Here is a 56,665-nt window from a genome sequence, read left to right on the forward strand (position 1 = left end):
GGGGTGAACGCGTCCCCGGCGGCGGCCCGCAGCCGGGCGGTGGAGCCGAGCAGGTCGCGCAGCAGACCGGTCGGGGTCTGCTGTGGCCAGAGCCGTTCGGCCAGGTTGCCGACCGCGTCGGCCCCGCCCGGGTCGACGCCGGTGCGGGCGGCCACCAGGGCGGAGAGCCGGTCACGGAGCAGCCGGCGCCGACCGGAGTACAGCAGGGCGGCGGCCCGCGCCCCGGCGAGCGCCTCGGCGACCTCGGCCCCGGGAATCGTGACGAACCGGCCGCCGACCAGCAGCCGTTCGGCCGGGTCGGGGGTGCCGATCCGGGCGTCCAGTGCGCGGGCCAGCAGGTCGGCCATCCGCGCCTCGCCCTTGATCCGGGTGACCGCGTCCGGCTCGGTGCGCCCGAGCGGCACCTGCGGGGCGAGCCGGCCGACGTCGCACAGCTCCACCCCCTCGTCGCCGAGGGCGGGCAGCACCTGCCCGATGTAGCGCACGAAGGTCGGGTTCGGCCCGACCACCAGCACGTCCGGGGCCGACATCTCGGCGCGGTGCTGGAACAGCAGCCAGGAGACCCGGTGCAGGGCCACCGCGCTCTTGCCGGTGCCGGGGCCGCCCTCGATCACCAGCACCTGGTCGCGCGGGGCGCGGATCAGCGCGAACTGGGCCGCCTGGATGGTGGCCACGATGTCCCGCATGGTGCCGGTACGCCCGCGGGTCAGCTCGGCCAGCAGGTGCGCGTCCACCGCCTCGGCGATTTCGGCCAGGATCGTGTCGGTGAGCTCCTCGATGGTGTTTCCGGTGCAGGTGAAGGCGCGCTTGCGGCGTACTCCTGCGGGGTTGTCCACAGTGGCCTCGAACCAGCCGGCGGCGGCCGGCGCGTGCCAGTTGACCACCAGCACCTCGCCGTCGGCGTCCCGGATCAGGTGCCGCCCGACGTACCGGATCTCGCCCGACTCGGCATCGATCCGGCCGAACGCCACCGCCTCGTCCGCCGCGCCGAGCGCCTTCGTGGCCGCGTCGGCGTACCGGCGCAGGTGGGCGGCGGCGCCGGTGTGCGCGGCAGCCGACGGCAGCCTCCGCAGGTCGTCGCGGCGCCGGTCGCGGTGCTTCGCCGCCGCGTCGAAGTACGCCTGCTCCTCGGCGATGTCGGCTTCCCTGGACGCCACGCGGCCCCTCCCTCACCCCGGACCGTCCGACCGCCCGGCCTCGGTCGGTTCACCGTACCGGCTGTCGGGGGAGGCCGAGGAGGGCGGCGGGCCCGGTGACACCGCCGTTCACCGGCCGTGCCCGGGTTGACGGACGGGCACACCCCCATTTCAAAGATGGATTTCGATGTTTACGGGGAGTAGCATCACCTGCACCCATGGTGTGGCGGCGGGGTGCGACACCGACCTCACGGCGCACCACAGCCGGATGCGGAGGTCGGAGATGCAGGATGAACAGCACCGTCGTCGGTCGGTGAGTCGCCGGGACGTGATGCGGGGCGCGGCAGTCCTCGGCGGTGCCGCCGCGACCGTCGGGTTGGTCGCACCGGGCGGTGCGGCGGCTGCTCCCGACCCCGCGCCGGTGAAGCCGGGACGGGCCGGACTGACCGGGCTCGACGACTGGCTGGGCTCCCTGGTGCAGGTGGCGAGCGTGGCGGCGAACGTCCTGCCGATGCTGGTGCTGGCGCAGCGGGGGGAGACGTCCGACCCGTACCAGACCGGTGGGGTGCAGTTCGAGGTGATCAACATCGACGGTGAGCCGTCCCTCTACGCGCACAACGTCTCCGGTGGGGACGTGGGGCTCTCCTACACCCTGACCCAGTCGGCGCCCGCGTCGAACACGGGGGTGTACCAGCCGCTGCCGAAGGGCGGCGCGTACAAGTGCCAGTCCGACATTGAGCAGTTCACCGACGGTCAGGTCTTCGTGGCCCCCAACCCGGCCTCCCTCGCCTCGACCGGGGGGCTGGCCCGGACCCTGAGTTTCGCGGTGCGCGGCCTGACCATCGGGGCGGTGGTGCAGGTGGTCGGTGGCGTCAAGTTCTCGGTCACCAAGGACCCCGCGACCGGATCGTTCACCGCGGTCATCGATTCCACCGGCACCCCGAAGACGCTGCGGGCCCAGGTCGAGGCGACCGGCCCGGACGGCAACGTGGTCCGCGCGGTGTGGGACTCCTCCGGCTCACCGAACCGGCCGAACAACGACACCATCCAACTTCCGCTCCCGGCGGGGGTGAACCTCGACCCGGTGGTCCAACTGCTCCAGCTCTACGTGGATCTCGACGCCCCCGGCCTGGACGCTGTCACCGCCGACCGCCGCAGTCGGGTGGTCTATCTCTGATCGTCCCGTCGCCCGGCGGAGGGCGGACCGCCGCCGGGCGACGGACCGTGGTCGGTGTCGCACGGGCGTCAGAACAGGGTCAGTGGTCGTTCGAGCGGGATCGGCGTGGGGAGTGGGGCGAGGTCGGGGACCCGGGCGCGTACCTCGTCGTGGAAGCGGCGGGCGAGGACCGGGGCGTCTGCGTTGTCCGGGGTGTGGACGAACACCGTCGGTGAGCGTCCCTCGCGGAGCCAGTCGGTCACGGTCCCGACCCACCGCTGCCAACCCTCGACGGTACGGTCCTCGGCGTCCCGCCCGAGGTAACGGACTATCGGTCGGTCGGTCAGGGCGGTGGTACGCAGCGGCGTGCGCGGCTTCTTCAGCCAGGCGTCCCGCTCGGCGTCACTGCTCGGCGGGGTACGGAAGAACTCGGTGGTGTCGAAGGGGACCCACTCGGCGTCGACGTCACCGAGGACCCCTTCGAGGAGCTTCGACGCCTGGGGGTCGGTGAAGAAGTCGGGGTGCCGGACCTCGACGGCGGACCGGTGGGCCTCGGGGAGACGGCGCAGGAACCGGGCGAGGGTCGGCAGGTCGGTGGGGCCGAAGGAGGCCGGTAGCTGGATCCAGAGGGCGTGGACCCGGGGGCCGAGCGGTTCCATCGCGTCCAGGAAGGCGCGCATCGGCTCGTCCACGTCGGTGAGCCGACGTTCGTGGGTGACGGGTTTGGGGAGTTTGACCACGAACCGGAAGCCCGGATCGGTCTGCTCCGCCCAGGTGGCGACGGTCTCCCGGGTCGGGGTGGCGTAGAAGGTGGTGTTCCCCTCGACCGCGTCACACCAGCTCGCGTAGTGCCGTAGCCGTTCGTGGGCCGGCAGGGGGTGGGTCGTCAGCCGGCCCTGCCACTGCTTGTGCGTCCACATCGCACACCCCACCGACAGCCGCATCGTCGCACCTCCCGCGTCCGAAGGAGGGTACGACACGGCCGCCGCCGACCCGGGTCGGCGGCGGCCGGACGGGCCGGACCGAGGCTCAGCAGCGGTTGATCGTCGAGTTGTTCAGGGTGACGTTGCTGATGGTCAGGTTGGTGGTGCAGGGGCTCTCGGTGATCCGGCTGTTGGTCAGTGTGAAGTTCCGCAGGGCGATGTCCCGGTTACCGGGGAACTCGCTGCGGGCCGCCAGTCGGACCTCCCCGCCCCCGCTGATGGTGCCCCCGTTGGCGGCGATGTTCACCCCGTAGCAGTTCTCGATGAGGACGGCGTTGTTGCCGGTGTTGGCGATGTCGACCCGGTCGATCGTCGCGCCCCCGGACTCGGAGACGCAGAAGATGCCCCGCCCCCCGCCGCGTGCCTTCACCGTGCCGACCCTGATGTTGGTCGGGTAGCTGGAGCCGACCCGCCCGTTGCGGTTGGCCATCCGGAAGGCGGCGTACCCGGTGCCCGCCCCGGCGTTCTCGGCGTCGACGGTGGTGACGGTGGCGTTGATTGTCTGGTTGAGCAGCAGACCGGACTCCCCGACGTTGCGGGCGGTGACGGTGCCGACGGTCAGCCCGTCCACCCCGTACGTCTCCACCGCGTGGGAGCTCGCTCCGGAGACGTACACGTTGTTGATCCTGATGTTGCGGGACCACTGGCTGGTGTCGCCCCGGTTGTCGATGCGGACGCCGAGGCCCCGGGAGAGCCGCATGTCGATCTGCCCGAGGGTCACCTCGGTGACGTTGCGCATGAAGATCCCGTACAGGGGGCTTCCGGTGACTGTCAGGTTCTGCACCTCGACCTGGGTGGTGCCCCGGGAGTAGATGGGGGCCTGGTCACCCGAGCCGGTTCCGGTGACGTCGATGGTGCCGCACACGTCGATGGTGGTGTAGCTGGGCAGGGAGATCCGGGAGTTCGCGCTGATCGACCCGGAGCCCCGGACCACCACCCGCTGCTTGCTGGTCCGGCCGGCGCTGAGGCTGCCGATCGCCGCCTGCACTGCGGCCCGCATGTCGGTCCCGGTGTAGACGGTGCTGCCGCCGTTGCGGGCGGTCCAGGTGCTCCCGTTGAGTACGGCCTCGGCGTTGAATGAGCCGCCGCCGCAGGCGCTGCTGCTGCCCAGCGGGGTCAACCGCCACTGCTGGTTCCAGCCGTCGAGGTCCTGGTACTGGGCGATGGTGCCGCCGTCGGCGGTGGACCACTCCCACACCTCGACTGCCTTGTTGGAGTGCCTGTTGATCAGCCGGACGTGACCCCCCTCGGAGTCGGCGAGCCGGAAGTGCTGCCTGGTGTTGCCGCCGGCTGCGGTGTTCTGCACGAGCCGGGTCCCGTCGGTGGCGTTCGGGAGTTCCAGCACCTTGCCGCTGTGCACCGACCGGATCTGGTGGTAGCCGCTGCCCACGTCGACGAAGCGCCACTGCTGCACGGCCAGGTCGTTGCGGGTGAACTGGTTGACCGGGGCGCCGTCGGTGGTGGCCCAGTCGTACAGGTCCATCGCCTTGCCGCTGTGCCGGTTGACCAGCACGTAGCTGGTGTTGGGGTCGACAGTGGCCGCCAGGGCGGTGGCCGGGGCGACAACCGCTGCGGTGGCCGCGGCGGTGGCCGCGGCGAGGGTGAGGGTGGCGACGGCCGTCAGGCCGATCCGCCGTACGGGTCGGGTGCTCGGATGGTGCTCGCGACGCATCTGTCACTCCTCGGGACGGAGGTGCGCGGGGTGGAGGCGCCTGTCGGTGGAGCAGCGGTGGAGCAGCGGTGGTGGCAAGCGCTTTCCCTGTTAGTTGAGAAATGTAACGATCTCAATCGATGATCGTCAACGAATTCCCGCTGATCAGCCCCGTCGCCCGCCCACTCCCTTCGAGATCTTGCACAGATGACGTTCGCTCCGAACGGAAACTGTCCAAGATCTCGAAGGGTCTGTGCATCGAAACGGCCCCCGACCGGATGGGTCGGGGGCCGTGGATTGCCGGGGGTGGCTTGTGGCCGGTCGGCCAGGCCGCCCGGAGGGCCGGGACCGCCCGACGGCCGGGTCGTCCGGGACCGCCCGGGACCGCCCGGGGGTGGCGGGGTGCCGGGGATGCCAGGGAAGGCGTCGGGTCAGGCGGGTTGGGTGGGCTGGTCGGGTTGGGTGGGCTGGTCGAAGGCGTACCGGGTGGCGTGGTCCGGGTCCGTCGGGTCGATCTGGCGCAGGCCGGCGTCGGCGAGGCGCTTGTTGACCTCGTCGAGCTGCTCCCGGACCAACCGGGCCTCCTCCTCGGTGACCCGGCCCCGGTGCGGCTTGCCGGCGTGCTCGATGGTGCCGTAGTCGATCTTCTCGGCGCTCTTGCGGGCCTTCGGCGGCTTGACCCGCTCGGCCGTCCTGAGCAGCTGGGCCATCGGCACGTCGGTCGCCATGGAGTCGAACTCGCTGGCGTTGAGCACCACCCGGCGCGGTTCGCCCCCGTCGAGCCCGTCGTGGATCTCGACCACCGCGACGTCGAGCGTGGCGTCGTCGATCTGCTCCACCTCGGTCGGGGTGGCGTCCAGCCGTACGGGCCCGGCGACCAGGTCAGGGTGCTCCAGCACCACGACGCGAACCATCTCGTCGTCGGCCTCAAGGACCGTGCCGCTGAAGTCGGAGACGTGGATCGTCTTCTTGCCCATGCGCGGAGCTTCTCCTGTCGTACCGGTGGATCGGACCAGGAGAAGCTACCCGACAGGTGTGCGAAAACCGGCGCTGGACCCGCCCGGTGACCCCGATTGTCAGCAGGTGCCCAGTCCGCGCCGGGTCGACCAGCCCGTCGGTAGGGCGTTCAGCTCTTCCCAGTCGAGAGCGGCGGTGTCGCTCCGGAGGCCGTGGTAGGGCGGCTGCACCGGGAACCCCTGGGTCGACCCCGGGGCCTCGAAGGCTGCCGTGCCGTCCGGCCGGTGCTGCTTGCTCGACTCATCCCGCATGCTCACCACCTTTTCAGAGGAACTTTTCCATGTATGGAAATCAATATGAATAGTGCTCGATGTCATGGCCCTCCGCCCGGAGTCGGGTCGGAACGCATCGGTATGGGTCATGGTCCGCGAAGGTGGCGACGGGGGTGGCGAACAGGCGCGGGTCGTGGATCCCGGGCCGGATCCACGCCCCGCAGCACTGTCCTCCCCGGCCCTGCCGTGGGCGGCGGATGGCGGAGCCGATAGCCGTAACGCTACGTATCGGGGTGCGGTCGAGCAAGGGGTCGAACCTCGTTTTGATCTGTCCAGTAACGGACTTGACCTGGAGCTTTGTGGGACACTGCGAGAACTGGTCAGGTAGCGCAGCGTGCATGCAGGCGGTTCGGCCACGCTGTCAGTCGGGGCAGGTCGGCGGTTCAGCGTGCAGAAGGCGATTTGCCGTGGGTCAGCCCGAGCACCTCGGCCGCCGCCCGACAGTTGGCGTGGCTCGCGCCGTACGTCGCGACGAAGGCACGTGCCCCCGTCGGCCGCCACCGCCCCGGCCAACCCAACTCCACCACGACCACCTGATGGACGGCGGCCAGGGAGCCGACCAGTTCGGTGGCGCCGGGAAGCCGGTGCAGGTTGCGGCCCACCAGGATGATCGGCCGTTGCCCGGCGAGCTGACGCAGACTCTCTGTCGAGGTCTCGGCGGCCACCACCCGGGTCTGCTCGACGTCGGTCAGGTGCGGGCCGAGCCCCCACGGGACCCGTTCCAGCGCTCGGGTCGACGTCGCGTGCACCTGCACCACGAGGGGCCGGTGCAGGCCGTCGAGGTGACCCTCCACCCGGACCGCACGGCGGGCGGCGGCGTACCCGAGGTGGTGGTCGGGGGTGGACCCGGCGGGCGGTCTCCTGGCGGTGGCGGCGGCCAGCCAGGCGGCGCGACCGGCCGCCTCCTCGACCCGGGCCCGGTCCAGCCGGCCGTCGCCGAGCCCGGCGACGATCTCGGCGACGACCTCCTCGACCAGGGCGGCGTCCACCCGGGCCCCGATGCAGAGCAGGTCCGCGCCCGCCGCGAGGGCCCGCACGGCGGCCGGTCCCACCCCACCGGCGACCGCCGCCGCACCCTTCATCTCCAGGGCGTCGGTGACCACTGCCCCGGTGAAGGCGTACTCACCGCGCAGCAGGTCGACCAGGACGGCCCGGCTGAACGTCGCGGGCACCTCCCCGGTGAGCGCCGGTACCCGGATGTGCGCGGTCATCACCGCCCTGGCCCCGGCTGCGACCGCCGCCCCGAAGGGCGGGAGGTCGCGCTCCCGCAGCACCTCCACCGGTACGTCGACGGTGGGCAGCTGCAGGTGCGAGTCGGTGACTGTGGCCCCGTGGCCGGGAAAGTGCTTCGCGCAGGCGGAGACCCCGGCGGCCTGCAACCCGGCCACTGCGGCGGCGGCGTGGGCGGCCACCCGAGCGGGGTCGGACCCGAAGGACCGGACCCCGATCACCGGGTTGTCGTCGGCGGTGTTCACGTCGACTGTGGGGGCCAGGTTCACCGTGACCCCCACCCGGGCCAGCTCCGCCCCGATCGACTCGTACACCAGCCGGGTCGACGTCACGTCGTCGACCACCCCCAGCGCGGCGTTGCCGGGATAGGGGCTGCCGGTGGCGTGCGCCAACCGGGTGACGTCCCCGCCCTCCTCGTCGATCGCCACCAGGACGTCCGAGCGGGCGGCCCGCAGGGCGGCGGTACTGACCGCCACCTGCGACAACGTTTCCACGTTCGTACCGAACAGGGCGTGTCCGGCCAGACCCTCGGCGACCAGGTCGACCGCCCAGGGCGGCGGGTGCGGCCCCCGGTAGGCGGCCAACAGCGTGCCGAGCACCATTCGCCGCAGTCCCGGATCCGAGCCCACCCGCCGCCTCCTGCCGCCTGCCGTGTCGTGCCGCCCGGCCCGCCCCGGGACCGTCTCGCCCGGCCTCTTTCCCGCCGGGTCGGCCGCTACGCTAAGGCACCCATCCGCAGGAGCGTACGACTCCACGACGACCAGAGGACGTGGCATGAGTGCGACCCGGCTGCCCGGCACGCCCCGCCTGTTGCGGGCGCTCAACGACCGTGCGGCGCTGGAGCTGCTCCTGGAACAGGGTCCCCTCACCCGGGCCCGGCTCGGTGAGCTGACCGGCCTGTCCAAGGTCACCGCCTCCCAACTGGTGGAGCGGCTGGAGGAGCGGGGGCTGGTGACCCGGGTCGGCGAGCGGGCCGGTGGGCGGGGTCCGAACGCGCAGCTCTACGCGGTTCGTCCGGGCAGCGCACACGTGGTCGGGGTGAACGTCGGCGCGGACCGGGTGGTGGCCGCCTGCGCCGACATCACCGGAACGGTCCTCGGCCGGGTGGAACAGTCCACCGGCGACACCGACGACCCGGTGGGCGTGGTGCACACCGCAGTGGTCCAGGCCGCCGGCAGCGCCGGTGCGGAGCTGTCGAGCGTACGGCGGGTGGTGCTGGGCACGCCCGGCCTCGTCGATCCGGGCACCGGGGACATCACCTTCGCGTTCGACCTCCCCCGATGGCACCGGGGACTGCTCGCCGCCCTCCGGGAGGATCTCCAGATCCCGGTCGTGTTCGCAAACGACGTCAACCTCGCCGCGGTCGCCGAGGCCCGGGCGGGAGCGGGGCGGGGGGTGTCGGACTTCGCCCTGATCTGGGTCGGGGCCGGTGTCGGCCTGGCGATCATGCTCGGCGGTCGACTGCACCACGGCAGCACCGGGGCGGCGGGGGAGATCGGCTACCTACCGGTGCCCGGCGTGCCGATCCCCCGGGACGTCTCCCGCCGCGCCAAGCCGGCGTTCCAACAGCTGGCGGCGGCCGACGCGGTACGGGCGGTGGCGGCCGAGCACGGTTTCGACGCTCCCACCGCCGCCGAGGCGGTACGCGCCGGGGTCGCCGCCGGCACCGCCGGTGAGCCCTTCCTCGACGAACTGGCCCGTCGACTCGCCCTCGGGGTGGCCGGCACCTGTGTGGTGCTCGACCCGCCGCTGGTGGTGCTCGCCGGTGAGGTGGGGCAGGCCGGCGGCGCGGCCCTGGCCGACCGGGTCCAGCGCGAGGTGGCGGCGATCACCCTGGTCAAACCCCGGGTGGTGACGACGGGGCTGGCGGAGGAGCCGATCCTGCACGGGGCGCTCTGGACCGCGTTGGACGCCGTCCGCGACGAGGTCTTCGGCTCGACCGTCGGCTGACCGCCCCACCCCCATCCCGGCCCGGTCCGCAGCTGTCGGTCTCAGATCAGGTCGCGGCGGCGGAACAGGGCGAAGGCAGCGGCGCAGAGCACCCCGGCGACCCCGAGCAGCACCACCAGCGCCGGCCCCGAGGTGATCTCGTACGACCCGACGCAGCCGTGGGGACCGCAGTCCGCCCCGTCCCAGAACTCGACCCGGCCGTTGAGCCACGCCCCGACGTGGCTGGTGAGCATCAGCTGGTCCACCCGCTCGACGCCGACGATCTCCATCACCAGCCGGGCACCCAGCTCCCACACCACCGCGTACGCCGCCACGGTGCCCAGGGCGGCGGCGGTGTGCCGACCCAGCGTGGCGAGGGCGAAACCGGTCGCACCGGCGATCAGGGCCAGCACCACACCCCGGCCGTGCAGGGTGCCCAGGGACCGCCAGAACTCCCCGTCGACCGTGCCCGGCAGACCTGCCAACTGCCCGATCGTCCAGAACGCCCCGAGGTAGACCGCCGAGGCGACGACGGACAGCAGCAGGAGCGTGACGAGCAGCGTACCGAGTTTGGTGGCGAGGACAGTCAGTCGGCGGGGCCGCCACAGCAGGAGGTTCACCACCCCGCCGGAGTTGAGGTCGGCCCCGATGAACGAGGCCCCGACCAGGAACCCGAAGAGCACCAGGTAGGCGATGAGGAAGTAGAGCAGGGGCTCGGCCTCGTTGGCGAAGACGAACACGCCGTCGAGGTAGTCGGTGGCGATCGGAAGCCTGTCGAACTGCCCGGGGTCGTACGGCGAGCAGGACGTGGGGTACTTGTCGGTGCCGAAGTCGTCGGCCGGCCGCTGCCCCTGCAGCTGCGCCACGCACCGCTCGTACTCCAGCTCCATCCCTCGGATCTCCTGGGCCGCCGCGGCCCGGGCGTTCTGCACCTCGGTGACCGACGGCCGGTGCGAACCGGCGAGGGTGGTGGCCGTGGTGATCCCGAAGGCCAGCAGTAGCAACACCAGCATGAGCTGCACGAAACGGCGGGAACCCAGCCGTTCCAACTCGGCCCGGACGAGGTTCACGTGTCCATCCTTGCGGTGTCGGCCTCGGACGCACCGAGGTCGATGACGGAGTCGCGGGCCGTGGCGTCGTCCACCTGCCGGGGCAGTGCCGGGGTGGCGGACGTGCCTGTCAGTTCCAGGAAGGCGCTCTCCAGGTCGGGGCGGAGCGGGGTCAACTCCCGAACCCACACCCCCTGCTCGCCGAGGGTCCGGGCGATCAGTTCCGGATCCTCGGTCCCGCCGACCACCAGGTGGTCGTCCTCCTCCCGGACCGGGAGCCCGGCGGCGCGCAGCAACTCGACGGCGCGGGCGGGCTCGGCGACCCCGACCCGGACCTCGTGCCTGTCGAACCCGGCTAGGACGTCGTCGACCCGACCGGTCGCCACCCGACGCCCGGCCGAGATGATCGTGACGTGGTCGCAGATGAGTTGGACCTCGGCGAGGATGTGGCTGGACAACAGCACCGTCACCCCCGACTCGGCCAGCGACCGGGTGAGGTCACGCATCTCCCGGATGCCCGCCGGGTCCAGCCCGTTCGCCGGTTCGTCAAGGATCAGCAGCTCCGGGTCCTTCAGCAACGCCGAGGCGACCGCGAGGCGTTGCCGCATCCCGAGCGAGTAACCCCGGACCCGGTCGTGGCCCCGGTCGCGCAGCCCCACCAGCTCCAGCACCCTGTCGACCCGGCTGACCGGGACCCCACCGGCGACGGCCAGCAGCCGTAGCGTCCGGTGTCCGGTGAAGTTGCCGAAGAACTGCGGGGTCTCCACGATCGCGCCCAACCGCCCTGTCACCCTGGGCAGGTGGTGCGGAGTGCGTACGCCGAGCACCGTCATCTCACCGGCGTCCGCGCGGACCAGCCCGAGCAGGGCCCGCAGGGTCGTGGTCTTGCCCGAACCGTTGGGGCCGAGGAACCCGTGCACCTGCCCCGCCTCGACGTGCAGGTCGAAGCCGTCCACGGCGACCCGGGGGCCGTGGCGCAGACTCCGGAACGTCTTGCGCAGCCCGGCGATCTCGATGACCGGGCTCACCCGGTGGGCCGGGGGCTCGACGGGGCGCACGGATACGACATGGACCGTCCTTCCGACGGGGGTGACCAACGACACGGCGCCTCAGCCTAGAGCCGAACCGCCGCCCCTGGGGGGCGGCCCGGCGGTGCGTGATTGGATGGACGGGTGCACACTGACCTGATCTCCGGCGCCGGTGGTGCCGCATCCGCATCGTCGTCCGTGGACGCCGACCTGGTGGTCAGCCTCGAGACCGTCGGGGTCCGCCGATCCGGTTCCCCGCTGTTGCACGACGTGGACTGGCGGGTCGAACTGGACGAACGGTGGGTGGTCCTGGGGCCCAACGGGGCCGGGAAGACCACCCTGCTGAAGCTGGCCGCCGGGCAGCTGCATCCGACCGCCGGGACCGCCCACGTCCTCGGTGAGCGGATCGGCCGTACCGACGTCAACGAACTGCGTACCCGGATCGGGCTCTCCACTGCCGCGCTGGCCGAGCGGATCCCGGCCGAGGAGCGGGTTGCCGACGTGGTCGTCACCGCCGCGTGGTCGGTGGTGGGCCGGTGGCGGGAGGACTACGACAGGTACGACGAGTCGCGCGCCCGGGCCCTGCTGGCCCAGTTCGGGGTGAGCGGGCTGGCCGAACGGGCCTACGGCACCCTCTCCGAGGGGGAGCGCAAGCGGGTGCAGATCGCCCGGGCGTTGATGACCGACCCGGAGCTGCTCCTGCTCGACGAGCCGGCCGCCGGTCTCGACCTCGGGGGCCGCGAGGACCTGGTCGCCCGCCTGGCCGAGCTGGCCCAGGACCCGGACGCCCCGGCCCTGGTCCTGGTGACCCACCACGTGGAGGAGATCCCACCCGGGTTCACCCACGCCCTGCTGCTGCGCGACGGGGGAGTGGTCGCCCAGGGACTGCTGGAGCAGACCCTGACCGGGGACAACCTGTCGGAGACCTTCGGCCTGCCGCTGACTGTGGAGCGGCGTGGCGACAGGTGGACCGCCCGCGCCGCCTGACGCGGGCGGTCTGATTCGCGCTGTCCGACCGGCTCGGGAGCCCCTGTCGTCGTCCGACGGGCAGGGGCCGGTCTTCCCGGCGCACGGGCATCCCGGTCGATGCCGAGGCCCGTACGGGTCGGACGGTTGTGCCGCCCAGGCACCATTGGTGCATGAGGTTGCTGCTCAACGTACTCTGGTTGATCTTCGGTGGTGGTCTGGTGCTGGCGGTGGGTTACGGCATCGCCGCCGTGATCTGTTTCCTGCTCGTGGTGACGATTCCCTTCGGGGTCGCCTCGTTGCGGCTGGCTGTCTACTCGCTCTGGCCGTTCGGTCGGACGCTGGTGCCGAAGCCGGGCATCGGGGTCGGCTCGGGTCTGGGCAACGTGCTCTGGGTGGTGCTGGCCGGCTGGTGGCTGGCGCTGAGCCACATCATCGCCGGGGTGACCCTCTGCTTCACCATCATCGGGATTCCGTTCGGTATCGCGAACTTCAAGCTGGTCCCGGCCGCGTTCTGGCCGCTCGGCCGGGAGGTCGTCGAGATCGACGAACTGCACCGCCCGGGTTACGTCCCCGCCTGACCGGCGCGGCACCGGCCGTGCTGCGTCTCAGCTCGTTGCGGCGCGGCCGGTCGGGCCGGTTCCCCGCGAGGCTTCGCCCGGGCCGGGCGGGGTTGGGGTCCCCGCGAGGATCCGGGCTCCGGCGCGGCCCGGCCGGACTGCGGTCCCGCCCGGCTCGTGCTCCGGCGGTCAGCTCTGCTCGTCGCTGAGGCGTGCCCCGCGTCGACGGAACATCCCCAGCCCGGGGATGCCGGCCACCGCGAGCTTGAGGTCGCGGGTGACGTCGAGGAGGTCGTGCACGTCCGGGCCGACCCGGTCCAGGGTGGCCAGGATGGGCAGGATGTCGGCGGTGAGGTGCTCCTTGAGCTTGGGCAGCTCGTCGACGAGCCGGATCGCCGCCGTGACCTCCTCCTGGCTGAGTTCCTCGACGAACCGGTTCGCCATCGGGGCACCTCGACGCAGTGTCGGTTCGTACGCGTCGAGGAGTTCGGTGGCGGTCACCGTCGCACCCTGCGCGGCGGCGATCGTCCCGGCGGCCCGGTCGGTCACCGCTTCGGCCCGGGCGACGACAGTGGCCGCCCCGTCCGCCACCTGCCCGGCCTCGGCGACGACGGTGGCGGCGGCGGACGCGGCCTGCTCGGCCTTCCCCACCACCACGGCGGCGGCGGTGGAGACCCGCTGGGCCTCGTCGACCACCCGGGCGGCGGCGGTGGCGACCTCGGTGGCGTTCTCGATCGCCGTGGTCGCTGCGGCGCTGATCACCGCCACGTCGCGGACCGCCGTCCCGGCCTCGGCCACCACCCGGTCGGTCCGGTCAAGGGTCTCCTCGATCCGGTCGACCACCCCGTTGATCCGGGTGATCAGGGTGTCGACGCTGTCGAGCACCGCGAACGCGCGGGCGGGCACGGCGGCGAGTGAGGCGGCCGAGCCGAGCGCCTGATCGAGGGCGGACCGGGTGAGGTCGACCATCGCGGCCGGCCGGGGAAGGGGGATCACCATGGGACCAAGTGTGCGTCGGGACGCCAGGTCATCCGAACTCGCCCCGCTGTTCGCTGGCGCGCTGCACGGCCCGGTAGATCTGCCCGAACCGCAGCGCGTCGGGGGTGCGGAGCAGCATCAACTCCTTCCCCCGGTACTGCACCCAGAGTTCGTGCACCTGGTTGCCGCGCTCGTACGACCTGTCGAGCCAGCTCAGCGGCAGCTCCAGGAAGGGCGTCAGGGCCAGTGCCCCGACGGCCATCGCGGCCAGCACGATCAGCGCGGTCGTCCAGTTCCCCCGGTCCTGGGCCGACCAGAGCAGCGAGATCACGCAGATCAGGGCCACCAGCGGGGGCAGGGAGAGCAGCAGCACCAGGACGTTGCGGCCGATGACCCGACCCCGGACGGCGAGGGTCTTGCGCCCCCGCGCGTGCCAGACGTAGGTCACCTCGTCGATCGCGACTGTGACACCACCCGACCGGATCGACTCGGAGGTCACCTGCACCGTGTCGTCCCGGTAATAGAGGGCCATCACTAAGTCTAACCGCTCTGGCCGACTTCGGCCGTCCCGTCGGGGACCGGCCGGGGCACCTCCGCCACCTCCGCCTCGACCCGGCGGGTAACCGGTCAGCGGCGACGCTGGGAGTGCAGGTTCTCCATGGCGCGTTGCAGGGCCCGGTAGATCTGACCGAACCGGAGGGAGTCGCCGGTGCTCAGGAGCTGGACCGGGGCACCCCGCCAGCGGATCCACAACTCCCGCTGGCGACTGCCCCGGGCGTACGACCTGTCGAAGTACTCGAAGAGGGTGTCGGCGAGCGGGCCGACACCCAACCCGACCAGGGTGGCGACGCCGACGATGGCGACGGTGACGGTCACCGACGCGTCGAGCCAGAGCGCCAGGAGCACCCCGAGGATCGCGGCGACGATCGGGGCGGCCAACGCCGCGCCGAGGGCGCCCCGCCCGGCGAGGACCCGCCAGGACCGGCTGCCCTGTCGGTGCCACACTTCATCGACTTCGGACAACTGATAGGTGTTCCCGTCGACCCAGATGGTCGTCGCAGTCACCTGCACGGACGGGTCGTCGTAGTGGATCGTCATCGAGGCTGCTCCGCTGGCTGGGCTCCCACCAGGCTATCTGTACCGGCGGCGGGAGCCTTATGGTTGGCACGCGACTTCGACGAGGAAGTGGAGGGGGCGGCGTGAGCGAGCGGTGTGAGCGAACCGTCATCGTCGATGGCCACGGCGACGCCGAACGACGTGAGGGGGCGGCGTGAGCGAGTTCGTGCGGTTGGAGACCCGGGACGGCATCGGCACCATCCGGTTGGACCGACCCCCGATGAACGCCCTCGACACCCAGGTGCAGGAGGAGTTGCGCGCCGCGGCCACGGCCGCCGCCGTCGACCCGCTGGTCCGTGCGGTCATCGTGTACGGCGGGGAGAAGGTCTTCGCCGCCGGTGCCGACATCAAGGAGATGGCCGACATGTCCTACGTGGACATGTCGGAGCGGGCGGCGGAGCTGTCCGGGGCGCTCGGTGCGTTCGCCCGGATCGGCAAGCCGGTGGTCGCCGCGATCACCGGGTACGCCCTCGGCGGCGGGTGTGAACTGGCTCTGGCCTGCGACTGGCGGGTGGTCGCCGAGGACGCCAAGCTCGGTCAGCCGGAGATCAAGCTGGGGGTGATCCCGGGGGCGGGCGGCACCCAGCGGCTGGCCCGCCTGGTCGGCCCGGCCCGCGCCAAGGACCTGGTCATGACCGGTCGGATGGTGGACGCACAGGAGGCCCTGCGGATCGGCCTGGTCGACCGGGTCGTCCCGGCCGCCGAGGTCTACGCGGCCGCCGTCGAGCTGGTCACGCCGTTCCTGACCGGGCCGGCCCAGGCCCTGCGGGCGGCGAAACTCGCCGTCGACGGTGGACTGGAGATGGACCTGGCCTCCGGGCTGGCCTGGGAGAGTCAGCTCTTCGCGGGGCTCTTCGCCACCGACGACCGTCGGGAGGGAATGGCCGCCTTCGTCGAGAAGCGCCGCCCCGACTTCACAGGTCGCTGACCGGGCGCGCCCCGGGGCCGCCGGGGTGGTTCACATTCCGCCTACCGGCCAGTAACGTGGTGGTCCGGTCGAGCCGACGTTGAAGGGGCGCACATGGCGGAGCGGATCGAAGGTCACGGCGGTCAGCTGGCGCTCGCGGCGCTGCGGGCGTACGGCGTCCGTGAGATGTTCACCCTCTCCGGTGGGCACGTCTTCCCGCTCTACGACGCCGCGCACGCCACCGGCTTCCCGATCCACGACGTCCGGCACGAGCAGTCCGCCGTCTTCGCCGCCGAGGCGGTGGCCAAGCTGCAACGTCGTCCCGGCCTGGCCGTCCTCACCGCCGGACCCGGGGTCACCAACGGGATCAGCGGGCTGACCAGCGCGTACTTCAACGCCTCTCCGGTGGTGGTGCTCGGCGGGCGGGCTCCGGCGTTCCGCTGGGGCTCCGGCAGCCTCCAGGAGATCGACCACGTACCGCTGGTCGCCCCGGTGACCAAGCACGCCGAGACGGTCCTCGCCACCGACGACATCCCCCGGGCGGTCGGGGCTGCGGTGACCGCCGCCCTCACCCCGCACCGGGGGCCGGTCTTCCTGGACCTCCCCCTGGAGGTCGTCTTCTCGGTGGCCGACGTCGCCGCCCCCGTCGCCGCCCCCGTCGCCCCGGTCGAGGCCGATCCGGACGAGGTCGCCCGGGCGGCCGGGCTGATCGCCGGGGCGCACCGTCCGGTCATCGTGGCCGGTTCCGACGTCTGGACCGGCGACGCTGTGGAGGCGCTGCGCGCCGCCGCCGAGGCGTTGCAGGTGCCGGTCTTCACCAACGGCATGGGTCGGGGGGCGTTACCCCCCGAGCACCCGCTCGCCTTCGCCAAGGCCCGCCGGGCCGCCCTGGGGGGCGCGGACCTGGTGGTGGTGGTCGGCACCCCACTGGACTTCCGGCTCGGGTTCGGTGACTTCGGCGACGCCGCTGTGGTGCACGTCGTCGACTCCCCTGGCCAACGCGCCCAGCACGTCCAGCCGGCCGCCGCCCCGGCCGGGGACCTCCGGCTCGTCCTGACCGCCTTCGCCGACCACCCCGGCAATCGGGTCGACCACGCCGACTGGATCGCGCAGCTGCGTACCGTCGAGGAGGCGGCGAAGGCCCGCGACGCCGAGGCGATGTCCGCCGACACCGACCCGATCCGGCCCGCCCGGGTCTACGGCGAGCTGCGCCGGGTCCTCGCCCCGGACGCGATCACCATCGGCGACGGCGGGGACTTCGTCTCGTACGCGGGCAAGTACCTGGAACCGGCGCAGCCCGGCACCTGGCTCGACCCCGGGCCGTACGGGTGCCTGGGCACCGGGATGGGCTACGCGATGGGGGCCCGGGTGAGCCACCCGGACCGGCAGATCTGCGTCCTGATGGGCGACGGCGCGGCGGGCTTCTCGCTGATGGACGCCGAGTCGCTGGTCCGGCAGGGGCTGCCAGTGGTGATCGTGGTGGGCAACAACGGCATCTGGGGCCTGGAGAAGCACCCGATGCAGGCCATGTACGGCTACGACGTCGCCGCCGACCTGCAACCCGAACTGCGCTACGACAGGGTGGTCGAGGCGCTCGGCGGGGCGGGGGAGACGGTCGCCAAGGCCACCGATCTGGGTCCGGCGCTGGAGCGGGCCTTCGCCGCCGGAGTGCCGTACCTGGTGAACGTGTTGACCGACCCGGCCGACGCGTACCCCCGCTCGTCGAACCTGGCCTGACCCGCAGTCGTCCCCCGGCCCGCCGCCGTCCCCGTCCCGGGGCGGCGGCGGTCGTCGTCGTGCCGACCTTGACCAGCGAATATCAGGTGAAAGTAGGCTCCCGTCGCCGTAGGGTCAGCCGGGCCTCGGCGGCTTGTCACACCGGTAGGGCAGGGTGTGGCGGTCAACGGACGACGGGAGACGTGATGGAGTACGCAATTCGGGCAGAGGGGTTGGTGCGCCGGTTCGGGTCGACGACCGCCCTCGCCGGTGTCGACCTGCTGGTCCCGACCGGTACGGTCTTCGGGCTGCTCGGCCCGAACGGGGCGGGCAAGACCACCTCGGTACGGGTCCTCGCCACCCTGCTCGAAGCCGACGAGGGGCACGCCACGGTGGCCGGCTTCGACGTGCGCCGCGACGCCCACCGGGTGCGCGGGCTCATCGGCCTGACCGGGCAGTACGCCTCGGTCGACGAGACCCTGACCGGCAGCGAGAACCTGTTGTTGATCGGTCGGCTGCTCGGCATGGGGCGGGCGCAGGCGCGTGACCGGGCCCGGCAGTTGCTCGCCGACTTCCACCTGACCGACGCCGCCGGTCGGGCGGCCAAGACCTACTCGGGTGGGATGCGCCGCCGCCTCGACCTGGCGGCCAGTCTGGTGGGCAGGCCCCAGGTGCTCTTCCTCGACGAGCCCACCACCGGGCTGGACCCGCGCAGCCGCAACGAGCTGTGGGACATCGTCCGGTCGCTCGTCGCCGACGGGGTCACCGTCCTGCTCACCACCCAGTACCTGGAGGAGGCCGACCAGTTGGCCGGCGAGATCGCAGTGGTGGACCACGGCCGGGTCATCGCCCAGGGGACCCCGGAGGAGCTGAAGGCGAAGACGGGTGGGCAGAGTCTCTCGGTCCGGCCGGTCGACCCGGCCGACCTGCCCACCGTCGTGGCCGTCGCGGGGGCGGCCGCCGGCAGCGTCCCGGACGTCACCCAGCAGACCGTACGGGTCCCGGTCAACGACCCCGGGGTGCTCGCCACCGTGGTGCGTCGGCTGGACGAGGCCGGGGTCGCCGTGGCCGAGCTGTCCCTGCGCGGCTCCAGCCTCGACGAGGTCTTCCTCTCCCTGACCGGTCAGCGGGCCGAGCAGGACACCCTGTCCGACACCGCTCCGGAGGAGACCGCAGCATGACCGCCACCGCCACCACCGCCCCTCCGCTGACGCCGTCGCGTCGACCGAGCACCGTCGCCGGGCTGCAACACACGATGACCCTGGCCTGGCGCAGTCTGGTCCAGATCAAGCACAACCCGATGGAGCTGCTCGACCTGAGCATCCAACCGGTGATGTTCGTGCTGTTGTTCACCTTCGTCTTCGGTGGGGCGATCGCCGGCTCACCCGGGGACTACCTGCTGTTCGCGCTGCCCGGCATCATCGTGCAGAACGCCTTCTTCGCCACCATGACCACCGGGTTCGGGCTCAACCACGACCTGACCAAGGGGGTCTTCGACAGGCTGCGGTCGCTCCCGATCGCGCGGTGGGCGCCGCTGGCCGGTCGGATCCTCGCCGACACCGTCAAGCAGGCATGGTCGGTGACGCTCCTGCTCGGGGTCGGGATGGTGTTGGGGTTCCGGTTGGGCGACAACGGGATCGTCGGGCTGCTCGGCGCGTTCGCCCTGTTGCTGGCCTTCTCCCTGGCCGCGGCCTGGATCTCGGTCCTGGTCGGCGTGCTGGTGAGCGAGCCGGACAAGGTGCAGATCTTCGGCTTCATGGTGATCTTCCCGCTGACCTTCACCAGCAACGCGTTCGTGCCGACCGAGACGATGCCGGGTTGGTTGCAGGCGTGGGTGGAGGTGAATCCGGTCACCGTCCTCGCCGACGCCCTGCGCGGGCTGCTGGTCGCCGGGCCGGTCGTCGGACCGGTGGTGCAGTCCCTGATCTGGGCCGCCGTCCTCGCCGCGATCTTCGCCCCACTGTCGGTACGGGCGCTGAGACGTCGAGGCTGACCCGCACCGCCGCGACGGTCGGGCCCCGGTGGGCCGACCTGCCTACCGGGGCTCGGGGGAGTCCTCGCCCCGGGGCGGCTCACCGTCGCGGCTGCGCGAACCCTCCCGGCCCCGGATGTCGTCGCCGGACTGGTCGTTGCTGTCCGTCGTCGCGGTGTCCGGCTCCGGCTTCGCCGGGGGCTCGGTCGCGCCGCGCAGGTCGTCCTCCCATCGACGGAAGAGGTCGTTGTCCTGTTTGCGGGACTGCTCGGCGAGGGTGCGCAGGAAGTCCGGGTCGTCGTCGGGGGCGACCGGACCCCGCCCGCTCCGGGCCGCCGGGCCGCCGCTGCGTTTCTGCGGCAGCGGCCGTCCGGCGAAGAACCAGGCGAGCCAACCGATCAGCGGGACGAGGAGGATGACCGCCACCCAGACGGCCCGGGGCATGGCTCGAACGCTGCCCTTCTCCGCCGACAGGCAGCTGATCAGCGCGAGGGCCGCGCAGACGACCTGGACGAAGATGAGGAGGATGAAGAGCCGGACCATGGCCCAATCATGACGCACTGTCGCGGGAAGTCACCACAGCTCGGGTAGCAGGAGCACCACACCCGTCAGGGCGAGCCCCACTGCGGCGAGAGCGGCCAGCGTGAACGCGGGTCCGCCGGTGGCCGTCGGACCGGTGCCGGTACCCCGTCGCCAGCAGGTCGAGACGGCCGCCGCCCAGAGCCCGACCACCACCAGTCCGACCACCGCCCCGGCGGCGTCCTCGCCGGCCAGCGCCAGTCGGATCGCCAGGACCGCCACCAGGGTCGTGGCCAGGGCGGTCCGTCGCCAGGCAAGTCGGGTCCGCTCCGGTTGCAGTCCCGGGTCCCGTTCGCGTCCGACGGCTGTCACCGCCGACCGACCGCCCCGGCGAGGACCGCCACCACCAGCAGCAGGGCACCGACACCGACGATGAGGGCGAGGACGGCGGGGAAGCGGGAGGTGGGTAGCTCCTCGTCCAGCCGGATGGCCCGCTCGGTACGGGCCCAGTGGTCCACCGCCCGGACCGCCACCCCGCCGCCGAGGAGCAGGAGCACGATGGCGATGACCTCGCGCAGGTGGCGCAGGGGCAGCGGGGGGAGGAACTGCGCGACGGCAAGCCCTCCGCCGATCAGGGCCAGCCCGGTCCGGAGCCAGGCCAGGAAGGTCCGCTCGTTGGCCAGGGAGAAACGATAGTCGGGGGTACGTCCGACCTCCCGCAGTTCACGGGGGTCGAACCAGCGTCGGATGTTCTGCCACACGAGCGGTGATTATGCGCTTGTGTCCCGTCGTAGCCTGAATCGATGAGCGATCTCGACGCGATGACACTCCGGGCCGCGTACGACAACCAGCTCCGGCCGGAGGTTCCCGACCCGGTTCCGGCCGGTGTGGTGGTGGAACGCGACGGTCCCCTGGTCCGGATCACCGGGCTGGACGACAGGGGCTTCCTCACCTACCGCACCCTCGACGGCCTGACCGGTGCGGAGCTGGACGCCCTGATCGCCCGGCAGGTGGACTTCTTCCGGGGACGCGACGAGTCGGTGGAGTGGAAGCTCAACGCCCACGACGAGCCGGCCGACCTCCCCGACCGGCTGCGGGCTGCGGGTTTCGTGGCGGAGGAGACCGAGGTCGTCCTGGTCGGCCCGGTCGCACCGTTGGCGTCCGCGCTGCCGGTGCCGCCCGACGGCGTACGCCTTCGCGAGGTGACAGGCCGCGACGACCTGGAGCGGATCGCGGCGATGGAGACGGCGGTCTGGGGTTCCGACAGGTCCCACCTCGCCGCCGCCCTGGACCGGGAGATCGCCGCCGACCCGCAGTCGATCACCGTCGTGGTGGCCGAGGCGGGTGACGAGGTGGTCGGTGCGGGCTGGGTGCGGTACGCGCCGAACAGCGGTTTCGCCTCGCTGTGGGGCGGTTCGGTCCTTGCCGACCGGCGGCGACGGGGCATCTACCGGGCGCTGGTCGACTACCGGGCCCGCCTGGCCGACCAGCGTGGCCGGACCCTGTTGCAGGTGGACGCCTCCCCGGACAGCCGGCCGATCCTGCAACGTTCGGGGTTCGTCCAGGTCACCTCCACCACGCCCTACGTCTACACTCCGTGATCATGGAACGGTTGACGGACGAGGAGCGGTTCACCCTCAAGACCGGGGCTTTCGGCGCGGTGTTCCTGGTGTCGAACGCCGATCCCGGGATCTTCGCCATGATCCGGGAGAGCTTCGCCGCCTCCGGGGTGATGGCGGGGGCCAGCGGGGTGGTCAAGGAGGCGTTGACCACCGGTCCGCAGCCGAAGTTGCCCCGTGACTCGTCGTTGGAGGTCGAGTCGATGGTGCTCCCGGCGCTCGGGGAGGCGGTGGAGATCCTGCGCCGTAAGTCCCCGCCGGACGTGTCGACGTACCGGTCTGTGGTGTTGACCGCCGCCGACGAGGTGGCCCGGGCGCACGGGGGCGTCTCGGCGGCGGAGACCGCTGTGATCGAGCGGATCCGCGCCGCCCTCGGGGACCCACCCGCGCCATCGGTGGAGGACCCACCCGCGCCGTCGGTGGAGGACCCACCCGCGCCGTCGGCGGCGGACTGATCCGCGCCGCCCTCGGGCGCTGACCTGCCCCGCCGTGGGTGGGGGTGACCTGAGTCACTCTCGCTCACCCGGAACCGTATGCTACTGGCAGGTAACATTGCCGGCGTGGGTAACCGCACTGCCGCCCCTGGTTGACCGGCTGGCCACAAACGCGCAAGGCTGCGCCCGTGACCGGGCGAAACATCGCCCCACCGGGTGAGAATCGCACCACCAAACAGGAGGGTCGTCGACACGCGATGAACATCGTCGTACTCGTCAAGCAGGTGCCCGACTCGGGCGCGGACCGCAACCTGCGCAGTGACGACAACACCGTAGACCGCGGTTCGGCGAACAACGTCATCAACGAGATGGACGAGTACGCCATCGAGGAGGCGCTGAAGATCAAGGAGGCGCACGGCGGCGAGGTCACCATCCTGACCATGGGGCCGGACCGGGCGACCGAGTCGATCCGCAAGGCGCTCTCCATGGGACCGGACAAGGCCGTGCACGTCCTCGACGACGCCCTGCACGGGTCCTGCGCCGTCGCCACCTCGAAGGTGCTTGCCGCAGCCCTCGGACAGCTCGGCGCCGACCTGGTGCTCTGCGGCGCGGAGTCGACGGACGGTCGGGTCCAGGTCATCCCGCACATGCTCGCCGAGCGGCTCGGCGTCGCAGCCCTGACCGGCGCCCGCAAGCTCACCGTCGACGGCGGCACCCTGACCGTCGAACGGCAGACCGAGGAGGGCTACGAGGTGGTCACCGCCGCCACGCCCGCCGTGGTCTCGGTCTGGGACACCATCAACGAGCCCCGGTACCCGTCCTTCAAGGGCATCATGGCCGCCAAGAAGAAGCCGGTGCAGACGCTCGCCCTGGCCGACCTGGGAATCGCCGCGAACGAGGTCGGATTCGACGGCGCGACCAGCACCGTCCTGGAGCACAGCACGCGTCCGCCGCGCTCCGGCGGCGCGAAGGTCACCGACGAGGGCGCCGGCGGTACGCAGCTGGTCGAGTTCCTCGCCACCGAGAAGTTCGTGTGAGGGGTCAGGACATGTCTGAGGTTCTCGTCGTCGTCGAAGCCACCAGTGAGTTCGGCGTCAAGAAGGTCACCCTGGAGATGCTCACCCTCGCCCGTACGGTGGGCACCCCCAGCGCCGTGGTGCTGGGCGGCCCCGGGGCGGCCGAGGCGCTCTCCGCCAAGCTCGGCGAGTACGGCGCGGAGAAGATCTACGCCGCCGAGAGCGAGGAGATCGACGGTCACCTGGTGGCACCGAAGGCCACTGTGCTCGCCGAGCTGGTCCGACGGGTGCAGCCGGCCGCCGTCCTGCTCGCCGGTGCCCAGGAGGGCAAGGAGATCGCGGCCCGCCTGGCGGTCAAGCTGGACAACGGCATCCTGACCGACGTGGTCGGCCTCGCCGCCGACGGCACCGCCACCCAGGTCGCCTTCGCCGGGTCCACCATCGTCACCTCGAAGGTCACCCGTGGCCTGCCGCTGGTGACCGTCCGGCCGAACTCGGTCACCCCCGCCCCGGCCCCGGCCACCCCCGCCGTCGAGCCGCTGACCGTCGCCCTCGCCGACGCGGACAAGCTGGCCAGGGTGGTCGAGCGGGTCGCCGAGCAGAAGGGTTCCCGCCCGGAGCTGACCGAGGCCTCGGTGGTGGTCGCCGGCGGCCGGGGGGTCGGCAACGCCGACAACTTCAAGCTGGTGGAGGAGCTCGCCGACCTGCTCGGCGGTGCCGTCGGGGCGTCCCGGGCGGCTGTCGACTCGGGGTACTACCCGCACCAGTTCCAGGTGGGTCAGACCGGCAAGACGGTCTCCCCGCAGCTCTACGTCGCGTTGGGCATCTCCGGTGCGATCCAGCACCGGGCCGGTATGCAGACCTCGAAGACCATCGTCGCGGTGAACAAGGACGCCGAGGCGCCGATCTTCGAACTGGCCGACTTCGGTGTGGTCGGCGACCTGTTCAAGGTCGTCCCGCAGATCGCCGAGGAGATCCGCAAGCGCAGGTGACCCGAGGGTCGACGTCCGGCCGGTGGGGGACCAGGTCCCCCACCGGCCGTCTCATCTGGCGAGGACCCCGCGCAGCAGACTGTCCCCGGAGTGGCCGGGATCGTCGTCGAACCGCTCGGCCGAGATGTCCACCACCGAGTACTCGGTCAGGTCGACTGTGGGCGGCAGCGGGAGCAGCACGTCCGACCCCGTACCGAGCACCCCGACGGAGAACATCCTGCCGTTCGTCGGGTTGATCAACCAGACCTCGTAGTACCCCGGCACCTCGGGCAGGTTCGCCACGTGCAGGTGCAGCCGACCGTCGTCGAACACCCGTGCCTCACCCCGCGCCTGCGGCGGAGTCGGCCCGTACGCGGCCAGCGGGGCGCTCGCCAGCACCACCTGCTCCCCGGCGGGATCGGTCGTACCCTCCCCGGAGCGGACCACCACGAGGGTCCCGACCACACCGAGGAGTGCGGCGGCTGCCGCCGTCAGCCCGGTCGTCACCCACCGTCGCCACCGGACCCGTCGCCCCCGGGAGCGGGCACCCGGGGCCGGGGGGATCGCGGAACCGGTTCCGGTCGGGGCGTCCGCCTCGGTCGGGGGCTGCCGTCGGACCGACCCGGCTGCCCCGGCGGGTGTCGCCTCGGCCTCCCGGACGTCGGCGAGGATGCCCTGCCAGAGGGCCTCCGGTGGGGCGGGCAGCTCCCGCAGGGAACGGGTCGAGGTGCCCAACCCTGCGACGTGTCGCAGCGACTCCACCTCCCCACGACAGTGGGCGCAGGTGTCGAGGTGGGTGGTCTCGTCGGTGTCCGCCTCGCTCTCACCGAGCGCCAGGAAGACCAGCCGGCCGTGGTCCAGGTGCTGCACCGTCCACCTCCCATCTGCGTTTCAAGCTCGCCATGCCCCGCCGGATGTGACTCTTGACAGTGCCCAGCGGCACTCCGGTCACCGCGGCTATCTGCTGGTGTGTCAGGTCGTCGTAGAAGGCCAGTTCGAGCATTCGCCGCTGGTCCTGGGGAAGGCGGGCCAGTTCGTCGGCGACCACCAGCCGGTCGACGACGGTCTCCGGGTCCGGTCCGCCCGTCACCGGCTCCGGCAGCTGTCGTACGGTCTCGGCCACCCGGTTCTCCCGGGCCGTGGCGCGCAGCCTGTCGACCACCTTGCGTCGACCGATGCCGAGCAGCCAGCCGAGCAGGGAACCACGGGACGGATCGAAGGTGTCCCGCCCGAGCCAGGCGCCGACGAAGGTGGCCTGGGTCGCGTCCTCGGCGTCGCTGCGGTTGGCCAACGTGCTGGTGGCCAGGTGGAGGACGGCCCGGCCGTACCTGTCGTACGCCTCCCGCAGCGCCGACTCGTCACCGGCACGGAACCGGTCCGCCAGGTCGTCCTCGGGTGGCTCGGATCTCTGCCGTACCGCTGTCACCGGGCGGGTCGCCTTTCGTGGGGTAGGCAAACTGTAGCCCTCCCGGACCTGGTGGTTCGGTCGGGCGGGGGGCCGGTGGCGGGATCCACCGCTGGCTAAGCTGAGCGGCGATGGCATACCTGGATCACGCGGCTACCACTCCGATGCTCGACGCGGCACTGGAGGCGTACGTCGTCACCGCCCGTGAGGTCGGCAACGCCTCGTCGTTGCACGCCGCCGGTCGTCGTGCCCGTCGGTCGGTGGAGGAGTCCCGGGAGCGGGTGGCGGCCGTCCTGGGCGCCCGCCCCTCCGAGGTGATCTTCACGGGGGGCGGCACCGAGAGCGACAACCTCGCCGTCAAGGGCGTCTTCTGGGCCCGGCGGGCCGCGACCCCCGGGCGCAACCGGCTGGTCTGCAGCGCTGTCGAGCACCACGCCGTGCTGGACGCGGTCGACTGGTTGGTCCAGCACGAGGGTGCCGAGGTGAGCTGGCTGCCCGCCGACGCCACCGGACGGCTCGACCCCCGGCGGTTGGCAGCCGACCTCGCCGCCCACGCCGACCGGGTCACGCTGGTCACCGCGATGTGGGCCAACAACGAGGTCGGGACGGTGCAGCCGGTGACCGAGTTGGCCGAGGTCGCTGCCGAGCACGGGGTTCCGCTGCACACCGACGCGGTGCAGGCGGTGGGGCAGGTCCCCGTCGACTTCGCGGCGAGTGGGGTGGCCGCGCTGACGGTGACCGGGCACAAGCTCGGCGGGCCGACCGGGGTCGGTGCGTTGCTGCTGGCCCGTGACGTGGTGGCGACGCCGCTGCTGCACGGCGGGGGGCAGGAGCGTGACATCCGCTCCGGGACCCTGGACACGGCGGGGATCGTGGCCTTCGCGGTTGCTGTCGAGACAGCGGTCAAGGCCCAGCAGGAGTACGCCGCCCGGGTCGCCGCCCTCCGCGACGACCTGGTCCGGCGGGTCCGGGACGCCGTACCCGAGGTGATCTACAACGGGGACCCGGACGAACGGCTCCCCGGCAACGCGCACTTCTCCTTCCCGGGCTGCGAGGGGGACGCGCTGCTGCTGCTCCTGGACGCCCAGGGGATCTTCTGCTCGACCGGTTCGGCCTGCTCGGCCGGGGTGGCCCAGCCCTCGCACGTGCTCCTCGCCATGGGTGCCGCCGACGACCGGGCGCGTTCGTCGCTGCGCTTCTCCCTCGGTCACACCAGCACCGCCGCCGACGTCGACGCCCTCATCGGGGCACTTCCCGGGGCCGTTGAGCGAGCCCGGCGGGCTGCCGCCCTCCGCTGAACGCGGGTGGGGTGGTTAGGGTTGACGCCGAGGAAGGGAGCGTGGCCGGTGAGGGTGTTGGCGGCGATGTCGGGTGGGGTGGACTCCGCCGTGGCGGCGGCGCGCGCGGTCGAGGCCGGGCACGACGTGACAGGGGTGCACCTGGCGTTGGCGCGTAACCCCCAGACGTACCGGACCGGGGCGCGGGGTTGTTGCACCCTGGAGGACTCCCGGGACGCCCGACGCGCGGCCGACGTGCTCGGTGTGCCGTTCTACGTCTGGGACATGGCCGACCGGTTCCACGCCGACGTGGTCGACGACTTCGTCGCCGAGTACGCGGCGGGGCGCACCCCGAACCCGTGCCTGCGGTGCAACGAGAAGATCAAGTTCGCGGCGGTGCTGGACCGGGCGGTGGCCCTGGGGTTCGACGCGGTGGTCACCGGGCACCACGCCCGGCTCGGCGCTGACGGCCTGCTGCGCCGCAGCGTCGACCTGCCCAAGGACCAGTCGTACGTGCTGGCGGTGCTCACCCGCGAGCAGCTCGACCGGTCGGTCTTCCCGCTCGGCGACTCCACCAAGGCCGAGGTTCGGGCCGAGGCCGCCCGACGGGGGCTGGCCGTCGCCGACAAGCCCGACTCGCACGACATCTGCTTCATCGCCGACGGCGACACCAGGGGTTTCCTCGCCGACCGGTTGGGTGCCGCCCCGGGGGACGTCGTCGACGCCCTCACCGGCGCTGTGGTCGGCAGCCACCAGGGGGCGTACGCGTACACGGTGGGGCAGCGCAAGGGGCTGCACCTGGACCGTCCGGCCCCTGACGGTCGCCCCCGGTACGTGCTGTCCATCACCCCGAAGACCAACACCGTCACCGTCGGGCCGGCCGAGGCGCTGGAGGTCTCCACCGTCCACGCCGAGCGACCGGTGTGGACCGGAGGGGAGCGGCCGGTGGCCCCCGTCGAGTGCGAGGTGCAGTTGCGGGCGCACGGCGACGTCGTCCCGGCCACCGTCGAGGTGACCGACGGGGGGATGCGTGCCGAGTTGCGTCGTCCCCTCCGGGGGGTCGCCGCAGGCCAGGCCATCGTGGCGTACCGGCCCGACCCGGCAGGTGACGTGGTGCTCGGTTCGGCCACCATCACCGGCTGACCCGCCCGGTCGGGGCGTCCCCGCGTACGCGGTGTGACGGCCGGCGCGTACGCGGTGGGGAGCGGATACCCTGCGACGGTGACTGATCAGTCCTGGCCCTGGCCGCCCGGTGCGGCGACCGGCATCGGTTCGTTGCCCGGCACCGACATCGCCGAGGCGCAGCGGATCGTCCTCGGTGAGCTGCCCGCCCTGCCACACCTGCCCGAGTTGCCCGCCCGTGGTCCGGGCGCGGACGTGATCGGCCGGACCGGGGGCCTGCTGGTCGAGCTGCCTGTGGAGCTGTACGCGGCCAGGTGGCGGGTGGCCCCCCGGCCGGGGCGGGACCTGCGCCGGGCCCGGGATCTCATGGAACGTGACCTCGACCAGCTCGCCGAGCAGGCCGAGGAGTACGCCGGGCCAATCAAACTCCAGGCCGCCGGCCCGTTCACGATGGCGGCCTCCGTGGAGTTGCCGATCGGCGGGCGGCTGCTGCGCGACCCGGGGGCGGTGCGTGACCTCACCGGTTCGTTGGCGGAGGGGCTACGGGGGCACGTCGAGGCGGTCACCCGACGGCTGCCCCGCGCCTCGGTGCTGTTGCAGTTGGACGAGCCCTCGTTGCCGGCGGTCCTCGCCGGGCGGGTGCCCACCGAGAGCGGGCTGGGGGCGTACCGGCCGGTCGAGGAGGCGGACGCGGCGGTGGCGCTGCGGACGGTGATCGAGGCGGCCGGGGTGCCTACCGTCGTCCACTGCTGCGCGCCGGATGTGCCGTTGTCGGTGGTCCGCGTGGCCGGCGCCGTCGGTGTCGCGCTCGACCTGGGACTCGTCACCGACCTGGATCCGCTGGGTGAGGCGATCGACGCCGGGTTGGGGTTGTGGGCCGGGGCTGTCGACACCGCCACCCCGTCGGCCGGTCGCGCGCCGACCTCCGCCGAGGTGGCCGACCGGGTACGCCGGATCTGGAACCGCCTCGGGTTCCCGGCCGGCCGCCTCGCCTCGCAGGTGGTGGTGACCCCGGCCTGTGGCCTGGCCGGTGCCCCGCACGGGTACGTCCGGGGGGTGCTCGCCGCCTGTCGGGACGCCGGACGCCGCCTCGCCGACGCCTGACGGAGGTGTCGGGGGGTTTTCCGTCGTACCGGGTGGGCAGGATACGGAGCATGATTGGACGAATGCGTTCCGTGGTGATCGACTGTCCCGACCCGCGCGCCCTGGCCGGGTTCTACGCCGAGTTGCTCGGCCTCCCCCTGGTCGAGGAGGAGTCCGAGGGCGACTGGGTGGTCATCGGCGGTCCGCGCGGCCACCAGCCCCGGATGGCCTTCCAGCAGGCCCCCGACCTGATCGCCCCGGACTGGCCCGACCCGCAGCGGCCCCAGCAGTTCCACCTGGACCTGACGGTCGACGACATCGAGAGCGCGGAGCGGGCCGTGCTGGCGTTGGGCGCCCGGCGGCTGCCCGGCGAGGGGGACGACTTCCGGGTCTACGCCGACCCGGCCGGTCACCCGTTCTGCCTCTGCTGGGACTGACCGGGCCGTCCGGGTGGGTTGCGGGAGGCGGGCATGATGCCTTCGTGATCGCCTCCCCGCCTCGCCGCGCCACGGGCTCGCTCTTCGGCCTCGCCTACGGCGACGCCCTCGGCCTGCCTACCGAGTTCCTGACCGTCGCCGAGATCCACCACCGGTACGGTCCGGCCGGTCCGCGCGAGTTGACCGGGGATCCGGCCCTGGTCACCGACGACACCCAGATGGCCCTGGCGGTGGCCTGGGCGCTGCGGGACGCCCCCGAGTTCACCCCGGAGGCCGTCGAGCCGCTGCTGCGGCAGCGCTTCGTGGCCTGGTCGGTCAGCCCGGACAACGACCGGGCCCCGGGCATGACCTGCCTGCGGGCCTGCGCCGGGCTGGCCCGGGGGGTGCGGTGGCAGGAGGCGACGCAGGTGAACTCCAAGGGCTGCGGGGCGAACATGCGGGTCACCCCGGTCGGTTTGCTCGACGTCGACCCGGACACCCTGGCCGGGTTGGCCCAGCTCCAGGCCGGGCTCACCCACGGGCACCCGACCGCGCTGGCCGCCAGTGAGCTGACCGCGTACGCGGTCCGGGTGCTGCGCGACGGCGTCACGGTCGCGGAGCTGCCCGAGGTCCTGGTGGGGCGGGCGCAGGGGCAGCGGCGGACGTACCACGGCGACTGGCTCGGCGACCTGTGGCAGCGCCCCGGCGTGGACTCCCCGCAGGAGTTCGTCGCCCGGGGTTGGGACGAGTGTGTGGGGGCCCTGCACCGGTTGGTCGACGCGTTGGCCAGGCCGGACGACGGCGGTGACCCGTGCCGGCACACCGGGGAGGGGTGGATCGCCGAGGAGGCACTGGCCACCGCGCTGTACTGCGCGATCCGGCACGCCGACGACCCGGTGACGGCGCTGGCCCGGGGCGCCACCACCGCCGGGGACTCCGATTCGATCGCCGCCCTGGCCGGTGCGTTCCTCGGGGCGGCCGGTGGAACTGCCGCCTGGCCGACCGGGTGGGCCACCCGCATCGAGTACGCCGACCAGCTCGCCACCCTCGGCGACACCTGGGACTGACCACCGGGCCACCCGCTCCTCGGCGACGGCTCCGGGGGTCACACCGTCGGTCGCCCTCGGCGTACCCGCTCCTGTCGAGCCGGTTGCGTGCCCGGGTCAGCCTCGGGTCTGCGGGGCGAGGTGGGGTAGGGCCCGGACCTCCTGCCAGAGCGTCGGGTCGCAGCGACCGGCGCGGTCCCGGAAGGCGGCCAGCTCGACCCGGATCGGTTCCCCCAGGTCGAGGTAGCTGTCCCGGTCGGCCTGCGGATGCCAGTCCCGGGTGGGGATCGGCACGTGATCGTCGCGGTGGCTCTTGTCCTGACTCGTGATCTTGAGCACGTCCGCCCGGTCCCGGGTCGTGCCCAGCACCAGGCAGGGGCGGACCTTCGAACCGGTGCCGTCGACGTAGGGGACGTCGGCCCACCAGATCTCCCCCGGCCGGACGGTGCCGGTGCCGGACCGTTCGGTGCCCCGGGGGCGGGGTGCCTTACCCGGGCGGGAGCCCTGCCGACCCCTGGTCTTCGGTCCGGCGGCACGACCCGCCGCGCCGCGCCCGGGACGGGACCGCCGACCGGACGCGTGCCGCCAGGCGTCCCACGCCCACCCACCGGTGACGGCGAGCAGGATCAGCGCCGCCCAGAGCAACCAGTCACGCATTCGTACCTCCGGGCTCGTTCACCCTCCACGGGTGGCCCGCTCCAGGAAGAGCAGGTGGCGGACTATTGTCCCACCGTCCCGATACGGTGCGGGGGTAGCAGAGTCACGGGAGGTTCGGCGGTGTCCGAAGGCGGCGGTGGGTCCGAGGTTGTTTCGGTGTCCGAGGGCGAGGGGGTGCCGGAGGAGGCCATCGGCGGGCAGGTCAGTGCGGCACAGGAGGCGGCTGCCGGCGCGGAGCCGACGCCCCTGGCCCGGGACCGGCACGCGACGTTGAGCCAGGAGCTCACCGAGCACCAGTACCGCTACTACGTGCTCGACGCGCCGACCGTCTCCGACGCCGACTTCGACAGGCAGCTGCGCGAGCTGGAGGCGCTGGAGGAGCAGTTCCCCGCGCTGCGGACCCCGGACTCCCCGACCCAGCGGGTCGGGGGGACCTTCTCCACCGACTTCACCCCGGTCACCCACGCCGAGCGGATGATGTCGCTGGACAACGCCTTCGCCGACGAGGAGCTGGCGGCCTGGGCCGAGCGGGTCGAGCGGGACGCCGGCGGGGCGGTCCCCTACCTGTGCGAGCTGAAGGTCGACGGCCTGGCGATCAACCTGACCTACGAGGGGGGTCGGCTGGTTAGGGCGGCGACCCGGGGGGACGGACGCACAGGTGAGGACGTGACAGCCAACGTCCGCAGCATCCGGGACGTACCGGCCCGGCTCACCGCGTCCGCCGAGTTCGCCGAGGTGCCGGAGTTCGTCGAGGTCCGGGGGGAGATCTACTTCCCGGTGGCCGCCTTCGCCGACCTGAACGCCACCCTGGTCGAGCAGGGCAAGGCACCGTTCGCCAACCCCCGCAACGCCGCCGCCGGCAGCCTGCGTCAGAAGGACCCCCGGGTCACCGCGTCCCGGCCGTTGCGCCTTGTGGTGCACGGCATCGGCGCCCGGCGCGGCTTCCAACCCCGGACCCAGTCCGAGTCGTACGCGGCGCTGCGGGCGTGGGGGTTGCCCGTCAGCGACCGGTCCCGGGTGGTCCCCGACCTGACCGGGGTGGCCGAGTACATCGCCCACTACGCCCAGCACCGGCACGACGTCGAGCACGAGATCGACGGGGTGGTGGTGAAGGTCGACCCGGTCTCCATCCAGGGCCGACTCGGCTCCACCAGTCGGGCACCACGCTGGGCGATCGCCTTCAAGTACCCCCCGGAGGAGGTAAACACCAAGCTCCTCGACATCGACGTCAACGTCGGCCGGACCGGCCGGGTCACCCCCTTCGCCGTCCTGGAACCGGTCCGGGTGGCGGGCTCCACGGTGGCCCTGGCGACCCTGCACAACGCCCGCGAGGTGGAACGCAAGGGCGTCCTGATCGGCGACACCGTGGTCCTGCGCAAGGCCGGGGACGTGATCCCGGAGGTGCTCGGCCCGGTGGTGGAGCTGCGCCCGGCCGACGCCCGCCCGTTCGTCATGCCGACCACCTGCCCGGCGTGTGGGACCCCGCTGGCCCCGGCGAAGGAGGCGGACGTCGACATCCGCTGCCCCAACAGCCGGTCCTGCCCCGCCCAGCTGCGAGAGCGGGTCTTCCACCTCGCCGGGCGGGGTGCCTTCGACATCGAGGTGCTCGGCTACAAGGGGGCGTCCGCCCTGCTGGACGCGCAGGTCATCACCGACGAGGGGGACCTGTTCACCCTCGACGCCGGGCAGCTGGCCCGCTCGGAGTTCTTCGTCAACAAGGACGGCAGTCTGGGCAGCAACGCCACCAAGCTGCTGGACAATCTCGCCGTCGCCAGGGAGCGCGACCTGTGGCGGGTGATCGTCGCACTCTCCATCAGGCACGTCGGGCCGACCGCCGCACAGGCCCTGGCCCGGCACTTTCGGTCGATGGAGGCGATCGAGCAGGCAGGTGAGGCCGAACTCTCCTCCGTGGACGGCGTCGGCCCGACCATCGCGGTGAGCATCAGGGAGTGGTTCGCCGTCGACTGGCACCGCGAGGTGGTCCGCAAGTGGGCCGAGGCGGGCGTTCGGATGGTGGAGGAGGGCGGCGACGAGGGACCCCGACCGTTGGAAGGGCTGACTGTGGTGGTCACCGGCACCCTGAACGGGTTCAGCCGGGACCAGGCGGCCGAGGCGATCCAGAAGCGCGGAGGCAAGGTGACCGGGTCGGTGTCCAAGAAGACCGGTTTCGTGGTGGTCGGCGACAACCCCGGTTCCAAGGCCGACAAGGCGGCCACCCTCAAGGTCCCGATCCTCGACGAGGCGGGTTTCCAGGTCCTGCTCGACTCCGGTCCGGATGCGGCCCGGGAGGTGGCCCGGATCGAGGGGTGAGATCCCGACGACGCCCCACTCGGGGCGTCGTCGCGTATACCAACTTAATTACGACTCCGACCGATTCGTGTATGTCGTCTCGGTAAGTACCACAGCCAGGGCGTTTCATAGTGACAGGACGGTTACTCGTCCGGTCCGTAGGTGCTGCCCGGGAGGTGCGATGGAGGCCGTCGACCCGCGCAACTCCCTGCCCTGGGCAGCCGCGCCGTTCGTCGGTCTCCTCGCCGGCACCGGCCTGCTGGCAGCGGTGGCCACCGTCGGAGCCCTCGTCGACCTGCCGGCCCTCCTGCCCGACCTGCCCACCGCGTTCTGGATCATGGCGGTGCTGGCGGTGGTCTGCGACGCCCGGCCGTTCGTGCCCCCCGGCCGCCGGCGTACCTTCGCGGTCTTCCCCTCGACCTGCTTCACCTTCGCCATCCTGCTCGGCTGGGGACTGGGACCGGCGGTGGCGGTGCAGGCCGTGGCGGTGCTCGTCTGCGGGGTACGGATGGGACACGCGCCCTGGCGCACCTGCTTCAACGTCGCCCAGTACGCCTGCGCCCTGGCCGCCGCCCACCTGGTCCTGCGGGCCGGACCGGGTGCCTTCTTCGCCGGTGGAGCACTGGGGTGGACCGACGTGGTGTCGGTCGCCGCAGCGACCGGAGTCTGGTTCGCCGTCAACTACGGACTGGTCAGCACGGCACTGCGGCTGCGGTTCGGCGGGCGGTGGTGGTCCCGGGCCCGGCAGGGGCTCCCGTTCGAACTGCTCGCCACCGGTTCCCTGCTGCTGCTCGCCCCGGTCCTGGTCACCGCCGCCCGGGCCAGCGCCGCCCTGGTCCCCCTGGTGCTGGTCCCGCTCTTCGCCGTCTACCGGATGGCCCGGCTCTCCACCGAGCAGGAACACGTCGCCGCGCTCGACCCGCTGACCGGGCTGCCCAACCGCAAGGCCCTCCTCGCCGAGGTGGCCGAGCAGGTCCACGTGCACGCCGAGCGGGTCGCCCGCGACGAGCCGGACGCCCACCTGGCCCTGCTCCTGATCGACCTGGACCGGTTCAAGAACGTCAACGACGCCCTCGGCCACGCAGTGGGGGACCGGCTGCTCGTCGAGGTGACCGCCAGACTGGTCGGGGTCCTCGACGGACAGGACCTGGTGGCCCGGCTCGGCGGGGACGAGTTCGCCATCGTCGCCACCGGCCTCACCGGCGTAGATCAGGCCCGTGAACTGGCCGAACGGGTGGTCACCGCGCTGGCCGAGCCGGTGTCGATGGACGGGCTCCTGCTCGACGCCGGCGGGTCGATAGGCATCGCGCTCTTCCCCGAACACGGCGAGGACTACGCCACCCTGATGCGCCACGCCGACGTCGCCATGTACGACGCGAAGCACCGCGACGACACCATCGCCGTGTACGCCCCCGAGTCCGACCACAACTCCGCCGAGCGGCTCGCCCTCCTGGCCGACCTTCGACGCGTACTGGAGGCGGGGCCGCCGTCCGGGCGGACCGTGCGGGGCGGCGACGGTGCCGCCCTGCCCACCAGGCTGGCCGCCGACCCCGACCCGGCACGGCCGGAGGGCGGACCGTGGTGGCGGCTGCGCCGCCGTCGACCCCGCCCCCCGCTCGACGACTCCGACGAACTGCTGAACCGGATCCTCACCGGCGCCGACCCGGTCCGTCGGCGGGCCGGTGAGACAGCCGACGCCCCGGCGGCACCGGAGGGCACCGCCACCCCGTCGGTGGTCGCCCCGACGGCCGGGCGCGGTGACCCCGACGTCGGGGAGATCACCATGTACTACCAGCCGCAGGTCGCCATCGACTCCGGGGAGGTGGTCGGCGTCGAGGCGCTGCTGCGCTGGCGGCACCCCCGACGGGGCATGGTCAACCCCGAGGAGCTGATCCGGGTGGCCGAACAGACCGCCGTGATGCGGCTGCTCACCCGCCGGGTCGTCGACGACGTGCTGGAACAGCTCGCCAAGTGGTCCGCCGCCGGGACCGACCTGCGGGCCGCTCTCAACGTCAGCGTCCGGGACCTGCACAGCGGCGAGATCGCCGACCAGGTCGCCGACCGGCTGACCCGGTACGGCATCCGGCCCGACCGGCTCCAGGTGGAGATCACCGAGGGCGCCCTGATGGCCGACCCGCGTCGGGTCCTGGACACCATCACCCGGCTGCACCGGACCGGGGTGGCCATCTCCCTCGACGACTTCGGCACCGGGTACTCCTCCCTGCAACACCTGCGGCGGCTGCCGCTGTCCGAGGTGAAGGTGGACCGCTCCTTCGTACTCGGCATGGCCGACGACGCCGACGACGCGTCGATAGTCAGGTCGATGATCGACCTCGCCGGGGCGTTGGGCCTGCGGGTGGTGGCCGAGGGGGTCGAGGACGAGCGGACCTGGCGGCTGCTGCACGCCGCCGGCTGCGACGTCGCCCAGGGGTGGTTCCACGCCCGGCCGATGCCCGCCGAGGAGCTCACCACCTGGCTGGCCCGCTACCGCCCGCTGCGACCGACCGTCGGGACCGACGCCGAGGTCCCCCGTCGGCACGCCCGCTGACCCCTTCCGGGCCACCGAGGGGCGCGGGGCGTCGGCGGCCGAGGTGGGCCCGGGGCGGACTGTCGGCCGGCGGAGAGGGGGAGCCGACGGCGGGACGTACCGGCCGGACAATAGACTCGCTCCGGTCACCGCACGTCATCCCCACCGACCGCGCGGTACAGACAGCGGACGTAGCAGGACAGCCACGAAGGGGGCACCGATGGCCGCCATCTCCCGCGAGGAGGTCGCGCACCTGGCGCGACTGTCGCGGCTCGCCGTGACGGAGGAGGAGCTGGACACCCTCGCCGGTCAGCTCGACGTGATCCTCCAGGCGGTCGCGCAGGTCGGCGAGGTCGCCGCGGCGGACATCCCGCCGACATCCCACTCCGTACCGCTGACGAACGTCCTGCGCGACGACGTCGTCACCCCGGGCCTGACGCCGGCCGAGGCGTTGGCGGGTGCGCCCGACGCCGAGCAGCAGCGCTTCCGGGTACCCCGGATCCTGGACGAGGATGTGGCTTCATGAGTGACCTGACCCGGCTCACCGCCGTCGAACTGGCCGCCCTGGTGGCCGACGGGCAGACCAGCGCCGTCGAGGTGACCCAGGCGCACCTGGACCGGATCGCCGCAGTCGACGGGCAGGTCAACGCCTTTCTCCACGTCGACACCGCCGGCGCGCTGGCCGCCGCCCGCGCCGTCGACGACCGCCGGGCCGCCGGTGAGCCCCTCGGCCCGCTGGCGGGTGTCCCGGTCGCCGTCAAGGACGTCCTGACCACCAAGGGGATACCGACCACCGTCGGGTCGAAGATCCTGGAAGGCTGGCGCCCGCCGTACGACGCCACGATCGTCCAGCGGCTCGCCGAGGCGGGCACCGTGATGCTCGGCAAGACCAACATGGACGAGTTCGCGATGGGGTCCTCCACCGAGTACTCCGCCTACGGGCCGACCCGCAACCCGTGGGACACCGACCGGATCCCCGGCGGCTCGGGTGGCGGCAGCGCGGCGGCGCTGGCCGCGTACGAGGCCCCGCTCTCCATCGGCTCGGACACCGGCGGCTCGATCCGGCAGCCCGGCGCGGTCACCGGCACCGTCGGCGCGAAGCCCACCTACGGTGGCACCTCCCGGTACGGCCTGGTGGCGTTCTCCTCCTCCCTCGACACCCCCGGCCCCTGCGCCCGTACGGTGCTCGACGCCGCCCTCCTGCACCAGGTCATCGCCGGTCACGACCCGCGTGACTCCACCAGCATCCCGGCCCCCGTGCCGGACGTGGTGGCGGCGGCGAAGCTCGGCGCGACAGGGGACCTGACCGGGGTGAGGCTCGGCGTGGTCACCGAGTTCTCCGGGGACGGGGCCGAGCCGGGTGTCCTGGCGGCGTTCCGCGAGTCGGTGGACGCCCTGGCCAAACTGGGTGCCGAGATCGTCGAGGTGTCCTGCCCGCACTTCACCTACGCGCTGCCCGCGTACTACCTCATCGCCCCGAGCGAGTGCTCCTCCAACCTTGCCCGGTTCGACGGGGTCCGGTTCGGCCTGCGGGTCGGCGACGACGGCAACCGGTCGCTGGAGGAGGTCATGTCGCTGACCCGGGAGGCCGGATTCGGCCCCGAGGTCAAGCGACGGATCATGATCGGCACGTACGCCCTCTCCTCGGGCTACTACGACGCCTACTACGGTCAGGCCCAGAAGGTCCGTACGCTGATCACCCGGGACTTCACCGCCGCCTTCGAGCAGGTCGACGCGCTGATCTCGCCGACCACCCCGTCGGTGGCGTTCCCCCTCGGTGCCCGGACCACCGACCCGTACCAGATGTACCTGGCCGACCTCTACACGATCCCGGCCAACCTGTACGGCGGACCCGGCATCTCGGTGCCGTGCGGGCTCTCCGAGGGCCTGCCTGTCGGCCTCCAGGTGATGGCCCCGACCATGGCCGACGACCGGATGTACCGGGTCGCCGCCGCCCTGGAGTCGGTCGTCGGCACCCTCACCCCACCGGCACTCTAGACACGAAAACGGGGGCGGGATGCGTCGGCATCCCGCCCCCTTCTCGCCCGTCGACGGCCGAGCCGTCCGCCCGCGTCGGAGTGCTGCTTGTCGACGTCGACGGCCGAGTCGGGGGTGCTGTAGCCGATCGCCCGTCGGGGTGCTGTAGCCGACCGCCCCCGTCCCGGCGTCCCGAGCACGGCCGGGCATGACTCGCATCGACGTCCGACGGTGTATGCTCGCTGTCTTCTCTTGGTGACGGAACGTCACCAAGAGGGCTCGAATGGTGAGTGAAGTCGGGTCGAGGTGAGTCCGGAAGGCTCGGGGCGAGAGGTGGGGCATGAACGCCACAGCGGTACTCATCGACGAACTGCGCCGGTGCCGGTCGTCCCGGGGACTCAATCAGGAAGAGTTCGGCCGGATGATCAGTTACAGCGGAACGCACGTCAGTGCTGTCGAGAGCGGCACCCGCCCGCCGACAGCCGAGTACGTCCGCGCCATCGACCGGACCATGGAGACCGGCGGCCTCTTCACCCGACTCCTCGACCGGCTCCCACCCCTGGACCAGACCCCGGTCTGGCTCCGCGAATGGATCACCGTCGAGGAACAGGCAGTCTCCCTCCGCTGGTACGAACCGGTGTTCGTGCCGGGTCTCCTTCAGACCGAGGCGTACGCGAGGGCGACGCTGCGGGCCGGAGAGTTGGATGCCAGCCAGATCGAGCAGCGAGTGAGGTCCCGGATCGATCGGCAGGCCATCCTCAACCGGGATCAGCCGCCGAACGTCGTGGTCATGCTTGACGAGGCGGTGCTGAGGCGCACTGTCGACGGTGATCGGGACCTGATGCGGGAGCAGGTGGATCACCTGATCGCCGCAGCAGGGCTGCCGAACGTGAAGATCTACGTGGTTCCGGAGGACGCCGGCCTGTACTCGGGTCTACAGGGTGGGTTCATCCTGGCCAACCTCCCGGACGGTCTGGTCTTCGGACACGTGGACAGTCAGGTCAGATCAGAGACCATCGGTGCTCGAACCGAGGTTGTTACCCTCGAATCGATCTGGGAGACGTGCGCCCGTAGCGCACTTCCTCGGCGACTTTCCCTCGACCTGATCAAGGAAGTGGCGCAGTCATGGAGCTGACCAACGCCCGGTGGCGTACGTCCAGCCGAAGCGGCACCAACGGCGGCAACTGTGTGGAGGTCGCTGACGATCTTCCTGGTGTGGTGGCGGTACGGGACAGCAAGGATCCGTCCGGGCCGGTTCTGAGGTTCACCGCGTACGCTTGGTCGACCTTCGCCACCAGTCTCAAGAGCTGACCGACCGCTCCCAGCCCAGCCTCACGCCGGTGCTCGGGATGCGGAGCCGTCCAGTACCGCCCGACACCTTAGTTCTCATGATCGTTAGCTGTTGAGGGACACCTTGCCCGGCGTGTCGTGTCGGTGAACAGCCAACGATCATGAGCGATGCGGTGACCGCCACGATCCTGCGGATCAACGGGGGTCCGGCTGGGGCCGGTCGGTCAGGTATCGGCGGGCACGGACGACGGCGCGCCGCTGCGCCCCGGCCGCGACGAGCAGGGCCACGGCGACAGCCGCCCCGATGATCTGGGTGGAACCTCTCGTGCTGAGGTGGATCAGGCCGACTTGGAGAGCCACCATGGCGAGTTGCAGCCAGACGAGCCAGTGCTGTCGGGCCACTCCGGCGGCCTCCCGGCGGGCGAGTGCGTCGATCCGAGGATCGTTGGTGCCTCCGTCGCGGAGCGCCTGCCGCACCAGCCGGTGCGCGCTGGACGACGCTCGCCCGTCCCGTCGGGTGTGCCGGTGCAGGACGAGGGCCACCGCAGCGCCGATCGCCGCCGGCACCAGACTGATCCCCAGGGCGACCAGTAGCCTGTGAAGGTCCTGGTGGTCCTCCGCGCTGAAGTGGAAGCTGGCCAGGACAGGCAGGATGCCGACCAGGAACAGCGCCACGACGACCACGCCGAGCCAGCCGACGGTTCCGGATCGGGGCCTCCCGCCGGTCGGTGTGGGATCGTTGGGATTCGCCATGCGTCGATTCGTACCCCGGCCTGGGAGCGGTCACTCCGACGAGTCGGCGTGGTCGGGAAACCCGGCGGTGGCGTGGGGTGGGAACCCCATTAGGCTGGAACGGTTCTGTCCGGATCGCGCCTGGAGCGTCGCCATGACCACGACACTGCCCGCGTACGACGACGTCGTCGCGCGCTACGAGCCGGTGATCGGCCTGGAGACCCACGTCGAGCTGGGCACGAACACGAAGATGTTCTGTGGCTGCCCGACCGACTTCGGTGGGGAGCCCAACACCCGGGTCTGCCCGGTATGCCTGGGGCTGCCCGGCTCGCTGCCGGTGGCCAACAAGGCGGCGATCGAGGCGACGATCCGGATCGGGCTCGCCCTGAACTGCTCCATCGCCCAGTGGTGCCGGTTCGCCCGGAAGAACTACTTCTACCCGGACATGCCGAAGAACTTCCAGATCAGCCAGTACGACGAGCCGCTCTGCGTCGACGGGTACCTGGACGTCGAGGTGAACGGCGAGACGGTCCGCATCGGCATCGAGCGGGTGCACCTGGAGGAGGACACCGGCAAGACGCTGCACGTCGGCGGGGCCACCGGGCGGATCCACGGGGCGACCGAGTCGCTCGTCGACTACAACCGGGCCGGCATCCCGCTCGTGGAGATCGTCACCAAGCCGATCCCCGGCACCGCCGAGCTGGCCCCGGAGGTCGCCCGCGCGTACGTCACCGAGCTGCGTGACGTTCTGCGTTCGCTCGGCGTCTCCGACGTACGGATGGAGGAGGGGTCGCTGCGCTGCGACGTCAACACCTCCCTCAACCTGCCCGGCCAGGAGTGGGGCACCCGGACCGAGACCAAGAACGTCAACTCGCTGCGTTCGGTGGAGCGGGCGGTCCGCTCCGAGATGCTCCGCCAGGCGTCGGTGCTCGACGCGGGCGGCCGGATCACCCAGGAGACCCGGCACTTCCACGAGGACAGCGGGGACACCACCTCGGGCCGGTCGAAGGAGACCGCCACCGACTACAGGTACTTCCCGGAGCCGGACCTGGTTCCGCTCGCCCCGGACACCGCCTGGGTGGCCGAGCTGAAGGCCGCCCTGCCTGAGCTGCCCCGACTGCACCGCCGCCGGTTGCAGCAGGACTGGGGCCTGTCGGACCAGGACATGCAGTCGGTGTTGAACGCCGGTGCGGTCGAGCTGATCGAGGCCACCATCGCCGCCGGGGCCACCCCGGCCGCCGCCCGCAAGTGGTGGCTCGGTGAACTGTCGCGGCGGGCCAACGAGGCGGGTGTCGAGCTGGCCGACGTCGGGGCCACCCCGGGACAGGTCGCCGAGCTTCAGGGCCTGGTCGACGCGGGGAAGCTCAACGACAAGCTGGCCCGGACGGTCCTTGAGGGCGTGGTGGCCGGCGAGGGTACGCCGACCCAGATCATGACCAACCGGGGTCTGGAGGTCGTCTCCGACACCGGTGCCCTCACCGCCGCCGTGGACGAGGCGATCACCGCCAACCCGGACGTCGCCGACAAGATCCGCAGCGGAAAGGTCGCCGCGGCCGGAGCCCTGGTCGGGGCGGTCATGAAGACCACCCGTGGGCAGGCCGACGCCAAGACCGTACGCGAGCTGATCCTGTCCCGCCTCGGCGCGAGCTGACCCACCCGACGTCCCTACCGCCGTCGGCAGTCGGCCCCAGATAGTCGGCCCTCGGTAGTCGGCAGTCGGCCCTCGGTAGTCGGCCCTCGGTAGTCGGCCCTCGGTAGTCGGCCCCCGGTCCACCGGACCGGGGGCCGAGCCACGTCTGCTCTCCCCCGACAGTGGCACCTTTCGGTCCCCACCGGACCTTGGAAGGTTTCGGCCCCTATAGGGGCCACCCGCTTCCAAGATCTCCGGGTGACCCCCGGCGTGATCCGCGATCAAGATCTGGGGGTGACCTCCGGTGTGATCCGCGATCAAGATTTGGGGGTGACCTCCGGTGTGATCCGCGATCAAGATTTGGGGGTGACCTCCGGTGTGACCCGGGCCGCAGGCCCGGGTCACACCGGGAGTCAGCTGGTGGGGGTGGGGGTTGGGACGCTGGGGGTGGGCGTGGTGGGGGTCGGCGGGGTCGCCGTCGGGGTGGCCGGTTCGGGGCTGCGGGTGGGCGTGGGGGTGACCGGCAGGTTGGCCCCCGGGTCGGTGGGCTGGACAACGCGTCGTTCCAGGTTGACCTGCGCCTGGCCGGTGCCGCCGACGGTGATGTCGTCGTACGCCTGCAGCTTCTTCTCGTCGTCGAAGTAGAGCACCGACATGCTCAGCGGGGTGGGTTCCTCGCCTTCCAGCCCGCGCAGCCCGGCCCCGCCGGTGGACCCCTGGACCATCAGCGTGGTGGGCTGCTCCCCGGGCACCTCCGGCAGCATCGACACCTGGCGGTTGTGGGTGTGACCGGCCAGCACCAGGGGGCAGGTGCCCGACAGGGGGCCGGCTGCGGCCGGGTCGTGGATCAGGGCGATGTCCACGGGTCGGGGGGAGTTGCGGACCGTCTGGGCGAGCTGTTCGCCGTTGTCGATCAGCTCGTTGGCGCCGGAGCCGGTCAGGCCACCGGCGGCCGGGGCGGTGCTCTTGTCCGGGGTGAAACGGGGGTCCCCGATCCCGGCGATGGTCAGTCCGGCCACTGTGGTGGCCGAGTTGTCCAGGACGATGGCGTTGGGCTGCCGGGCCACCGCCGCCGACGTACGCCCCGAGTCGTGGTTGCCCCGGATGTAGACGTACGGCTTCTCCAACAGGGCGATGGAGCCGACGTAGTTGGCCTCCGGCTCGCTGCCCCAGTCGGTGATGTCCCCGGTGTCGATCACCACGTCGACGCTGAACTGCTCGACGACGGTCCGGATGAGCTGCCAGCCGGTCGGGTTGAGGTGCATGTCCGAGACGTGCAGGACCCGGGTGGTACCGGGCTCCGGCTCGTACACGGGAAGGGCGGAGACCGTGGTGTAGAGCTGGCTGACGTTGCCGACGAGCCGCTTGAGCTGCTCGGCGTACTTGGTGTAGTCGTTGGCGATCTTGCGGGCGTCACCGACGATCGCCGGAGCGTTGACGAGCAGTCCCTCGTACCGTGGCTCCTCGATCGACTGCGGTCGGAGGGTGAGCGCGGCGGTGCCGAGGCTGCCGGCGGCGACAGCCAACGCCAGCGCTCCCGCCGCTGCGGTCCGCCGGGTGTCCCGGAAGATCAGGAAGGCCAGGATCAGGGTGACCAGGACGACAGCGGCCACCGTACGCAGGCCGAGCCGGACGACGCCGTCGCGGACGTCGTCGACGGCGGACTGGCTGGCCCGGGCGATGCTTGCCGGGTCGTCGATGAGTGCCTGGGTCCGGGTCTGGTCCAGCGACCCCAGCTCGACTGTGAGGTGGGTGGGGCCGCTGTGGCTGTCCAGCAGCAGGGAGCCGAGCGGGGGGATGTCGACGCTGGTGCCCCCGGCTGTCGACGGGGTCAGGCTCAGCTCGGCCCGGAACGGGCCGATGTCGGTCCTGACCTGCCCGCCGGCCAGGGTGCCGAGGAACACTCCGGTGAGGGCCACGGCGACCACGGCCAGGGCCACGCCCAGTCGGCGCAGCCGACGGCGTCGGTCCGATGTCAGCCCGTCCGGCCGGTCGGTCCGGCCCGATCGTGGTATCCACCGACGGAAGCCCGTCGTGTTCCGGGCATCGGTGTCCCGGGTCCTGTCCTTGTCGTTCCCCTGGCCGTCCATGATGAGATTCTGACCTGCCCGTTGAAAGATCTTGGCAAACCGGCGTCACCGGTTCCGACGAATCCGTCTCACCGGTCCCGGTGGTCCCACTGGCCCGCCTGGCACCCCGTCGCCTCGGACGTCTTCTTCGCCCCACCGGACGTACCGGGTCGTCAACTGCGTCCGGCCCCACCGTCGGCGAGGACCAGTCGCAGGATCCGGTCGTCCTCGGGGGCCGGTTCGCCCCGCCCGTCGTGGTTCGAGGTGCTCACCCAGATCGAGCCGTCCGGGGCGGCGACGGCCGCCCGGAGGCGCCCGTACCGGCCGGTGAGCACCTCACGGGGCTGGCCGAGGACGGTTCCCGCCTCGGTCGTCTCCACCAGCCAGACCCGTTCCCCGCGCAGGCAGGCCGTGGCGAGCAGCTGTTCGGTGACGGCGAGACCGGAGCAGGACGCCTCCCCGGTGGGCCACTGCACGATCGGGTCGGCGTACCTGTCGTCGTCGGAGCGGCCCTCGACCGTGGGCCAGCCGTAGTTGCCGTTCCTGGTGATCTGGTTGATCTCGTCCCAGGTGTTCTGACCGAACTCGACGGCGAACATCCGCTTCCCGGCGTCCCAGCCGAAGCCCTGCACGTTGCGGTGCCCCAGGGACCAGACCGGCGAATCTGCCCGGGGGTTGCCCGGTGCCGGCTTGCCGTCCCGGGTGATCCGCAGGATCTTCCCGCCGAGGCTGTCGCGGTCCTGCGACAGCGCCCGGTCACCGGCGTCCCCGGTGCTGGCGTAGAGGTGACCGTCCGGTCCGAAGCCGAGGCCGCCGCCGTTGTGGATGTTGGCCTTGGGGATGCCGGTGAGGATCGGGGCGGGTCGGCCCCCGAGCTCCATCCGGGCGATCCGGTTGTCCCGTTCGGTGGTGTAGTACACGAAGACCGTCCGGTCCCGCTGGTAGTCGGGAGAGACGGCGATGCCGTGCAGCCCTCCCTCGCCCCCCGGGGCGACGTCCGCGACGGTCTGCACCACCGACACGGTCAGCCCCTCCGGCCCCGACTCCGGGCCGACCTGGAGGATGCGTCCGCTGTCGCGTTCGGTGACCAGCGCGCCGCCGTCGGGCAGGAAGGCGATCGCCCACGGCACCCGCAGCCCCTTGGCCAGGACGGTCGCCACCACCTGCGTCTCGCCCCCACCCGGGTCGGCGCTCGCCGACGGGGTGGGCAGGTTGGGCGGCTGACCGGCCGGGTCCGGCTCCGGCTCGCCGAAGCTGCAACCCGCGAGCACCAACACCGCGCAGGAGGCCACGGCAGCAGCGCGGAGCCGACCGGTGCGGAGGTACGACGGGGTACGGGCCATCACCCGCCCCAGCCTAGTCGCCGGGCATCCGCCCGGCGGGACCCGGCGGGGCGGACTATCGTCGGCTGACGTGAAGGTCTGGATTCCCCACCCCGCCGGCCGTGACCTCCTCGGTGACCTGCCGGAGGGGATCACCGTCGAGGTGTTCGACGACCCCCGTGAGCTCCCGTCCGACCCGACAGGGGTCCGGTTCTGGGTGCCGCCCTTCCTCAGCGGCGACGCGGCCTCGGCGGTGTTGGCGCGCCTGCCCGACCTGGCGGCGGTGCAGCTGCTCTCGGCCGGTGCCGACGCCTGGGTGGGGAGAGTTCCCGACGGGGTGACCCTCTGCGACGCCCGGGGGGTCCACGACTCGGGCACCGCCGAGTGGGTGGTCGCCGCCATCCTGTCCCAGCTGCGCGCCTTCCCGGCCCTGGCCCGCGCGCAGGCCGGCCGACAGTGGGCGTACGACGAGGTCACCCCGACCGACGAGCTGGCCGGCAAACGGGTCCTGATCGTGGGTGCCGGGTCGATCGGCGCGGCGGTCCAGGCCCGGCTGGCCCCCTTCGAGGTCACCTTCACCCTGGTCGCCCGGACGGCCCGCCCCGACCAGGGGGTCCACGGTGTCGACGAGCTGCCCGCCCTGCTGCCCTCCGCCGACGTGGTGGTGGTGATCGTGCCGTTGACCCCGCAGACCCGGGGCCTGGTCGACGAGGCGTTCCTCGCCGCGCTGCCGGACGGGGCGCTGGTGGTCAACGCCGCCCGGGGGCCGGTGGCCCGGACCGACGCCCTGGTGGCCGAGCTGACCACCGGGCGGATCTCGGCGGCGCTGGACGTCACCGACCCGGAGCCGCTGCCCGCCGACCATCCGCTCTGGGAACTGCCGAACGTCCTGTTGACGCCGCACGTGGCCGGTTCGGTACGCGGGCTGCTGCCTCGGGCGTACAAGCTGGTGGGGGCTCAGGTACGGCGCTTCTCCGCCGGGGAACCGTTGGTCAACGAGGTGGTCGGGGGCTACTGAGCGGGAGGCTTCCCGTCGGTCCCCTCGTCGGGGGCGGGGTCGCTGCGCTCGGCCGCCGGAGTCTCCTCCTCGGCGGTGGGCGGGTCGGTGACCGCCACCAGTCTGGGCAGGTCGACGCCGCGGACGGCGGGCAGCGCGAACACGGTGCCGTCGTCGAGGCGTACCGCGCCCCGGCCGCGTTGGTCGGGGAAGAGTTCGGCCACCCGGTCCCAGGCGATCCTGCGCCGCCCGACGAGACCCTGTAGGCGCAGCTCCCGGGCATCGGCGTGGGTGCCGGCCCGCCAGCCCCACAGCACCACGGCGAGCGGCACCAGCAGGACCGGGGACAGGTACCAGTGGGCGCAGGCCAGGGGCAGCGCCCCGATCGTCGCCACGCCTGCGGCGGCCACCATGGCCTGGCTGTGCCGGAAGTGGACAGTGTCGAAACGACTCACCCCCCGATGGTCCCACCCGGCCCCGATCCGGCCTGAGTCGGGCGGCGGTTCCCCCGGAACCCCCGTCGACAGTGACGTGCATCACGGCATTCGTCGCGCTCGGGGCGTAACCCGCGACGGATCGGGTCGTTCGGCCGATCAGTGGCGGTCCCACACCGCCCCGCCCCGTGCCCCCTCCACGAAGGCGACAGTGCCTGTGCTGCTCTCCACCCGCGTGCTGCGTACCCTCCCGACCTCCCGACCCTCGGCCGATCTCGTCGTACTCAGCGGCGGGCTCCTCGTCGTCGTCGCCGGGACCGCCGCCCTGGTCCCCGTGCCGGTGGCGGTCGCGCTCGGCGGGATCCTGGCCGCTGCCTCGGCCGTCCTGCGCCTCGGCCGACCGTCAGGGGTGTACCGCCCGGCGGTCCTGCTCGACGCCGCCGTCCTGGCGGCCGGTTCGACAGCCGTCCTGACCGCCCTCGTCCCGGTGCAGCACCGGGCCGTCGCCGCGACGCTCGGCCTGGCGGTCTCCGCCGGTCTGTTCGGGGCGGGACTGCACCTGCTGCCCGGCAGGACCGACCCACAGTGGCCGGAGTGGGTCCGAACCCTGGCCGAACCGTCGGTGGCCTCGGTCGGACTCTGCTTCACGGTCTGGGTGCTGTTACCCGACGGGGTGCCGCAGCCGGTCCGGTTGCCCGCAGCCGTCGTCGCCGGTCTGCTCGCCGTGTCGGCACTGACCGTGCTGACCGGCCGGTACCCGCGCTTCGCCGCCACCTGTCGGGGCGGGGCGCTGCTGACCCTGCTCGGGCAGGTCGTCCTGGTGGCCACCCTGGCCGCGCCGGAGGCCGACCGGTCGCCGGTGGTGGCGATGGCGGCGCTGCTGGTCGGGGCGGTGGTGACCTCGGTCGGGGTCCGGCAGGCGACCGACGCCGGCTCGGCGGGCACCCTCGCCCCGGACCGGACGCGGGTCCGCGCCGTCGTCCCGGCGGTGGTGGTCCTGACCGTCGGAGGCCACTACTTCGCCACAGTGGAGGCGATCGAACCGACGGTCTACTTCTTCGGGCTGGCCGTCGTGCCCCCGCTCGTGCTCCGGGAGTTGATCCGCACCGCCGACCGGTGTCGGCAGGGCACCGACCGGGCCGAGGGGACCGCCCGGGTGCACGCCCTGGTGGCCGGTGGACGGGACCTCGTCCTGCTCCTCGACGCCGACCAGCGGGTGATCTGGCAGTCCCCGGCCGGTCCGCGGCTGTTCGGCCTCGCCGACACCGCCGTCGTCGGGCGGCTGCTGCGGGACCTGGTCCACCCCGACGACGTGGCGCGGGTTGCCGCCCGGCTCGCCTCGGTCGAGGGCGAGAACGACGGGGGTCTGCTGATGGCCCGCCTCACCGACGGTCGGGGTGGCTGGCGGGAGACCGAGTCGACAGTCAGCGACCAGCGCAGCGTGCCCGAACTGGGTGCGCTGGTCCTGCACGTACGAGACGTGGGGGACTGCCGTCGACTGGAGCAGCGGGTCCTGCAACTCGCCGTCACCGACCAGCTGACCGGGGTGGCCAACCGGTGTGCGTTGTTGGGGGCCGTCGCCGAGCTGCACCAGGGGAACCTGCCTACCGAGTGGACCGAGGCGACCGGGGAACCCGAAGCCCGGCCGATCCGCCCTCGGCCGCCCGGGACGTCGTGGCCGACCGGGCCACAGCCCGTCGGGGCGCTGCTCATCGTGGAACTGCACGGGCTCAGCGGGGTCAACGACGGCCAGGGTCGGGCGGCCGGTGACGGGGTGTTGATCGAGGCGGCCCGTCGGCTGCGTACCGCCGCCGGTCCCCAGGACCTGGTAGCCCGACTGACCGGTGACGAGTTCGCGGTCCTCACCCCGGTCGGGCCGGTGCCCGCGTACGCTCTGGCCACCCGGATGTTGACGGCCCTGAGCGAGCCGTACCGGCTGGATCCCGAACCGGCCGACCAGGGCGACGCCGGTCCCGAGGTCCGGTTGCAGCACAGCATCGGGCTCGCCGAGATCGACGGCGGGGATCCGGACGGCGTCCTGCGCCAGGCCGACCTGGCCCGCCGTCGGGCCGCGCAACTCGGTCGGGACCGCATCGAGTGGTACGACGAGGAACTCGAACAGCAACTCCTGCGCCGGCTGGAGCTGGAGCGGGGGTTGCCCGGGGCGGCGGCCCGGGGCGAACTGGACCTGGTCTACCAACCCGTCCTCGACCTCACCGACCGGTCGCCGGTGGGGGTGGAGGCGCTGGTGCGCTGGCGCAGCCCCGAGTTGGGTACGGTGCTGCCCGGGGAGTTGCTGCCGGTGGCGCAGACCCGGGGGCTGATGGGTGAGCTCGGCCGTTGGGTGCTCACCCGGGCCTGCCGACAGCTCGCCGACTGGACGGCGACGGGGGCCACGCTCTGGGTGGCGGTCAACGTCACCTCCGAGGAGTTGCTGGCCCCGGAGTTCGTCAGGCACCTCTGCGCGGTCCTGGCCGAGTACGGCCTGCCCGCCGACCGGCTGCTCGTGGAGATCTCCGAGCCGCAGCTGCCCGGCGACGAGGGTGCCGTGGCCGCCCGCCTGGGGGAGCTACGGGCGATCGGGGTGCAGACCGCGTTGGACGACTTCCGCACCGAGCACGCCTCGTTGAGTAACCTGCGTCGGCTCCCCCTCGACCTGTTGAAGATCAGCCCGGATCCGGACGGGGCCGACCAGACCCTCCTCGACGTCCTGGTCGGCCTGGGTGACCGCCTCGGCCTGACAGTGGTCGCCGAGGGGTTGGAGTCGATGGAACAGGTGGGCGACGCGCGGCGTTCCGGGTGCCGCTACGGGCAGGGCTACGCGTTGGCCCGCCCCGCCACCGCCGAACGGGTGGAGGCGTACTTCGAGGAACGTTCCGGAGGATCCGACGGCACCGACGACTGAACCGGTTCAGGGGGTTCGGGGCGGGGCGGTGCTGCCCCGGGGGGTCAGGTGGGCCGTCTCGTCCTGGGCCCCGGTCGCCGGTCCGCCGGCGATCACCGCCAGCAGTGCCCGGGCGGCGTGCGCCCCGTACGCCGGGATGTCCCGCCCGAGCGCCGTCAACGGCGGGTGGACCAGTCGACACAGCGGCGAGTCGTCCCAGGCCACGATGGACAGGTCGGCCGGGACCGACAACCCCATCTCCTGGGCCACCGAGAGCCCGGCGATCGCCATCACGTCGTTGTCGTAGATCACCGCGCTGGGGCGGTCGGCGGCGCTCAACAGCCGACGGGTCGCCCGCGCCCCCTCCTCGCCTGTGTAGTCGGCCCAGACGGTCACCGGGGCGGTCAGGCCCGACTGGCGACACACCTCGTCGAAGGCCTCGGTGCGGACCCGGGTGTGCAGCAGCGACGCCAGCCCGGCGACCCGGGCGATCCGTCGGTGCCCGAGGGCGACCAGGTACTCCACCGCCTCGACGAGGGCTGCCGCGTCGTCGGACCAGACGTGGGCCAGGCCCCCGGTCCGGGCGGGTCCGCCGATCACCACCGCCGGGAGTTGCAGGTCCCGCAGGGCGGGCACCCGGCGGTCGTCGATGCGCAGGTCACAGACGAGGACCCCGTCGACCCGCCGCTCGGCCCACCACCGTCGGTACACGGCGATCTCGGCGTCCGGGTCGGCCACCACCTGAAGGGTCAGCGCGTACGACCGGGCGGAGAGTTCGGCCTCCACCCCGCTGATCAGCTCCATGAAGAACGGTTCGATGCCGAGGGTCCGGGCCGGTCGGCACAGGGCCAGGCCGACGGCGTTGGCGGTGGCCCCGGAGAGGGCCCGTGCGGCGCTGCTGGGGCTGAACCCGATCTCGGCGGCGATGTCCAGGATCCGTCGACGGGTCGCCTCGGAGACGCCGGGCTGGCCGTTGAGGGCGTACGAGACGGCACCCTTGGACACCCCGGCCCGCCGGGCGACGTCGGCGATCGTCGGCCGCTTCACCCAGGGGCCTCCTCCCGTGCTTCGGTGTTCGACCACTCACGCTACTTCACCCGGACCTTTTGATGATCACCCATGGGGCGGTGCCGTCGGTGGGCCCGATCGATCGACGATGATCTGTGGCGTTGACACTCCACGGAGGTGCCCGTACGGTGGCCTGACTTATCCGGTTCAGTCAGTGTTCATCAATGTATGGAGCGTTTCGGTGTCGGCTGTGGTCGGGGGCCGGCAGATCGTGCGCGGAATCATGGAAGGTGCCGTCAAGTCATGATCCAGCAGAACCTGCACGACGGGTGGACGGTGCGGGCCGTACCCGGCACCGAACCGGTCCCCGCCGAGATCGTCGACCGGACCGTCCCGGCCGGCGTCCCCGGGTGCGTGCACACCGACCTGCTCGCCGCCGGGCTGATCGACGACCCGTACCTCGACGACAACGAGGTCCGGCTTGGTTGGATCGGGCACACCGACTGGACGTACACCACCATGGTCGACTGGCGGCCCGGCGACGACGACCGGGTCGACCTGGTCTGCGCCGGGCTCGACACGGTGGCCACCGTCACCGTCAACGACGTCGAGGTCGGCCGGGCCGAGAACCAGCACCGGAGCTACCGGTTCGACGTCGGCTCGGTGCTGCGACCGGGCGAGAACACCGTCGCGGTACGCCTCGACTCCGCCTACCGGTACGCCGAGGGGCACCGGGACCGCCTCGGTGACCTGCCGAACGCGTACCCGGAGCCGTTCAACTTCATCCGGAAGACGGCCTGCAACTTCGGCTGGGACTGGGGACCGACAGTGGTCACCGCCGGCATCTGGCAGCCCATCGGGCTGCACCGCTGGTCCACCGCCCGGCTGGCGACGGTCCGGCCCGTGGTGACGGTCACCGGTGCCGGTGCCGGTGCCGGTGCCGGTGGTGCCCGGGGCGGCGGTGCCGGTGCCGACGTCGGGCGGGTGGAGCTGCACGTCGCAGTGGAACGCGTCGCCGACGTCCCGCTGACCGTCCGGGCGACGATCGCCGACGTCACCGCCGACGTCACCGTCCCCGCCGGCCAGGACACCGCGGTAGTGGCCGTGACCGTCCCCGACGTCAGACGGTGGTGGCCCAGGGGGTACGGCGAGCCGCACCGGTACCCGCTGACGGTCACCCTCCACGACCCGGCCGGGACGGTCCTCGACGAGTGGTCCCGGCAGGTCGGGTTCCGGACCGTCACCCTGGACACCACCCCCGACGCCCACGGGACCCCGTTCACCCTCGTCGTCAACGACCTCCCGATCTTCGTCAGGGGGGTGAACTGGATCCCCGACGACGCGTTCGCCGGCCGGGTCACCCCGGACCGGCTCGCCCACCGGTTCGACCAGGCGATCGGGGCGAACATCAACCTCCTGCGGGTCTGGGGCGGGGGCAGGTACGAATCGGAGGACTTCTACGACCTCGCCGACTCCCTCGGACTCCTGGTGCAGCAGGACTTCCTGTTCGCCTGCGCGGCCTACCCGGAGGAGGAACCCTTCGCCACCGAGGTCGCCGCCGAGGCGGCCGAGCAGGTGACCCGGCTGTCGACGCATCCGTCACTGGTGCTCTGGACCGGCAACAACGAGAACATCTGGGGCTGGCACGACTGGGGCTGGCAGGAACAGCTCGCCGGACGGACCTGGGGCCGGGGGTACTACCTGGACCTGCTGCCCCGGATCGTCGCCGAACTGGACCCGACCCGCCCCTACTGGCCGGGGAGCCCCTGGTCGGGGCGGGAGGACCTGCACCCCAACGACCCGGCCCACGGCACCATGCACATCTGGGACGTCTGGAACACCCACGACTACACCAGATACCGGGAGTACGTCCCCCGGTTCCTCGCCGAGTTCGGCTACCAGGCACCCCCGGCGTACGCGACACTGCGCCGCGCCCTCACCGACCAGCCGCTCGCCCCCGACTCACCCGGAATGGCCCACCACCAGAAGGCGGCCGACGGGGACCGGAAACTCCAGCGGGGGCTCGACGCCCACCTGCCCGCCCCGACCGACTTCGACAGGTGGCACTACCTCACCCAGCTCAACCAGGCCCGCGCCATCCAACTGGGGGTGGAGCACTTCCGCTCACACCGGGGCGTCTGCATGGGCACCATCGTCTGGCAGCTCAACGACTGCTGGCCTGTGACCTCCTGGTCGGCGATCGACGGGGACGGCCGCCGCAAACCCCTGTGGTACGCGCTGCGCCGCGCGTACGCCGACCGGCTGTTGACGGTCCAGCCCCGTGACGGTGCGCCGGCAGTGGTAGCAGTCAACGACACCGGGCGGCCGTGGCGGGGCACCTCGACGGTCACCCGGGTCACCCTGGACGGCGAGATCCGGGCGAAGACGACGACCGAGGTGGACGTGCCGGCGTACTCGGTGGTGACGGTGCCGCTCCCGGCGGAGCTGACCCGACCCGACAGGGCCACCGCGGAACTCCTCGTCGCCGAGGCGGGGGAGGGCGTCGACCGGGCACTGTGGTTCTTCGCCGAGGACCGGGACGTGACCTGGCCGACGGCGGACTTCGACAGCACCGTCGAACGCGTCGACGGCGGCGTACGGGTCCGGGTCACCGCCCGGACCGTCCTGCGTGACCTGACCCTCTACCCGGACCGTCTCCACCCGGACGCCGAGGTCGACGACGCCCTGGTGACCCTCCTGCCCGGTGAGACGGCGACGTTCACCGTGCACGCTCCGGTCCCCCTGGACGGCGCCGCCCTCACCACCCGCCCCACCCTCGACACCGTCAACTGACGTGAGGAAGGGGGACCGACCGGGCCACCCGGAAGCCGAGGTCGTCGATCCGGAGCGTCGGATGACTGCGCCGTCGCACCGAGGCGCGGCAGCTCCAGTGCTCGTCGAACCAACCGCCGCCACGCAGCACCCGGTACGTGCCGTACACCTCGGCGTCGTAGACGTCCCAGCACCACTCCCAGACGTTGCCGAGCAGGTCGAACAGGCCCCACGAGTTGGGGCGGAGGCCACCCACCTCGTGGCTGCGCTCGCCGGAGTTCCCCCGGTACCAGGCGATCTCGTCGAGAGGCCCGTACCGGGGTCCGGTGGTGCCGGCCCGGCAGGCGTGCTCCCATTCGGCCTCCGTCGGCAGCCGGTACCCGTCGGCCGCCGGATCCCACGCCACTCCCGAGCCGTCGTCGTCGCCGTCGTCGGTCCCGCCCTCGATCCGGTACGCCGGCGTCAGCCCCTCGATCTCGGAGAGCAGGTTGCAGTAGTGGACGGCGTCCGGCCACGACACACTCTCCACAGGCAGGTGCTCACCCTGCGCCCCACTCGGGTGGGTGCCGGTCACCGCCGCGTACTGGGCCTGGGTGGTGGACACTGCGGCGAGGGCGAACGCCGCGACCTCGACCGACCAGCTCGTCTGCGTACGCCGATCCGACAACGTCACAGTCCCCGCCGGTACGGTGATCATCTGTCGTCCCCCGTTGGTCTGCACCGGGACACGATAGGTCGAAGAGCCCCGGGGGCCGCCACGGCGGGCGCGGTCGGCGTGGACAGGCGGTCTTGACACATCCGTGGTTATCCACAAGGGTCGATGGTGGGCTCGGAGCCCCTCCCGGGCCGCACCCCTGTCGCCCGGGAGGCACCCCCGATGTCGCCTGCCCTCACCCGTCGTCACCTGCTGCGCCTCGGTGGCGTGACCCTCCTGGTCACGGGCACCTCCGGGTGGAGTCTTCCCGCCCTGGCCGCCACCACTGTCAGCGCCGACCTGGTCGTCTACGGGGCCACCTCCGCCGGGATCGTCGCCGCCGTACAGATGCGCCGGATGGGCCGGACCGCGGTGATCATCGATCCCGGGCAGCACGTGGGAGGGCTCACCACCGGCGGGTTGGGGGCCACCGACAGCGGGACCAGCGCCTCAATCGGGGGTCTGGCCGCAGAGTTCTACCGCCGGGTGCAGGTCAAGTACGTTCCGGGACCGGTCACCCCCGCCACCCCGCTGCGGCTCAGCTTCGAACCGCACGTCGCCGCCGAGGTCTTCGACGACCTCCTCACCGAGTACGCCATCCCGGTGTACCTGGGGGTCCGGCTCGCCGGTGTGGACCGGTCCGGTAACCGGATCACCGGGCTGACCGGGGCGAACGGGCAGCACTTCACCGGCCCGATGTTCCTCGACGCCTCCTACGAGGGGGACCTGATGGCGCTGGCCGGGGTGAGCCACACCGTCGGCCGGGAGGCCAACTCGGTGTACGGGGAGACAGTCAACGGCACCCAACTCCGTACCGGGCACCAGTTCACGCTGCCCGTCGACCCGTACCGCACCCCCGGCAGCGCGGTCAGCGGCCTGCTGCCCGGGATCTCCGGTACCCCGGTCGCCCCCAACGGCACCGGGGACGACCTGATCCAGGCGTACAACTTCCGGATGTGCCTGACCAGGGCGGCCGACCGGATTCCCTTCACCCCACCGGCGGGGTACGACCCGGCCGACTACGAGCTGCTGCACCGCTACGTCCAGGCCGGTTTCGCCGGACCCTTCTTCACCACCCACAACGTCGGGGGCGGCAAGACCGACTCCAACAACCACGGGGCCTTCTCCACCGACTTCATCGCGGCCAACCACGGGTATCCCACCGCCGGATGGGCCCAGCGGGAGAGCATCGTCGCCGAACACCTGCGGTACCAGCAGGGGTTGATGTGGTTCCTGGCCACCGACCCCCGGCTACCGGCGAGCATCCGGACCGCGACCGCCGCCTGGGGCCTGGCCCCCGACGAGTTCACCGCCACCGGTGGCTGGTCCCCCCAGTTGTACGTCCGGGAGGCCCGCCGCATGATCTCCGGGTACGTGATGACCGAGCGGGACTGTCGGGGCTCCGGGCAGGTGTCCGATCCGGTGGGGCTGGCCAGCTACACGATGGACTCGCACAACTGCCAACGGGTCGTGGTGAACGGGGTGGTCCGCAACGAGGGGGACGTCCAGGTCGGAGTCCCCGGCCCCTACCCGGTGGCGTACCGGTCGATCGTCCCCACCGAGGCCCAGTGCGCCAACCTGCTGGTGCCGGTCTGCCTCTCGGCCAGCCACATCGCCTACGGCAGCATCCGAATGGAACCGGTCTTCATGATCCTCGCCCAGTCCGCCGCCACGGCCGCCGTCCTGGCCATCGAGTCCGGGCAGTCGGTCCAGCAGGTGGACCCGGCGGCCCTCCAGACCCGGCTGCGTCAGGACGGGCAGATCCTGACCTGGCCCCCCGGCGGCGAGGGGGCTGTCACAGTGGACAACGCCGGACTCGGGGTCACCCGGGGCGGCACCTGGCTGGCCAGCACCGCCATCGGGGGCTACCTCGGGGCGAACTACGAGCACGACGACAACACCGGCAAGGGGCAGACCTGGATGCGGTTCACCCCCACCCTGCCCAGCTCCGGCACCTGGACGGTCTACCTGCGCTGGACCGCCAACGCCAACCGGGCGGCGAACGTCCCCGTCGACATCGCCCACGCCGACGGGGTCACCACCCGTGCCGTCGACCAGCGCTCCTCCGGCAGTCAGTGGGTCGCCCTGGGCACCTACCCCTTCACCGCCGGTACGGCAGGCAGCGTGCTGATCCGCACCGGCGGCACCACCGGGTACGTCGTCGCCGACGGAGTCCGCTTCGACCCCGCCTGACTACCCCAGTGGTGGTGAACGGGCGGCGGTCGAGGTCCGCTCTGCGGCCGTGAGCGTCCCGCGCCTGCGGGACGCGGTAGCCGTGGCGGGGCGGGTGACATCCGAACTGCCTCCTGTGGAGCTGCCCCGTCCATGGGACCGCATCCAGGCATGTCCCGGCTCCGACGCCGAAGCCAGGCTGGCCTTGTCGGCGGTCACCGGGGGTCGCGCAGCTCCTCGACCAGTCGCCAGATGGCCGTCGAGGGGTTGGCGTCAGGTGGTTCACCGAGCGCTCGGGCGTACGCGGTGGCGGTGTCGACCCCGTCCCGAAAGCCGGCGAAGGCGAGCTTGGTCTTGTCCCAGCCCTCGACAAGCCTGCGGAGGTGGTCGCGTGCCCTCTTGGCGTTCTCCAGATACCGGGTGCAGTTCTCGTGGTGCAGGATCAGCCAGATCTCGTCCCGGTGCAGGATCTCCTCGGTGTCGATGCTGCCGAGGAGAGCAGCGTCGTGACTCGTGAAGATGGCAAGCCCAAGAAGCTGTTGGGTACCTGTCGACTCCTCCGCCAGCTCGAACAGCACATCACCTACTGGCCCCTGATGGGCGAACTTCAACCGCTTCCTTCGGGCGTTCTCCCTGT

51 protein-coding genes and 2 pseudogenes (1 of these 53 cut by a window edge) are annotated in these 56,665 nt (G+C 72.2%); 28 read left to right on the top strand and 25 right to left on the bottom strand.

Going from position 1 to position 56,665, the window contains the following annotated elements:
- The coding region (locus ABT336_RS05155) for a helicase domain-containing protein (protein ID WP_502891107.1) at positions 1-1,157 on the bottom strand (1,157 nt) is incomplete at its 3' end.
- 262 nt (positions 1,158-1,419) lie between these two features.
- Here ABT336_RS05155 and ABT336_RS05160 point away from each other — a divergent pair.
- Positions 1,420-2,313 (top strand): hypothetical protein, encoded by an 894-nt coding sequence (locus ABT336_RS05160; RefSeq protein WP_350895228.1) that lies wholly within the window; start codon positions 1,420-1,422, stop codon positions 2,311-2,313.
- 68 nt (positions 2,314-2,381) lie between these two features.
- On the opposite strand, the gene ABT336_RS05165 is transcribed toward ABT336_RS05160, so the two are convergent.
- The 5 genes from ABT336_RS05165 to ABT336_RS05185 form a co-directional block, all read right to left on the bottom strand.
- On the bottom strand, positions 2,382-3,212 hold the full coding sequence (locus tag ABT336_RS05165; RefSeq protein ID WP_350895281.1) for a DUF72 domain-containing protein: 831 nt from the start codon (positions 3,210-3,212) through the stop codon (positions 2,382-2,384).
- A gap of 109 nt (positions 3,213-3,321) precedes the next feature.
- Positions 3,322-4,947 carry an RICIN domain-containing protein gene (locus ABT336_RS05170; RefSeq protein ID WP_350895229.1) on the bottom strand — a complete coding sequence of 542 codons (1,626 nt, stop codon included), beginning with the start codon at positions 4,945-4,947 and terminating at the stop codon, positions 3,322-3,324.
- A gap of 410 nt (positions 4,948-5,357) precedes the next feature.
- On the bottom strand, positions 5,358-5,903 hold the full coding sequence (locus ABT336_RS05175; protein ID WP_350895230.1) for a hypothetical protein: 546 nt from the start codon (positions 5,901-5,903) through the stop codon (positions 5,358-5,360).
- A gap of 99 nt (positions 5,904-6,002) precedes the next feature.
- Positions 6,003-6,194, bottom strand: coding sequence for a hypothetical protein (locus ABT336_RS05180; RefSeq protein WP_350895231.1), 192 nt, complete (start codon positions 6,192-6,194; stop codon positions 6,003-6,005).
- Positions 6,195-6,598: 404 nt separating this feature from the next.
- Positions 6,599-8,074, bottom strand: a complete 1,476-nt coding sequence (locus ABT336_RS05185) for a glycoside hydrolase family 3 N-terminal domain-containing protein (protein WP_350895232.1) — start codon at positions 8,072-8,074, stop codon at positions 6,599-6,601.
- Between the two features lie 145 nt (positions 8,075-8,219).
- On the opposite strand from ABT336_RS05185, the gene ABT336_RS05190 reads away from it, so the two are divergent.
- Positions 8,220-9,395: an ROK family transcriptional regulator gene (locus tag ABT336_RS05190; protein ID WP_350895233.1), complete on the top strand. Its 1,176-nt coding sequence runs from the start codon at positions 8,220-8,222 to the stop codon at positions 9,393-9,395.
- 41 nt (positions 9,396-9,436) lie between these two features.
- Here the strand turns inward: ABT336_RS05190 and ABT336_RS05195 are convergent, their stop codons facing one another.
- Positions 9,437-10,444, bottom strand: a complete 1,008-nt coding sequence (locus tag ABT336_RS05195; protein WP_350895234.1) for an ABC transporter permease subunit — start codon at positions 10,442-10,444, stop codon at positions 9,437-9,439.
- Positions 10,441-11,451 carry an ATP-binding cassette domain-containing protein gene (locus ABT336_RS05200; protein ID WP_350895282.1) on the bottom strand — a complete coding sequence of 337 codons (1,011 nt, stop codon included), beginning with the start codon at positions 11,449-11,451 and terminating at the stop codon, positions 10,441-10,443. The genes ABT336_RS05195 and ABT336_RS05200 overlap by 4 nt, the downstream gene beginning before the upstream one ends.
- A 144-nt stretch (positions 11,452-11,595) precedes the next feature.
- Between ABT336_RS05200 and ABT336_RS05205 the strand changes: the two genes are divergently transcribed.
- Both ABT336_RS05205 and ABT336_RS05210 read left to right on the top strand, forming a co-directional pair.
- Positions 11,596-12,438, top strand: coding sequence for an ABC transporter ATP-binding protein (locus ABT336_RS05205; RefSeq protein ID WP_502891109.1), 843 nt, complete (start codon positions 11,596-11,598; stop codon positions 12,436-12,438).
- A gap of 152 nt (positions 12,439-12,590) precedes the next feature.
- Positions 12,591-12,998, top strand: a complete 408-nt coding sequence (locus tag ABT336_RS05210; protein WP_350895236.1) for a YccF domain-containing protein — start codon at positions 12,591-12,593, stop codon at positions 12,996-12,998.
- A 168-nt stretch (positions 12,999-13,166) separates the two neighbouring features.
- Here ABT336_RS05210 and ABT336_RS05215 read toward each other — a convergent pair whose 3' ends face one another.
- The 3 genes from ABT336_RS05215 to ABT336_RS05225 form a co-directional block, all read right to left on the bottom strand.
- Positions 13,167-13,976, bottom strand: coding sequence for a hypothetical protein (locus tag ABT336_RS05215; protein WP_350895237.1), 810 nt, complete (start codon positions 13,974-13,976; stop codon positions 13,167-13,169).
- A 28-nt stretch (positions 13,977-14,004) separates the two neighbouring features.
- On the bottom strand, positions 14,005-14,487 hold the full coding sequence (locus tag ABT336_RS05220; protein ID WP_350895238.1) for a DUF6232 family protein: 483 nt from the start codon (positions 14,485-14,487) through the stop codon (positions 14,005-14,007).
- Positions 14,488-14,582: 95 nt separating this feature from the next.
- Positions 14,583-15,053, bottom strand: coding sequence for a DUF6232 family protein (locus ABT336_RS05225; protein ID WP_350895239.1), 471 nt, complete (start codon positions 15,051-15,053; stop codon positions 14,583-14,585).
- Positions 15,054-15,225: 172 nt separating this feature from the next.
- Here ABT336_RS05225 and ABT336_RS05230 point away from each other — a divergent pair, with 172 nt between their 5' ends.
- The 4 genes from ABT336_RS05230 (at position 15,226) to ABT336_RS05245 (ending at position 19,687) form a co-directional block, all read left to right on the top strand.
- Complete coding sequence (locus ABT336_RS05230; protein ID WP_350895240.1) at positions 15,226-15,999, top strand: enoyl-CoA hydratase-related protein; 774 nt, start codon at positions 15,226-15,228, stop codon at positions 15,997-15,999.
- Positions 16,000-16,092: 93 nt separating this feature from the next.
- Entirely contained in the window at positions 16,093-17,715 is a 1,623-nt protein-coding gene (locus ABT336_RS05235) for an acetolactate synthase (protein WP_350895241.1), read from the top strand.
- Between the two features lie 185 nt (positions 17,716-17,900).
- Positions 17,901-18,875: an ATP-binding cassette domain-containing protein gene (locus ABT336_RS05240; protein WP_350895242.1), complete on the top strand. Its 975-nt coding sequence runs from the start codon at positions 17,901-17,903 to the stop codon at positions 18,873-18,875.
- Complete coding sequence (locus ABT336_RS05245) at positions 18,872-19,687, top strand: ABC transporter permease (RefSeq protein WP_350895243.1); 816 nt, start codon at positions 18,872-18,874, stop codon at positions 19,685-19,687. The genes ABT336_RS05240 and ABT336_RS05245 overlap by 4 nt, the downstream gene beginning before the upstream one ends.
- A gap of 192 nt (positions 19,688-19,879) precedes the next feature.
- Here ABT336_RS05245 and ABT336_RS05250 read toward each other — a convergent pair.
- The 3 genes and pseudogenes from ABT336_RS05250 to ABT336_RS05260 all read right to left on the bottom strand — a co-directional run.
- Positions 19,880-20,209 (bottom strand): annotated as a pseudogene (locus tag ABT336_RS05250) (PLD nuclease N-terminal domain-containing protein); the annotation flags it as partial.
- A 30-nt stretch (positions 20,210-20,239) separates the two neighbouring features.
- Positions 20,240-20,557, bottom strand: coding sequence for a DUF202 domain-containing protein (locus ABT336_RS05255; RefSeq protein ID WP_350895244.1), 318 nt, complete (start codon positions 20,555-20,557; stop codon positions 20,240-20,242).
- Positions 20,554-20,946, bottom strand: a complete 393-nt coding sequence (locus ABT336_RS05260) for a YidH family protein (RefSeq protein ID WP_350895245.1) — start codon at positions 20,944-20,946, stop codon at positions 20,554-20,556. Before ABT336_RS05260 ends, ABT336_RS05255 begins: the two co-directional genes overlap by 4 nt.
- A gap of 42 nt (positions 20,947-20,988) precedes the next feature.
- Here ABT336_RS05260 and ABT336_RS05265 point away from each other — a divergent pair, with 42 nt between their 5' ends.
- The 4 genes and pseudogenes from ABT336_RS05265 (at position 20,989) to ABT336_RS05280 (ending at position 24,246) form a co-directional block, all read left to right on the top strand.
- On the top strand, positions 20,989-21,786 hold the full coding sequence (locus tag ABT336_RS05265; protein WP_350895246.1) for a GNAT family N-acetyltransferase: 798 nt from the start codon (positions 20,989-20,991) through the stop codon (positions 21,784-21,786).
- A 2-nt stretch (positions 21,787-21,788) separates the two neighbouring features.
- Positions 21,789-22,187 (top strand): annotated as a pseudogene (locus ABT336_RS05270) (hypothetical protein); the annotation flags it as partial.
- A 308-nt stretch (positions 22,188-22,495) separates the two neighbouring features.
- Positions 22,496-23,275: an electron transfer flavoprotein subunit beta/FixA family protein gene (locus ABT336_RS05275; RefSeq protein WP_350895283.1), complete on the top strand. Its 780-nt coding sequence runs from the start codon at positions 22,496-22,498 to the stop codon at positions 23,273-23,275.
- Between the two features lie 11 nt (positions 23,276-23,286).
- Entirely contained in the window at positions 23,287-24,246 is a 960-nt protein-coding gene (locus ABT336_RS05280; protein ID WP_350895247.1) for an electron transfer flavoprotein subunit alpha/FixB family protein, read from the top strand.
- 51 nt (positions 24,247-24,297) lie between these two features.
- Here ABT336_RS05280 and ABT336_RS05285 read toward each other — a convergent pair whose 3' ends face one another.
- Together ABT336_RS05285 and ABT336_RS05290 are read right to left on the bottom strand one after the other, a co-directional pair.
- Positions 24,298-25,095 (bottom strand): anti-sigma factor, encoded by a 798-nt coding sequence (locus tag ABT336_RS05285; protein WP_350895248.1) that lies wholly within the window; start codon positions 25,093-25,095, stop codon positions 24,298-24,300.
- Positions 25,049-25,651, bottom strand: coding sequence for an RNA polymerase sigma factor (locus ABT336_RS05290; RefSeq protein ID WP_350895249.1), 603 nt, complete (start codon positions 25,649-25,651; stop codon positions 25,049-25,051). Before ABT336_RS05290 ends, ABT336_RS05285 begins: the two co-directional genes overlap by 47 nt.
- Before the next feature lie 110 nt (positions 25,652-25,761).
- Between ABT336_RS05290 and ABT336_RS05295 the strand changes: the two genes are divergently transcribed.
- The 5 genes from ABT336_RS05295 to ABT336_RS05315 all read left to right on the top strand — a co-directional run bounded on the left by ABT336_RS05295 (position 25,762) and on the right by ABT336_RS05315 (position 30,595).
- Positions 25,762-26,928, top strand: coding sequence for a cysteine desulfurase family protein (locus ABT336_RS05295; RefSeq protein WP_350895250.1), 1,167 nt, complete (start codon positions 25,762-25,764; stop codon positions 26,926-26,928).
- Positions 26,929-26,976: 48 nt separating this feature from the next.
- Complete coding sequence (mnmA, locus tag ABT336_RS05300; RefSeq protein ID WP_350895251.1) at positions 26,977-28,050, top strand: tRNA 2-thiouridine(34) synthase MnmA; 1,074 nt, start codon at positions 26,977-26,979, stop codon at positions 28,048-28,050.
- Between the two features lie 78 nt (positions 28,051-28,128).
- A complete protein-coding gene (locus ABT336_RS05305; protein WP_350895252.1) occupies positions 28,129-29,133 on the top strand; it encodes a uroporphyrinogen decarboxylase/cobalamine-independent methonine synthase family protein in 1,005 nt (334 codons plus the stop codon).
- 50 nt (positions 29,134-29,183) lie between these two features.
- Positions 29,184-29,549 (top strand): VOC family protein, encoded by a 366-nt coding sequence (locus tag ABT336_RS05310; protein WP_350895253.1) that lies wholly within the window; start codon positions 29,184-29,186, stop codon positions 29,547-29,549.
- 44 nt (positions 29,550-29,593) lie between these two features.
- The gene (locus tag ABT336_RS05315) at positions 29,594-30,595 is read left to right on the top strand and encodes an ADP-ribosylglycohydrolase family protein (protein WP_350895254.1); all 1,002 of its coding nucleotides are present in this window, start codon (positions 29,594-29,596) and stop codon (positions 30,593-30,595) included.
- Positions 30,596-30,691: 96 nt separating this feature from the next.
- Here ABT336_RS05315 and ABT336_RS05320 read toward each other — a convergent pair whose 3' ends face one another.
- Positions 30,692-31,231: a type II toxin-antitoxin system PemK/MazF family toxin gene (locus ABT336_RS05320; RefSeq protein WP_350895255.1), complete on the bottom strand. Its 540-nt coding sequence runs from the start codon at positions 31,229-31,231 to the stop codon at positions 30,692-30,694.
- 174 nt (positions 31,232-31,405) lie between these two features.
- Between ABT336_RS05320 and ligA the strand changes: the two genes are divergently transcribed.
- The 6 genes from ligA (at position 31,406) to ABT336_RS05350 (ending at position 39,335) form a co-directional block, all read left to right on the top strand.
- The gene (gene ligA, locus ABT336_RS05325; protein WP_350895284.1) at positions 31,406-33,541 is read left to right on the top strand and encodes an NAD-dependent DNA ligase LigA; all 2,136 of its coding nucleotides are present in this window, start codon (positions 31,406-31,408) and stop codon (positions 33,539-33,541) included.
- A gap of 160 nt (positions 33,542-33,701) precedes the next feature.
- Complete coding sequence (locus tag ABT336_RS05330; RefSeq protein WP_350895256.1) at positions 33,702-36,068, top strand: putative bifunctional diguanylate cyclase/phosphodiesterase; 2,367 nt, start codon at positions 33,702-33,704, stop codon at positions 36,066-36,068.
- 199 nt (positions 36,069-36,267) lie between these two features.
- Complete coding sequence (gene gatC, locus ABT336_RS05335; protein ID WP_350895257.1) at positions 36,268-36,573, top strand: Asp-tRNA(Asn)/Glu-tRNA(Gln) amidotransferase subunit GatC; 306 nt, start codon at positions 36,268-36,270, stop codon at positions 36,571-36,573.
- Positions 36,570-38,045 carry an Asp-tRNA(Asn)/Glu-tRNA(Gln) amidotransferase subunit GatA gene (gene gatA / locus ABT336_RS05340; RefSeq protein ID WP_350895258.1) on the top strand — a complete coding sequence of 492 codons (1,476 nt, stop codon included), beginning with the start codon at positions 36,570-36,572 and terminating at the stop codon, positions 38,043-38,045. Before gatC ends, gatA begins: the two co-directional genes overlap by 4 nt.
- A gap of 319 nt (positions 38,046-38,364) precedes the next feature.
- Complete coding sequence (locus ABT336_RS05345; RefSeq protein ID WP_350895259.1) at positions 38,365-39,159, top strand: helix-turn-helix domain-containing protein; 795 nt, start codon at positions 38,365-38,367, stop codon at positions 39,157-39,159.
- Positions 39,150-39,335 (top strand): DUF397 domain-containing protein, encoded by a 186-nt coding sequence (locus ABT336_RS05350; protein WP_350895260.1) that lies wholly within the window; start codon positions 39,150-39,152, stop codon positions 39,333-39,335. The genes ABT336_RS05345 and ABT336_RS05350 overlap by 10 nt, the downstream gene beginning before the upstream one ends.
- 174 nt (positions 39,336-39,509) lie before the next feature.
- On the opposite strand, the gene ABT336_RS05355 is transcribed toward ABT336_RS05350, so the two are convergent.
- The gene (locus ABT336_RS05355; protein WP_350895261.1) at positions 39,510-40,067 is read right to left on the bottom strand and encodes a hypothetical protein; all 558 of its coding nucleotides are present in this window, start codon (positions 40,065-40,067) and stop codon (positions 39,510-39,512) included.
- A 133-nt stretch (positions 40,068-40,200) separates the two neighbouring features.
- On the opposite strand from ABT336_RS05355, the gene gatB reads away from it, so the two are divergent.
- Positions 40,201-41,697: an Asp-tRNA(Asn)/Glu-tRNA(Gln) amidotransferase subunit GatB gene (gene gatB, locus ABT336_RS05360; RefSeq protein WP_350895262.1), complete on the top strand. Its 1,497-nt coding sequence runs from the start codon at positions 40,201-40,203 to the stop codon at positions 41,695-41,697.
- Between the two features lie 392 nt (positions 41,698-42,089).
- Here gatB and ABT336_RS05365 read toward each other — a convergent pair whose 3' ends face one another.
- On the bottom strand, positions 42,090-43,766 hold the full coding sequence (locus ABT336_RS05365) for a metallophosphoesterase (RefSeq protein WP_350895263.1): 1,677 nt from the start codon (positions 43,764-43,766) through the stop codon (positions 42,090-42,092).
- 152 nt (positions 43,767-43,918) lie between these two features.
- Complete coding sequence (locus tag ABT336_RS05370) at positions 43,919-45,088, bottom strand: PQQ-dependent sugar dehydrogenase (protein WP_350895285.1); 1,170 nt, start codon at positions 45,086-45,088, stop codon at positions 43,919-43,921.
- Positions 45,089-45,158: 70 nt separating this feature from the next.
- Between ABT336_RS05370 and ABT336_RS05375 the strand changes: the two genes are divergently transcribed.
- A complete protein-coding gene (locus ABT336_RS05375; RefSeq protein WP_350895264.1) occupies positions 45,159-46,085 on the top strand; it encodes a 2-hydroxyacid dehydrogenase in 927 nt (308 codons plus the stop codon).
- Here ABT336_RS05375 and ABT336_RS05380 read toward each other — a convergent pair.
- Positions 46,079-46,519, bottom strand: coding sequence for a PH domain-containing protein (locus tag ABT336_RS05380; RefSeq protein WP_350895265.1), 441 nt, complete (start codon positions 46,517-46,519; stop codon positions 46,079-46,081). The two genes, ABT336_RS05375 and ABT336_RS05380, sit on opposite strands and share 7 nt — an antisense overlap.
- Positions 46,520-46,709: 190 nt before the next feature.
- Between ABT336_RS05380 and ABT336_RS05385 the strand changes: the two genes are divergently transcribed.
- Positions 46,710-49,403, top strand: coding sequence for an EAL domain-containing protein (locus ABT336_RS05385; protein ID WP_350895266.1), 2,694 nt, complete (start codon positions 46,710-46,712; stop codon positions 49,401-49,403).
- Positions 49,404-49,409: 6 nt separating this feature from the next.
- Here the strand turns inward: ABT336_RS05385 and ABT336_RS05390 are convergent, their stop codons facing one another.
- Entirely contained in the window at positions 49,410-50,429 is a 1,020-nt protein-coding gene (locus ABT336_RS05390) for a LacI family DNA-binding transcriptional regulator (RefSeq protein WP_350895268.1), read from the bottom strand.
- A gap of 264 nt (positions 50,430-50,693) precedes the next feature.
- Between ABT336_RS05390 and ABT336_RS05395 the strand changes: the two genes are divergently transcribed.
- Positions 50,694-53,183, top strand: coding sequence for a glycoside hydrolase family 2 protein (locus tag ABT336_RS05395; protein WP_350895269.1), 2,490 nt, complete (start codon positions 50,694-50,696; stop codon positions 53,181-53,183).
- Here the strand turns inward: ABT336_RS05395 and ABT336_RS05400 are convergent.
- A complete protein-coding gene (locus tag ABT336_RS05400; RefSeq protein ID WP_502891110.1) occupies positions 53,176-53,883 on the bottom strand; it encodes a formylglycine-generating enzyme family protein in 708 nt (235 codons plus the stop codon). The genes ABT336_RS05395 and ABT336_RS05400 overlap by 8 nt on opposite strands.
- Before the next feature lie 156 nt (positions 53,884-54,039).
- On the opposite strand from ABT336_RS05400, the gene ABT336_RS05405 reads away from it, so the two are divergent.
- The gene (locus ABT336_RS05405) at positions 54,040-56,049 is read left to right on the top strand and encodes an FAD-dependent oxidoreductase (RefSeq protein ID WP_350895270.1); all 2,010 of its coding nucleotides are present in this window, start codon (positions 54,040-54,042) and stop codon (positions 56,047-56,049) included.
- A gap of 194 nt (positions 56,050-56,243) precedes the next feature.
- Here ABT336_RS05405 and ABT336_RS05410 read toward each other — a convergent pair whose 3' ends face one another.
- Entirely contained in the window at positions 56,244-56,639 is a 396-nt protein-coding gene (locus ABT336_RS05410) for a hypothetical protein (RefSeq protein ID WP_350895271.1), read from the bottom strand.
- A 25-nt stretch (positions 56,640-56,664) separates the two neighbouring features.
- Position 56,665 carries a 1-nt sliver of an AAA family ATPase gene (locus ABT336_RS05415; protein ID WP_350895272.1) on the bottom strand. 710 nt of this gene lie beyond the right edge of the window, so only 1 of the gene's 711 nt is visible here; the start codon falls outside the window, past its right edge — the gene reads right to left on this strand; its stop codon straddles the right edge of the window (only 1 of its three bases is visible, at position 56,665).

Origin of the sequence: Micromonospora sp. NPDC000207 (assembly GCF_040300925.1) — a bacterium.
In the GTDB taxonomy this organism is placed as follows: domain Bacteria; phylum Actinomycetota; class Actinomycetes; order Mycobacteriales; family Micromonosporaceae; genus Micromonospora.

Excerpts from the sequence above, each read along its gene's own strand:
- ABT336_RS05160 (WP_350895228.1), top strand. The coding sequence starts at position 1,420 with ATGCAGGATGAACAGCACCGTCGTCGGTCGGTGAGTCGCCGGGACGTG.
- ABT336_RS05165 (WP_350895281.1), bottom strand. The coding sequence starts at position 3,212 with ATGTGGACGCACAAGCAGTGGCAGGGCCGGCTGACGACCCACCCCCTG.
- ABT336_RS05170 (WP_350895229.1), bottom strand. The coding sequence starts at position 4,947 with ATGCGTCGCGAGCACCATCCGAGCACCCGACCCGTACGGCGGATCGGC.
- ABT336_RS05175 (WP_350895230.1), bottom strand. The coding sequence starts at position 5,903 with ATGGGCAAGAAGACGATCCACGTCTCCGACTTCAGCGGCACGGTCCTT.
- ABT336_RS05180 (WP_350895231.1), bottom strand. The coding sequence starts at position 6,194 with ATGCGGGATGAGTCGAGCAAGCAGCACCGGCCGGACGGCACGGCAGCC.
- ABT336_RS05190 (WP_350895233.1), top strand. The coding sequence starts at position 8,220 with ATGAGTGCGACCCGGCTGCCCGGCACGCCCCGCCTGTTGCGGGCGCTC.
- ABT336_RS05210 (WP_350895236.1), top strand. The coding sequence starts at position 12,591 with ATGAGGTTGCTGCTCAACGTACTCTGGTTGATCTTCGGTGGTGGTCTG.
- ABT336_RS05215 (WP_350895237.1), bottom strand. The coding sequence starts at position 13,976 with ATGGTGATCCCCCTTCCCCGGCCGGCCGCGATGGTCGACCTCACCCGG.
- ABT336_RS05220 (WP_350895238.1), bottom strand. The coding sequence starts at position 14,487 with ATGGCCCTCTATTACCGGGACGACACGGTGCAGGTGACCTCCGAGTCG.
- ABT336_RS05225 (WP_350895239.1), bottom strand. The coding sequence starts at position 15,053 with ATGACGATCCACTACGACGACCCGTCCGTGCAGGTGACTGCGACGACC.
- ABT336_RS05235 (WP_350895241.1), top strand. The coding sequence starts at position 16,093 with ATGGCGGAGCGGATCGAAGGTCACGGCGGTCAGCTGGCGCTCGCGGCG.
- ABT336_RS05240 (WP_350895242.1), top strand. The coding sequence starts at position 17,901 with ATGGAGTACGCAATTCGGGCAGAGGGGTTGGTGCGCCGGTTCGGGTCG.
- ABT336_RS05245 (WP_350895243.1), top strand. The coding sequence starts at position 18,872 with ATGACCGCCACCGCCACCACCGCCCCTCCGCTGACGCCGTCGCGTCGA.
- ABT336_RS05265 (WP_350895246.1), top strand. The coding sequence starts at position 20,989 with ATGAGCGATCTCGACGCGATGACACTCCGGGCCGCGTACGACAACCAG.
- ABT336_RS05275 (WP_350895283.1), top strand. The coding sequence starts at position 22,496 with ATGAACATCGTCGTACTCGTCAAGCAGGTGCCCGACTCGGGCGCGGAC.
- ABT336_RS05280 (WP_350895247.1), top strand. The coding sequence starts at position 23,287 with ATGTCTGAGGTTCTCGTCGTCGTCGAAGCCACCAGTGAGTTCGGCGTC.
- ABT336_RS05295 (WP_350895250.1), top strand. The coding sequence starts at position 25,762 with ATGGCATACCTGGATCACGCGGCTACCACTCCGATGCTCGACGCGGCA.
- ABT336_RS05310 (WP_350895253.1), top strand. The coding sequence starts at position 29,184 with ATGATTGGACGAATGCGTTCCGTGGTGATCGACTGTCCCGACCCGCGC.
- ABT336_RS05320 (WP_350895255.1), bottom strand. The coding sequence starts at position 31,231 with ATGCGTGACTGGTTGCTCTGGGCGGCGCTGATCCTGCTCGCCGTCACC.
- ABT336_RS05330 (WP_350895256.1), top strand. The coding sequence starts at position 33,702 with ATGGAGGCCGTCGACCCGCGCAACTCCCTGCCCTGGGCAGCCGCGCCG.
- gatC (WP_350895257.1), top strand. The coding sequence starts at position 36,268 with ATGGCCGCCATCTCCCGCGAGGAGGTCGCGCACCTGGCGCGACTGTCG.
- gatA (WP_350895258.1), top strand. The coding sequence starts at position 36,570 with ATGAGTGACCTGACCCGGCTCACCGCCGTCGAACTGGCCGCCCTGGTG.
- ABT336_RS05345 (WP_350895259.1), top strand. The coding sequence starts at position 38,365 with ATGAACGCCACAGCGGTACTCATCGACGAACTGCGCCGGTGCCGGTCG.
- ABT336_RS05350 (WP_350895260.1), top strand. The coding sequence starts at position 39,150 with ATGGAGCTGACCAACGCCCGGTGGCGTACGTCCAGCCGAAGCGGCACC.
- ABT336_RS05355 (WP_350895261.1), bottom strand. The coding sequence starts at position 40,067 with ATGGCGAATCCCAACGATCCCACACCGACCGGCGGGAGGCCCCGATCC.
- gatB (WP_350895262.1), top strand. The coding sequence starts at position 40,201 with ATGACCACGACACTGCCCGCGTACGACGACGTCGTCGCGCGCTACGAG.
- ABT336_RS05365 (WP_350895263.1), bottom strand. The coding sequence starts at position 43,766 with ATGGACGGCCAGGGGAACGACAAGGACAGGACCCGGGACACCGATGCC.
- ABT336_RS05370 (WP_350895285.1), bottom strand. The coding sequence starts at position 45,088 with ATGGCCCGTACCCCGTCGTACCTCCGCACCGGTCGGCTCCGCGCTGCT.
- ABT336_RS05395 (WP_350895269.1), top strand. The coding sequence starts at position 50,694 with ATGATCCAGCAGAACCTGCACGACGGGTGGACGGTGCGGGCCGTACCC.
- ABT336_RS05405 (WP_350895270.1), top strand. The coding sequence starts at position 54,040 with ATGTCGCCTGCCCTCACCCGTCGTCACCTGCTGCGCCTCGGTGGCGTG.